At 46.8% G+C, this 57671-nt stretch carries 43 protein-coding genes and 2 tRNA genes (2 of these 45 only partly in view); 7 read left to right on the forward strand and 38 right to left on the reverse strand.

What is annotated here, in order from left to right; all coding sequences use genetic code 11:
• The 8 genes from ITJ87_RS00700 to ITJ87_RS00735 all read right to left on the reverse strand — a co-directional run.
• Positions 1-1761, reverse strand: the 5' portion of a protein-coding gene (locus ITJ87_RS00700) for a hypothetical protein (protein ID WP_117713797.1). Its footprint begins 420 nt before the window's first position; 1761 of the gene's 2181 nt are visible here — the first part of the coding sequence; its start codon is at positions 1759-1761; its stop codon lies off the left edge, out of view.
• Between the two features lie 118 nt (positions 1762-1879).
• Entirely contained in the window at positions 1880-2695 is an 816-nt protein-coding gene (locus tag ITJ87_RS00705; RefSeq protein ID WP_098032188.1) for a DUF3823 domain-containing protein, read from the reverse strand.
• A 28-nt stretch (positions 2696-2723) separates the two neighbouring features.
• Entirely contained in the window at positions 2724-4790 is a 2067-nt protein-coding gene (locus ITJ87_RS00710; RefSeq protein WP_098032189.1) for a RagB/SusD family nutrient uptake outer membrane protein, read from the reverse strand.
• 30 nt (positions 4791-4820) lie between these two features.
• On the reverse strand, positions 4821-7991 hold the full coding sequence (locus ITJ87_RS00715) for a TonB-dependent receptor (RefSeq protein ID WP_117965171.1): 3171 nt from the start codon (positions 7989-7991) through the stop codon (positions 4821-4823).
• An 18-nt stretch (positions 7992-8009) separates the two neighbouring features.
• On the reverse strand, positions 8010-9464 hold the full coding sequence (locus ITJ87_RS00720) for a glycoside hydrolase family 76 protein (RefSeq protein ID WP_117600796.1): 1455 nt from the start codon (positions 9462-9464) through the stop codon (positions 8010-8012).
• A gap of 93 nt (positions 9465-9557) precedes the next feature.
• Complete coding sequence (locus tag ITJ87_RS00725; RefSeq protein ID WP_098032192.1) at positions 9558-11399, reverse strand: collagen binding domain-containing protein; 1842 nt, start codon at positions 11397-11399, stop codon at positions 9558-9560.
• A gap of 524 nt (positions 11400-11923) precedes the next feature.
• Positions 11924-14335 (reverse strand): hypothetical protein, encoded by a 2412-nt coding sequence (locus ITJ87_RS00730; protein WP_230391784.1) that lies wholly within the window; start codon positions 14333-14335, stop codon positions 11924-11926.
• A gap of 509 nt (positions 14336-14844) precedes the next feature.
• On the reverse strand, positions 14845-17124 hold the full coding sequence (locus tag ITJ87_RS00735; protein ID WP_229135074.1) for an exo-alpha-sialidase: 2280 nt from the start codon (positions 17122-17124) through the stop codon (positions 14845-14847).
• A gap of 285 nt (positions 17125-17409) precedes the next feature.
• On the opposite strand from ITJ87_RS00735, the gene ITJ87_RS00740 reads away from it, so the two are divergent.
• A complete protein-coding gene (locus tag ITJ87_RS00740; RefSeq protein WP_117600792.1) occupies positions 17410-18465 on the forward strand; it encodes a porin in 1056 nt (351 codons plus the stop codon).
• A gap of 67 nt (positions 18466-18532) precedes the next feature.
• The gene (locus tag ITJ87_RS00745; protein WP_117600791.1) at positions 18533-19393 is read left to right on the forward strand and encodes a hypothetical protein; all 861 of its coding nucleotides are present in this window, start codon (positions 18533-18535) and stop codon (positions 19391-19393) included.
• A gap of 4 nt (positions 19394-19397) precedes the next feature.
• On the opposite strand, the gene ITJ87_RS00750 is transcribed toward ITJ87_RS00745, so the two are convergent.
• The 5 genes from ITJ87_RS00750 to ITJ87_RS00770 all read right to left on the reverse strand — a co-directional run bounded on the left by ITJ87_RS00750 (position 19398) and on the right by ITJ87_RS00770 (position 23358).
• Positions 19398-20453 (reverse strand): Gfo/Idh/MocA family oxidoreductase, encoded by a 1056-nt coding sequence (locus ITJ87_RS00750; protein WP_117600790.1) that lies wholly within the window; start codon positions 20451-20453, stop codon positions 19398-19400.
• Positions 20454-20475: 22 nt separating this feature from the next.
• Positions 20476-21492 carry a metallophosphoesterase family protein gene (locus ITJ87_RS00755; protein WP_117600789.1) on the reverse strand — a complete coding sequence of 339 codons (1017 nt, stop codon included), beginning with the start codon at positions 21490-21492 and terminating at the stop codon, positions 20476-20478.
• A 38-nt stretch (positions 21493-21530) separates the two neighbouring features.
• Positions 21531-22010 carry a 2-C-methyl-D-erythritol 2,4-cyclodiphosphate synthase gene (gene ispF / locus ITJ87_RS00760; RefSeq protein WP_117600788.1) on the reverse strand — a complete coding sequence of 160 codons (480 nt, stop codon included), beginning with the start codon at positions 22008-22010 and terminating at the stop codon, positions 21531-21533.
• A gap of 74 nt (positions 22011-22084) precedes the next feature.
• Complete coding sequence (locus tag ITJ87_RS00765) at positions 22085-22702, reverse strand: fumarylacetoacetate hydrolase family protein (protein ID WP_117600787.1); 618 nt, start codon at positions 22700-22702, stop codon at positions 22085-22087.
• Complete coding sequence (locus ITJ87_RS00770; protein WP_005829607.1) at positions 22702-23358, reverse strand: redox-sensing transcriptional repressor Rex; 657 nt, start codon at positions 23356-23358, stop codon at positions 22702-22704. The genes ITJ87_RS00765 and ITJ87_RS00770 overlap by 1 nt, the downstream gene beginning before the upstream one ends.
• 150 nt (positions 23359-23508) lie before the next feature.
• Between ITJ87_RS00770 and ITJ87_RS00775 the strand changes: the two genes are divergently transcribed.
• The gene (locus tag ITJ87_RS00775) at positions 23509-23856 is read left to right on the forward strand and encodes a translation initiation factor (protein ID WP_117713796.1); all 348 of its coding nucleotides are present in this window, start codon (positions 23509-23511) and stop codon (positions 23854-23856) included.
• 111 nt (positions 23857-23967) lie between these two features.
• Here ITJ87_RS00775 and tsf read toward each other — a convergent pair whose 3' ends face one another.
• The 12 genes from tsf to carB form a co-directional block, all read right to left on the reverse strand.
• Positions 23968-24960 (reverse strand): translation elongation factor Ts, encoded by a 993-nt coding sequence (gene tsf, locus ITJ87_RS00780; RefSeq protein WP_005829605.1) that lies wholly within the window; start codon positions 24958-24960, stop codon positions 23968-23970.
• A gap of 122 nt (positions 24961-25082) precedes the next feature.
• Positions 25083-25916 (reverse strand): 30S ribosomal protein S2, encoded by an 834-nt coding sequence (rpsB, locus tag ITJ87_RS00785; protein WP_005829604.1) that lies wholly within the window; start codon positions 25914-25916, stop codon positions 25083-25085.
• Positions 25917-26088: 172 nt separating this feature from the next.
• Positions 26089-26475 carry a 30S ribosomal protein S9 gene (gene rpsI / locus ITJ87_RS00790; protein WP_005829603.1) on the reverse strand — a complete coding sequence of 129 codons (387 nt, stop codon included), beginning with the start codon at positions 26473-26475 and terminating at the stop codon, positions 26089-26091.
• 6 nt (positions 26476-26481) lie between these two features.
• A complete protein-coding gene (rplM, locus tag ITJ87_RS00795) occupies positions 26482-26943 on the reverse strand; it encodes a 50S ribosomal protein L13 (RefSeq protein WP_117600785.1) in 462 nt (153 codons plus the stop codon).
• 335 nt (positions 26944-27278) lie between these two features.
• Positions 27279-27770 carry a DUF4488 domain-containing protein gene (locus tag ITJ87_RS00800; RefSeq protein WP_035450126.1) on the reverse strand — a complete coding sequence of 164 codons (492 nt, stop codon included), beginning with the start codon at positions 27768-27770 and terminating at the stop codon, positions 27279-27281.
• Positions 27771-27921: 151 nt separating this feature from the next.
• A complete protein-coding gene (gene asnS, locus ITJ87_RS00805; protein WP_117965166.1) occupies positions 27922-29325 on the reverse strand; it encodes an asparagine--tRNA ligase in 1404 nt (467 codons plus the stop codon).
• Positions 29326-29352: 27 nt separating this feature from the next.
• Complete coding sequence (locus ITJ87_RS00810; RefSeq protein ID WP_117965164.1) at positions 29353-30819, reverse strand: pseudouridine synthase; 1467 nt, start codon at positions 30817-30819, stop codon at positions 29353-29355.
• 137 nt (positions 30820-30956) lie between these two features.
• A complete protein-coding gene (gene purB / locus ITJ87_RS00815) occupies positions 30957-32303 on the reverse strand; it encodes an adenylosuccinate lyase (protein ID WP_009037826.1) in 1347 nt (448 codons plus the stop codon).
• A gap of 157 nt (positions 32304-32460) precedes the next feature.
• Positions 32461-32535, reverse strand: a tRNA-Val gene (locus ITJ87_RS00820).
• A 31-nt stretch (positions 32536-32566) separates the two neighbouring features.
• Positions 32567-32641: transfer RNA gene (locus ITJ87_RS00825), tRNA-Val, on the reverse strand.
• Between the two features lie 130 nt (positions 32642-32771).
• Positions 32772-33332, reverse strand: coding sequence for a sugar O-acetyltransferase (locus tag ITJ87_RS00830; protein ID WP_016274434.1), 561 nt, complete (start codon positions 33330-33332; stop codon positions 32772-32774).
• Positions 33333-33460: 128 nt separating this feature from the next.
• Positions 33461-36688, reverse strand: coding sequence for a carbamoyl-phosphate synthase (glutamine-hydrolyzing) large subunit (carB, locus tag ITJ87_RS00835; protein WP_005829587.1), 3228 nt, complete (start codon positions 36686-36688; stop codon positions 33461-33463).
• A 641-nt stretch (positions 36689-37329) separates the two neighbouring features.
• On the opposite strand from carB, the gene ITJ87_RS00840 reads away from it, so the two are divergent.
• Positions 37330-37974: an HU family DNA-binding protein gene (locus tag ITJ87_RS00840; RefSeq protein ID WP_005833449.1), complete on the forward strand. Its 645-nt coding sequence runs from the start codon at positions 37330-37332 to the stop codon at positions 37972-37974.
• A 74-nt stretch (positions 37975-38048) separates the two neighbouring features.
• Complete coding sequence (gene trpS / locus ITJ87_RS00845; RefSeq protein ID WP_005829577.1) at positions 38049-39143, forward strand: tryptophan--tRNA ligase; 1095 nt, start codon at positions 38049-38051, stop codon at positions 39141-39143.
• Positions 39144-39292: 149 nt separating this feature from the next.
• Here the strand turns inward: trpS and ITJ87_RS00850 are convergent, their stop codons facing one another.
• The 12 genes from ITJ87_RS00850 to tig all read right to left on the reverse strand — a co-directional run bounded on the left by ITJ87_RS00850 (position 39293) and on the right by tig (position 55882).
• Positions 39293-40486: an OmpA family protein gene (locus tag ITJ87_RS00850; RefSeq protein WP_009037822.1), complete on the reverse strand. Its 1194-nt coding sequence runs from the start codon at positions 40484-40486 to the stop codon at positions 39293-39295.
• Positions 40487-40615: 129 nt separating this feature from the next.
• Positions 40616-42532 (reverse strand): DNA mismatch repair endonuclease MutL, encoded by a 1917-nt coding sequence (gene mutL / locus ITJ87_RS00855; RefSeq protein ID WP_117965162.1) that lies wholly within the window; start codon positions 42530-42532, stop codon positions 40616-40618.
• Positions 42533-42571: 39 nt separating this feature from the next.
• Entirely contained in the window at positions 42572-42862 is a 291-nt protein-coding gene (locus ITJ87_RS00860; protein WP_005829571.1) for a hypothetical protein, read from the reverse strand.
• 4 nt (positions 42863-42866) lie between these two features.
• Positions 42867-44588: an OstA-like protein gene (locus ITJ87_RS00865; protein ID WP_117600776.1), complete on the reverse strand. Its 1722-nt coding sequence runs from the start codon at positions 44586-44588 to the stop codon at positions 42867-42869.
• A 25-nt stretch (positions 44589-44613) separates the two neighbouring features.
• Positions 44614-45981 carry a peptidylprolyl isomerase gene (locus tag ITJ87_RS00870; RefSeq protein ID WP_117965160.1) on the reverse strand — a complete coding sequence of 456 codons (1368 nt, stop codon included), beginning with the start codon at positions 45979-45981 and terminating at the stop codon, positions 44614-44616.
• Positions 45982-45991: 10 nt separating this feature from the next.
• Entirely contained in the window at positions 45992-46840 is an 849-nt protein-coding gene (locus ITJ87_RS00875; protein WP_117965158.1) for a peptidylprolyl isomerase, read from the reverse strand.
• A 57-nt stretch (positions 46841-46897) separates the two neighbouring features.
• Positions 46898-48460, reverse strand: a complete 1563-nt coding sequence (locus tag ITJ87_RS00880) for a peptidylprolyl isomerase (RefSeq protein ID WP_117600773.1) — start codon at positions 48458-48460, stop codon at positions 46898-46900.
• An 89-nt stretch (positions 48461-48549) separates the two neighbouring features.
• Positions 48550-50025, reverse strand: a complete 1476-nt coding sequence (gene guaB / locus ITJ87_RS00885) for an IMP dehydrogenase (RefSeq protein ID WP_117600772.1) — start codon at positions 50023-50025, stop codon at positions 48550-48552.
• A gap of 102 nt (positions 50026-50127) precedes the next feature.
• A complete protein-coding gene (gene recQ / locus ITJ87_RS00890; protein ID WP_117600771.1) occupies positions 50128-52311 on the reverse strand; it encodes a DNA helicase RecQ in 2184 nt (727 codons plus the stop codon).
• Between the two features lie 174 nt (positions 52312-52485).
• Positions 52486-53730: an ATP-dependent Clp protease ATP-binding subunit ClpX gene (clpX, locus tag ITJ87_RS00895; protein ID WP_117600770.1), complete on the reverse strand. Its 1245-nt coding sequence runs from the start codon at positions 53728-53730 to the stop codon at positions 52486-52488.
• A gap of 1 nt (position 53731) precedes the next feature.
• The gene (gene clpP, locus ITJ87_RS00900) at positions 53732-54394 is read right to left on the reverse strand and encodes an ATP-dependent Clp endopeptidase proteolytic subunit ClpP (RefSeq protein WP_117600769.1); all 663 of its coding nucleotides are present in this window, start codon (positions 54392-54394) and stop codon (positions 53732-53734) included.
• Positions 54395-54526: 132 nt separating this feature from the next.
• Positions 54527-55882, reverse strand: coding sequence for a trigger factor (gene tig, locus ITJ87_RS00905; RefSeq protein WP_117600768.1), 1356 nt, complete (start codon positions 55880-55882; stop codon positions 54527-54529).
• A 474-nt stretch (positions 55883-56356) separates the two neighbouring features.
• Between tig and ITJ87_RS00910 the strand changes: the two genes are divergently transcribed.
• Positions 56357-56605, forward strand: coding sequence for an RNA-binding protein (locus tag ITJ87_RS00910; protein WP_005829545.1), 249 nt, complete (start codon positions 56357-56359; stop codon positions 56603-56605).
• Between the two features lie 82 nt (positions 56606-56687).
• Here the strand turns inward: ITJ87_RS00910 and lptB are convergent, their stop codons facing one another.
• The gene (gene lptB, locus ITJ87_RS00915) at positions 56688-57428 is read right to left on the reverse strand and encodes an LPS export ABC transporter ATP-binding protein (protein WP_034523256.1); all 741 of its coding nucleotides are present in this window, start codon (positions 57426-57428) and stop codon (positions 56688-56690) included.
• Positions 57429-57610: 182 nt separating this feature from the next.
• On the opposite strand from lptB, the gene ITJ87_RS00920 reads away from it, so the two are divergent.
• A protein-coding gene (locus ITJ87_RS00920) for an ABC transporter permease (RefSeq protein WP_005829541.1) crosses the window boundary here: on the forward strand, positions 57611-57671 show its start. 683 nt of this gene lie beyond the right edge of the window; only the first 61 of its 744 coding nucleotides appear in the window; its start codon is at positions 57611-57613; its stop codon lies off the right edge, out of view.

Below are 57671 nucleotides of genomic sequence, written 5' to 3' on the forward strand. Positions count from 1 at the left end.
ATCTCCCCTTTGCAGATAGAAGTTGTTTTTGAACTCCAGCTTTCCCGCTTTCGCGTTCTGCTCGTACATCCGGGCCGCAAGATACAAAAAATATTTGTCACCACCCTCATGCAGGACATAATCTTTAGGATCGGTACGAATAACACATACAGTTCCCTTACCGTAACTATATTCTCCCTGATTCGGCCAGGCAGGAAGCCCCATCTGCTCAAAAAGATGTGCGGAAGGGGTAGCATAGTTATGCCCGTTGGTATTCCACCATTCCCTTACATTCTGGAAAGGGTCGTTGTCCGTTCCACTATAAATCAATACTCCCCCTTTCTTCACCCAATCGGCTATGTGGCTGTGCGCTTCAGGCTCAAGCGGTTTCATGTTCGCATAAGTCATCAACAACACTTTTGTGTCAGCCAGCGCTTCCTTATAGCCGAGGTTCTCAATGTGGACGGTCTTGACGGGTACCCCTCGTTTGAGCAAAGGCAACGCCTGACCGTAGAAATTCGCCAATTGTGGGTCTTCATATCCGTTGTGCGTAGGGAAACGCTGGAACATCAAGGAGTTTGCCATCAGTACGCTGAATCCTTTGCTTCCGGTCAGTTCTTTATCAGTCAGAGGCATACGGTTCAAGGCATTAATCATCACCTGCATCTGTGTGGAATAGAAACGGGGAATACGTTCTTTCTTGTCGCTATTGGCACTTGTCCGATATAGTCCTTCGTAGATACGTTCCGGCCAAGGCATCACTTCGTAATCGGCTATATTGGGATAGAGTAATTGTGCAGTAAAGGTAGCCTGATAGTTTTTCTTATAATCTGCCCAGTCACGCGGCCAGTCTTCGATAGGGTCGGTCAGAAAGAACATCTTGCGACCAGTAGGAGCAGTCATTGACTCCATAGAGCCATACTCCAGATAGGCAGTCTCGAACACACGCTCACGTTTGCGACCGTCAAAGAAATTCGGCTCACGCGAAGTTCCGGTCCACACCTGAGCAATGTAACCGTCCACACAAGGAAGTGAGGCAAGGCTTGCTTCTGGACTGACAATCTGCCATTGCGAATAGTTCACCAGCGAGTGGGTGGGAACGTAGCACTTCACGTCCATCCCTTTGCTTTTACCATATTCTTTGGCAAAGGTGAAAACTTCATTCAGTGCACGATAGTACAAGTAATACTTGAGTTTGCTCGACAAGTAAGTATTTTCCGGAGACTCGTGTTGCGGTCTCCACTCGAAGCCATAGTATTTTTTCCATTCCTCCTTAAAAGAATCACTGTAACCGGCTCTTGCCCAAAATTCAGGCTCTTCCATGAAGATGGCATCCACACCGGCGTCGATTACCCTCTTCACATGTCTCTCTTTCAGATAACTTAAAAAATTCTCCGACGGTACGATATAGGGCACCATGTGACCGTGCCATATCGTATCTCCAGTCTGTGTGACTTGTCCCTCATCCAAATGCCATTTCCCGTCCCATTGTCCGGTAAAATAGTCCTGATATTCACCCCAAGCAATACCGGTCATAAAGTGTATGATATATCCACGCTCTTTCCAGGACTTCACCCGTTCCTCAAAAGATAGTTTGCGTGATTTATCCGAAGGATTTCCCCCTACTCCATACACCATCACCGCATCGGCCCTATTGTCTATAGAAGGCTTCCACTCGCGTGAGGTTTGAAAAGTGGTTTTAACATTGTCCTTGGTCTGAGCATCTACAGAGATGCCTATTGCCAAGACAGCCAAACTTATCAAAAAATGTTTTTGCTTCATATTGGTTTCTTGTTTTTATGGTATTAATCATTGTCCTTACCACTATAATGGCAAAAGATTGCTCAACAGCCGAGGCTTTGGCACTATAGCAGCAAAGCCTCGGCTGTATGCCATCAAGCTACGGAATAAGTACTTCTACCGGCTCACTGTAGTTCCAACGGCGTGTGCCGCTACCTACAGGTGTGTCGTAGTTAATACGTGCGGCAGCGCGTACAAACACTTTGCGGCCCGAAGGTATACTGCCGTTAGACTGGACAATAACTTCCTTACCCAGTAAATCTTCGAAACTCTTACCTTCATAGCTGATGCTGCTCGACCAACGCTCGTCGCGTGCCCGGTAGCCTACTGTGTTTGAGTAGCTGACGAAGAACTGGATGTCAGTTACATTCAAGTATTCGTCTTTCCAATTGCCCATCGGCTGGATTTTTTCACGGAAAACTTCATCCGACACACCGCGTGTCACGCGTACTTGTGCCTTGATGACCCCATTGCTCACCTGCGGATCACCTACAAACTCAACGTTCAGAAAGGGCTGTACTTCAAATTTCACTTTCGTCGTACCACTGATTTCAGTATTGACGGAACCATCATGGAGCAAGGTACCGTCTGTATTTTCACGCACTAATGGAATGAACGGGCCGTCGATACGGACATTATACTCACCTTTGAAGAGCTTCGTGTTCTGGAATGTACCGTCCATCATACAGTAAAAATCGGGATTATGTTGCACATTGTCACCCCAACTCAATTCGGTCAGACGGACACGGATACCCTCACTGCCCTGGTCGGTCAATACACGCTTACCAGTTGCTTCATCTACCACTTCGCCCCAAATTGTTTCTGCCGGTTCCTCATAGTTGTCTATTTCGAACATGCTGCATGAGGTTAACATGAACAAGGCGCTGAATAAGCTATAAAATATTGTCTTTTTCATACGTTTTAAGTTTTTTAATTATTGAGTTTTATCGATTAGGCTGCTGGTCAATCACAGGACTCTTAGAAACCTCACCACCCGGAATCGAGAAATAATAGTCCACCGGAGTGTAACCGAAGTCCTTGTCACCGGCAGTCGTATAGTTGAAACAAACATCAAAGAACCACTTGCCGGTCGCCGTCGAATAGAACGGATAGATACCACGGAAACGATAACGAGTCGTGTTGCTGAAACGGTCCTTATTGCGTTGCTCACCCCAGAATCCATCGCGACCTTCATAGTGATTCACACGCCAGCGACGCAAGTCCCATTTGGTCTTATGTTCGAAGGCCAACTCCTTGCGACGTTCCTTGCGGACGATATCACGGCTGTCTGTTGTACCAGTCAACGAGGCAGTCAACAACCGGGCACCGGCACGCTCACGAATATCATTGATGGCTTTCGTTGCCACACTCAACATATCTGTACCATCAGGAGAAGAGACGCCCGCTAACGAAAGTTCCACAGCAGCCTCGGCTGCATTCAGCAGCACTTCGGCATAACGCATCAAAATAAAAGGTTGTGCACTATTGCCTTCCCGAGGAACAAATGCAGGATCAGGGTTCAACCATTTACGTGCCAGCAAACCGGTCATAGCACTTCCACCATCTTCATAGAAAGGACCGTTCTGGCCAGCAGCCTTCATCGTAGAGCCATCAGGCAGGGTTACAATTTCCTGCTGATCTTCAGGTTTCGGACTGAGATAAAGCGTTTTGGGCTTCTCTTTATAAGCACTCAGATGATTGTACTTGGTAGTGGCAGCACCATACGAATAGTCACTAAGAAGCGGTTTGACAGGCGCGGCCCCCGTATAAACACCGGCATAAATTTCAATTTCCTTACCCTTAAACACATCACCAGGGAAGATGACGTAAGCACGCAATCTAGGTTCAGCATTCTTGTAATAGTCCATGGGACTATCATACATAACGTAATTACCTTCGGTACAAGAATTGCCTGTCGTCACCTTCAAGGTACCGTCGGGATAACGGTCGAAACCATCAAACAACTCAACAAAGTCGGCTGTCGGGCAAACACCACAGTTCAGCGGAGCCTTAAAGGTGAGCGGTAAGTTGTAAGAATCGTAAGCATGAGTACTGGTGGGGTAAACGTACTCCTTCACATAGATGTTCTCAGGATTATTGCTAAGATCGGAGAACATATCCACCATATTTTGATATTGTGCTTCCGGATCATTAGCGGCCCATTTCTTCTTGTAAAGTGAGTATACACCGCTTTTAATCACCTCGGAAGCGGCTTTGTAGGCTTCAGTGAAATACTTCTTGGAAGCCTCTTGCCAGCGGTCCTCATCGAATCCGATCACGCGTACTCCCGTCTTGGTACCCAAACCGGTCAAACGTCCAGTTACCGTTTCATTATACTTAGCTACACTACCGGCATAGAGCATTGCTTCTGACTTGAAAGCCAATGCTACATACTTATTACTGTAACCACTCTTGGGGCTACTAGACATCATCAATTCAATGGCCTTGTCATAATCTGCCAAAACCTGGTTCCATGTTTCTTCCTCACTGGCACGGGGAACCTCCAAATTTCCGTCTCCAGGATACTGGATGACTTTTGTCACCAAAGGGATACCTCCAAAACGACGGGCCATGGCATAGAAAACTGTGGCACGCACATAATAGGCTTCGCCCAAATAGTGGTTGTAAGTAATTTCTGCATAGGAACTCTGATATTTCGGCAGGTTCTCAAGCAGGAAGTTGGCATCGCGCAACAATTCAAAAGCCTTGCCCCAGTAAGCATTGTCTTCACCGGTAAACGCACAGCAAATACCGTCCCTGTTCATGGCTTCACCAGTACCGTCAATACCCATGGCATTCAACCAACCATTAAAGTTCACCCCCCATTGTGAGAGGTATTTAAAGTCTTCCCATGGCATATTGCTATACAAACGTGCCATATAGATGTCCATACCAGACTCATTGGAAAGCAACGACTCGGAAGTCACGATATTTTTGGGAGCAATATCCATATCGACACATGAAGTGGCAAGAGTCATGCACAACATCGCGGATATCAGTTTATGTCTCATATTTATTATTTTTTAGGTTTATATCATTAATTAGAAAGAAAGGGAAACTCCCAATGTATAGGTCTTGTTCAACGGATACATGCGTCCCAAATCATCATCGGGATGCTCAGGGTCTACAAATTTCACACCCGTAAATGTCAGCAGGTTGTAAGCATTGGCATAAATACGCAGACTGGCATTGGGAATCTGTTTCAATTTCGGGAATGTATAACCCAGCTCGATACTCTTCAGACGAAGGTAAGCGGTGCTTACACGATTGAAAGCTGAATTGTTTTTCGCCCAACGACCTGTGTAGGCGTAGTGACCGGAAGTCCAGACAGTAGAAGGGTCATAGGGATCGGCCTTCGGGTCTACGGGATGCCAGCGATCAAGAAACTGTGTCAATGCACCGCCACCGTTCTTACCCCAAATTTCATGCAAAGGCTCTTTGTACTCCATAGAACCCAGCGCAGAGCCTTGCAACAGCATGTTGAAATCTAAGTTCTTCCATTGCAAGCCGGCATTTAAACTGAACTGCAACCATGGAGTCTGGTCAAAGGCAAACGGATGTTCGTCCTGACCGTTAATCTCACCGTCACCATTCCAGTCTTCATATTTGTAGTCACCCGGCAGAATGTCACGTTCCTTGTAGCCAGGATAGCTCCAAATATCATTCCAGCTGGTGTAGCGTCCGGCAGAAGTATAACCGAACTGTACTCCCTGATAACGGTTCGTCAAGTTGTCATTACGCCAACGATCGTAGGAATTGGCCCAAGGACCTTTTTCCGAAGCAGTCAGGTATTTCTGACGGGTAACGGTAGCAATACCTTTCAGATTATAGGCCACTTGTCCAATCTTGTTGCGGTGGGTCAATTCCAATTCCATACCGAATTGGCGGTCACTGTCCAAATTTTCGCGCGGAGCAGAAGCACCTACCACCGTAGGCAAATCACCGGTACGGCGAGCGAAACGGCCAGTACGCAGACGATTAAAATAGTCGAACGAAACACCCAGCAGACCGTTCCAAGCTTCAAAATCGAAACCCACGTCGAATGTCTTCGACTTGAACCAAGTGATGTTCTCATTAGGTAATGCCATCGGGCTTGCTGCACTGATGAATTTGCCACCGAAGATATAGCCCGGTGAATAACCGTTATAGTCGCCATTAGACATGTTACCGCTGGTTGCAGGATAAGTGTACCCCATAGCCCAGTCATAATTCAAGTCACCATCATCACCCAGCACACCGTAGCTGGCACGCAGCTTCAGCTGATTGACAAACTTCAAAGCATCTATGCTTTTGAAGAAAGGTTCTTCGGATACTCTCCACCCAGCCGATACTGAAGGGAAGAAACCCCATTGATGCCCCTTGGCAAACTTGCTGGAACCGTCGTAACGAAACTGTGCTTCCAGCAGGTATCGGTCGGCAAACGAATAGTTGACACGACCTATCAAAGCTTCGTTAGCTTGTTCATACAAATCATTATTACCAGTCTGCATGGCGCCGATCTGTCCTTCAGTCACACCAGCCAGCAGGTAAGGCATAGAGAATGCCAGGTCGCGGACAGCGTAGAAGTTGTCACCGTTGCGCTTCTGTACCTCCCAACCGACAACACCACCCACATGGTGGACATCGTTAAAAGTGCGGTCGTAGTTCACTGTGAATTGTCCCAACATCTGTGATTTGTCATAGAACTCGCGACGCATGTTGCTGGGCGAACTTTCGTTATAAACCTTCTGATTGTAGGTACCGGTCTGCTCGTCATAAGCATACTGGTAGTACTCTTTGCGGAAAGCCTCGTTGTTGTCAGCACGATAATCGTAACTGAACATAGCTTTGGCAGTCAATCCCTTCAATACCGGTGTGTATTCACTGAAATCTACCGTCAAAGTAGCCGAAGACTGGAAATATTTCTGCTTGTACTTCTTGTAACCGGAAATATCGGCCGTCATCATAGCCACAGTATTCTGTTCCATGTCCAAACCGTTGTAGTTCAACATCGTCCCTTCAGGATCAGCGTATGCAGGATAAAGTACACCTTGGCGCCAATAGTTACGAATGATATCCTGTGCGCTACAGTAAGGCGTATTGCGTTCGTCGGAGATGCCACTTACACCAAGTTCGAATTTTATACCTTTAGCAACTTCAGTTGAAATGTTGGAACGCAGGTTGAACTTATTATAATTCAAGTCTCCCGAACGGAAGATACCTTCCTGGTAAAAGTAGCCCATACTGATATAGAACTTCGTCTTCTCGTTGCCACCGGAAATGCTGATGTCGTGTTGTGTCTGTGGAGCCACATTAGAGATAATCAAGTCATTCCAGTCCGTCGTACGGCGCGTACCGTTACGGAATGCTTCAAAGCTCTCTTCGCTGAAGACCCATGAACCGCCATTGATGTTATTCATCGACATTTCGTTGAACAGCGTCATAGATTCATAAGGATCACACAGTTCAGGCATACGTGAAGGTTGTTGGAAAGTGTAGGAACCATTGTAAGAGAATTCCGTTTTTCCAGCTCCTCCTTTTTTGGTGGTCACCAACACTACACCATTGGCTGCACGTACACCGTAAATAGCGGCAGAAGCATCTTTCAACACAGAAATATCATCGATATCCATTGCATTCAAACGCTGGAATTCTTCCGTACTCCGAGGAATTCCATCGATGATAATCAATGGAGATCCCATACCTCGAATATCGAAACTGTTATTGAAAGTCCCGGGCTCAGAACTCTTCTGCCATACGCGCAAACCAGGAATACGTCCTGTCAGCATATTCTGCGGATTTTCGTTCTTGGTCTTTATCATATCCTGCCCTTTGACGGCAGAAACGGCACCCGTCACCGATCCGCGGCGTTGTGTTCCGTAACCTATCACCACTACTTCGTCTATCATCTTGGAGTCAGTCTGCATAATGATGTTGATAGTGGTACGTCCGTTCACTTTCTCTTCCTTGTCCTTCAATCCCACATAAGAGAAACTGAGAATACCATCTGCAGGAGTACTGATGGTGTAACGTCCGTCAATGTCGGTAATGACACCTATAGTGGTGCCCTTCACCATAACGGCAGCGCCAATGACAGGTTCATTGGTGTCATCCATAACTATTCCTGAAACGGAAATAGAGTTTTGTGCGAAAACACCTGCCGGAATCAGCATCAGAAGGAATGCCATTACCATGTAGGATAATCCTTGTCGCATCTTGCTAAAATTCTTCATAGTCCATTAATTTTAAAATTATTTCTTGCTCCATTCATAATTCGCCAACACTGCATATTCGGCGGCAAAAGCAAAAGTGAACATTCCTTCCACGTTGTTCTTGTTCTTTTCAGCTTTGTACCACCCCACCAGCAGATTGGTGGGAAGCATATGTTTGTATTGATAGTTTTCGTAGGCATAATCCAGATTATTCTGGAATGCCTCGATACAGCTTGCGGCAGCAGTGTGGGTTGAATAAGCATCCACATACCCACGCATCAGTACACCGTTGAACCAGTTGCAGAATCCGCTGACATCAAATGTATAACAGCCCGGTTTGGCAGCTTCAGGTTTGGCAAAGTAAGCAAAACTATTATCGGTCAATTCCGCCAAGTCCGTCTGATAAGTCGCATCGCTTGTAACTCTGAAAAGGTCGGCAGCACCGGAAAGCATCGTACCACTATTGTAAGTGATGGCCGGACCTACACGATCACGCAGTTTGGAACCAGTCCGGTAGCGTTCACCATCAATGGTAACATATTTTATGTCCGGTGAATCATAACCACCCATCATATCGTCGTACACCCCGTCTGGTCTCAGCAAATGTTTCTTCTGCCAATCGTAAACAGCTTTGGCAAAATTCAAGTAATAGTCAGATTTCTTCTCAGTGCGTAGCTTGCGACTGTTGTCGGCAGCCACGTAGCCATAGGTCACTTCGTCAGGTTTTCCTTTGTAAATTTCGTGCAGCCACACCAGAGGACTGACAATAGGGCCATTACTGCAAGAGTGCTTGGTGATATACCCCGGTCCCCATGTGATGCCTCCCAATGGACTACCTTGCTCATCAAGGGTGCAGTCCCAACCGTCAAGCACGTATTCTGTCAGGTATTCTGCCTTTTCCAGATAGCGCTGTTCACCAGTAATATGATAGGATTCCAACAGTTCACGCACCAGCCACATCTGGTCATCGTAAACATTGAGGGTACCTTCCACTTGTGCAGCTCCCTTGCCGTTGCCGCGGTTTACGCCGTATACCGTCCACTGTTTGGTCTGCGTATAAGAGGTCAGCGTAAAAGTACCTGCATAAAACTCCAGATTGTCATAAAGTTGAGCTAAAAGTTCCTTGTAGCGGTTAAAGTGAGAGTCATAAAGAGCCGTCTCTCCCTTTGTCTTCCCGGTCTTCATGGCTTTCATCGCAGCATTCACGGCCTCAATGGAGCTAGTGTACATCCACACACTGCCCAACTCACTGGAACGGTTTCCGGTATAAGGGTTATAATAACGTGACATAGCCATGCCCGTACCCGTAAAATAGCACTCTACAGCATTGTCAATCAGCTCTATGGCACGTGCCACATTCTGCACCGGCAGATTACCTGGAACATACGTACCTCCGTTGTCCGGCTTTTCATCAACAGCAGAGTCATTACTGCAAGCCACTAACGTCAATAAGAGCAAAGTCAATAAAGTAAATAAATTTTTCATTATATTCATACAATTAGTTTCTTCAGTCCCCGTCTCTCCCCTCACAAGATGCAAAAGGAGATAAAGAGGGAAAAACAAAAAAAATTAAATATCAGCAGTTTGTCACTCCATTGTGATGTCACGCAGCACCAGTTTGTTCTCGTCGCCGTTCTCTTCTCCCTTAAAGACACCAATAGTCAACATTACATCTTCTCCGTTGAACTGAGACAAATCATAGACAAAATCGGCATATGCCTCCGGATCCCCCTTTCCTCCGGCCTGATGGATAAATTTCCAGCAACCGTCGGCAGCAGCCTCAGCAAACTGAGCCGTATGGGATGCAGGTGCCAAGTGTACGACAGTTCCGTCCATACGGATAGCTGTCACCTTGAAGAAGGTAGCATTCGTTCCACTGAAGTTGCGAGTCTTCAATGTCATCCTATCACACCCAGACGCAATGGAGAATTTGGCATAGAAATAAGATTCGGGAACGGTGGTACTTACGTTGTTTCCACTACGTGTCTTTATCAGATAGCCTTCGGAAGGGAATACCTCAGGATCTTTACTGAGCGGCATATACGACCACTCGGCACAAATATGGTCCACCTCGCGCCATGCACGATAGGCGTCCACATAGTTATCGCGATTTCCCTCAACCGGACTCAAGCCAGTGAACTTCGACTTCATTTGCGGCATGGTAGAGCGTACCATTTCCCGGGTCATCTCCCAACCATCCAACTCTTCGACCGATGTTCCGGGCAACCAGCCCCATCCTTCAACGGCTTCTTTAGCAAAAGCGATGCGGCGCAATACCAACTGCTTCCAGTAATCACCAGTCTGGGCACGGAATGTACCGATGGCAATGATTACTTCCTTACCGATGTATTTGCTCAAGTCTACTGGAACAGAAATGTAATTTTCCGAGGCATAGGTTCTGACATCACCCACCATCTCAGCCTTCGGATCGGTAGCAGTCAGGTCTACCACCTGCACGCCATAATATACCGGAGCAGCTTCGTCGGCACTGTGCGTACGGATCTGGAGGGTCATCATGTAGTTATCTTCTGTAATCAGCTTGCTTCCGAATACAAAGGAATCGAATATCTCCAAGTCAGCAGGATTCTTGCGGTCCTCTTCATTGTTACGAATGCGGAGAGTGGTTCCTTCGTTCTGCTCTTCCCAGTCGCCACGGAAGTCCATCGTACACATGTAGTTGCAAGCCCAATCCCAGTGGGGATAGCTTTCAGCGTTTCGTCCGCCACGGTATTCGTTATAATACCATTTTTCTGCAGCTTTCAAATCATCAAGAGTTAGTCCGCGCAATATTTCTGTCCCACCCATGCGAACCTCTATAGTGGCAATGCCATCCACAAAGTCAGCTATAGCTACCTTCTTCGCAATGGAAGCATAGCCTGCTTTGGTAAAAGTAACGGTGTAGTCTGCCAATGGCAAATTACCAATTTCAAATGTACCATCGCTTCCGGTGGTGGCAGTCTGTGTGGAACTGATGCTGACCGTCACTCCTTCCAACGGAGTATTTCCCTTTCCTGCATCAACTACTTTTCCTTTGATTTTTGCGGCTGCATACTCCATTTTAGGGCTAACTTCAGCCACTTGTTCTTCATTGAATTTTCCTGCCACAACGGTAACACTTACCGTCTGGTAATCGGCTTTCGTAAATGTAATTATATGTGTACCTATTGAAATATTTTCGAGTGTATATACACCCTGCGAATTTGTCGTGGTCTGAGGACCGTCCGGTGCAGCCGTTATACCGGAACCATCGACTAAAACTGTGACCCCTTCAAGAGGGGAAGATAAATCATCCGTGACGACACCCGTCACCTTTCCATAAGATAAAGCCCTTCCGCCCGTATCATCGTCCGAACAAGAGCTCGCCATGATGACCATACTTATAAGCATGGCCATCAGTCCAAAAACTTTCAGCTTTTTCAACTGTTTCATAGCTTAAATTATTAATTAGAAGTTAATATAACAAAGGAGCCGATGCCAATCGCCCACATCAGCCTCAGGGTGTTGCAAATCGCCCCCTTATTTGCAAAATTGATTCCACATGGGTTAATTTTAGGGTTAATTTGGGTATAATGGCATAAAAAAAACATTAATCCAGATCATTTTAACCCATAAAAGAAAGTACAGACTTCGCCTAACACTTTAAGCCACAAAAGTAGTGCCGCGAATAAAACAATTATCGTATAAGTCCTACTAAATCTTTATTTTCAACAGCCCATTTGTCTTCATTTACCATATTGAATTCATCGATTTTGGGAGCCTAATTATCAGAGGAGAAATAATGGGCTATCTCAGTATACGACTGAGATAGCCTACATATGTGCCTAAACTTAAAAATATTTTATAAATACTTTTCAATTGCATATAAGAACAACAACAAGAACTTCAGGAAAGCAGACAGAAAAATAAAAGAAAAAGCAAAGACAAAAAATACCGGATGCAGCATACCGGGAAAGCTAATTCCAATAAAGGCTGAAAGGAGTAGGGTAGTCTTCCCCCGTATGTTTTTTGTATTCTGCCACAAATCTTTGATAAGTACCAATAGCAGCATTTTCATGCTTAAGCATGAAAAGTGACTTGATGCAACAAGACAAGGCTGTTTCGTTCACCGGATCAATATTGAATTCCGCTTCAGCCAAACTCACAGCTTCCGAATAATCCTGAGCCTCAAAAGCCTCTTTCATCAACTGTAAAACAAGCACTTCCAGGCGGCACTCCACATCTTGCTTAAAACCGTCGAACAACGGATCGTCCATAAAGCCGACAAACTTGCCACGCCCTACAATATGCAGGAACTCTTGCCGGCAATTCTCTACCCGGTTTTCAGCAACTATCGCCATAAAACGCAGATAATCACAATAAAAGACAGAAGACAGCGTGAAACGAAAACATCCTTTCTCATAAACCAGTTCTATGCCATCCAGTTCTTTCAGAATCTTGCGCAAATGATTGATGGCTACTCCACGCGAGTTTTTCACTTTATCTTTTGGCTTGTCGGGCCATATCAAGTCACTCAGTTGTTTGGAAGAAATTCCGTCGGCATCGCTATAACGCAAAATGAGACAGAATATTTGTTTGATACGCAAGGAAAACATATAAGAGATGTTGCGACCACTCCGGTCGAAAACGGAAAAATCACCGAATAAATACATGGAGTTGGCAGTTCCCGCATCTACTGCCTGCCTCTCCATCTTAGTGGTATCAGAAGCATCAAGAAGCTGTTCCTTGTCTTGTCTCACAGCTTTGCCGGCCTCGCCCTTACCGGAGTTTCGGCGCCACTTGTACACTATCCATACGCCTCCACCAACTACAACCGCGACCGCCAGCACTAGCCATACACGTGAAACACTTCCTCCACTGTTATTCGCAATATATTTTTCAAGAGAAACCGGTGGAAAGAGTAACGAATAAACAGAAAATTTGGAAGATACGTCATCACGTGTTTCCTGCACCGTCACAAAAAGCCTGCTTAAACGCTCGTTATAATAAAGACGAGCATTTGTCGTGATTTTATCAGAGTAAATGGGAATGGAATCACCCAATATCTGACAGCTGCCATCTTTTATAAGAAAACGGTAGAGATGCAAAAACGAGTTAGACACACTCTCGGGATAACGCAAGACATAAAAACAAGAATCATTCTGTATCAGCATATCCTGCACCGGCACCACATTGGGCTGTCCTTCCGAAATATCCCAAAGTTTCTGCACATGCATCTCTTGCAAATCCACCTTATAAAGATCGTGAAAATAACGGCGGCCTATTACCTGGTCACCCGACTCATTGCCCATACCGCCAAAAATATAGACAGAATGGTTACTGTCCAAATAACCGGCCGAAGAGAAATAACGGGGACAAAGAAAATCACCGGATAGAGAACCAAGTGTATCCCAACGCGCTTCTTCCGGATCGAATATATAGAATTTATTACTGTAATACATATTGCCGAAACCACCGAAGATGGTGTAACGCTTGCGGACTGCATCATAATAGGAACAATGATGATGCAACTGCATGCTGAGCCGACTGTAACTCTCTACTCTCCAGCCCAATGTATTCAAGTCTAGAGTTGCTATCATAGGCTCCGCATCCCCATTCTCTGTATATACCTCGTAGACATATAACCTTTCACTGGCACTGTCAAAGAAACTACCGGCAAGAAACAACTTCACAGGACACCGTTCGGTAAAAGCCTTGGCAGAAATATTTCCCGTCTCCATATTGTAGACAAACAACGAATCACGATTGAAATAATAAATCTCATTTCTACCAATATTATAACAAGAACCTGCTTCTGAAGCCGACGCAAAACCGCCCTCCCGCTTCCAGTGAAAGGCCTCATTAATCAGCCACACCGGATTTTCCACTTTACCGTAAAGAATCCCTTCCCGGTCAAAAACCGATTCTCCTTCCGCCTCATCCAAAGGAAACGTGTAAGTGTGGTCAGCGTGCACAACCAACTTATCAATAGCTATCTCTGGAACGTCAATAATGTGGTCGCTCTTACCGAACACTATTTTCGGGCTGAACTCATCGGCAAGTGCTACACCCTTGCATACTTTTTCCTGATCATGAATCTTGAGAGTAATCTCATCCTGCTTCAAGTTAAAGGCTATCTTCACCCTAAACCAATGGGATTTCATCGCTCCAGCCTTATTGACAGGCAAGGCTATCAACACACACTTCCCCTCTTGATTCAAACGGAACAAGATATCATCACCACGAAAATCAAAAAAAAGATTGAAAATCTGTCCTTCATCCTTCCCCTTAACACGCAAGATATAACCGACGCTCTCGGTAGAATACAAAGCTATATTGAACTCCAAGTCAAAATAGTCTCTGAAAGAAGGATAACTATGAGCAAACACATCATAGGATGTTCTTTGATCAATAGGACTGACCGCGCCACGAAATCTTAATCCGTATGCGGAAACCAGTTGGGTAGTGCAAAGGCCAATTATAAAAATGATATATCTATACAAGTGTACCATTAGGTTTCATTTAAGGTTATGCAATACCATCATCAAACACTAGCCAACATTTATTAACAAATGATGGGAAGATTGGAATGCAAATATATTAAAATATAAACGAACGAAAAATATTTTCTTTGAAAAAGTAATATATCATACAGTCACAAGACTTTCCAAACGGATGTTGACTAAATTTATACTAAATGAAAAGACAATATTCGTAAGAGAAGAGATTATGGAGGTAATGACTGCAAATACCGAAATGACGGCAGTAACCTACAGTACATAATGACAATATAAGAAACTAAAAGTCCGTATCATCTCAGTGCCCATAAAGGCTGCAGATGTACGGACTTGATGAAAAGTAGGCACAAAGGAGATTACATGAACTGCATGAAGAAAAGCTATGACGCGGGTACTCCCGTCACAATTCCCCGGCCATGTGTCCCTATATAAACCCGTCCATATTCCTGCATGTCACCGCAGATATGCAATACCAAGCCATATTGATGGGCATCATCGTTGATACGTACCCAAGAGTTAGCCGCATCGTCAGAACGGAAGAAACCATATTGCCCGTTGATTACGCCTATCAGATAGATGGCAGGATAATCATTACCCGGCTTTGCCTTGCCGAAGCCAAAAGCATAGATGGTACGTACCTTATCCAAAACACGGAAATCAAATTTTTCTGAAGTGACAGAGTGGTACAAACCATCATAAGCTGCAATCCACAAATCTTTTTCACGACCGGGAGTAGCATAGATACGGTCTTGCCCTCCACGCAGATCTCCTCTTCGTACAGCGGCACCGGCATTACCGCGTTGGGACCGTTTAACCGTTAAATTCAATGTGTCGGCATGAAAAGTCGCCCCACCATCCTCGCTGCTATACAATATTTCGGCCACAGCATCTACAGCATAAAAACGTTTGGGGTTCACCTTATCTGCTATGACGCGGATATTCTTAGGCAAACCACGGCAAACTTGCCAAGAAGCCCCCTTATCACGGGTCAGATAAGCCTTCGAGCGGTCGGGTATCCAAATCCAAGAAGAGCCATCTGCTGCCACGGCGATATGCCCATTACGAGACTTCTCTGTTGGAACGGTGGCACACATAGTCCAGTGCCTGCCCCCATCTTCTGAATATGAGATAGTCTTTGCATCCGGCTGATGGCCAAACAGTGTACCAACCCTGACTACCAAATCCTGCTTCAGCCAAGCGCCTGTCACTCCATTCGTATTTCCGAAATGAGGATTGGCATGGCTGCCCAACGAATCGGGTCGATTGAGGTCGAAATGCGTAAAGCCACCATAATCACCGATACCGGAAATCAGGCGCGCCCCTTTTTCGGGAGCATAAAGTTCGAGAGGCACGGTCTCTTCGATACCGGCAGACATGATACTCCATTTCACCGGTTCCTCGCGTTCCACGGCAGAGAGATTAAAAGTTTCCCAGCCACCGAAACCGGTGGTAAACATGGCATGTTCAGCGTCGGTAGGGTCTATCTCTATGTCGAACATCCAGTGTAGGGGCGCTACCTTTGTATAGGGAGCTTTGGAATAATCATACTCATATCCCGTCTTGAAAATCGGTTTCCAGCTCTTGCCACCGTCAGTCGTACGGAACATCTCATCACTTTTATAACCGTGCTTGCCCCCTAGACTGTGTGTACTGGCAATCAGATGCTTCGGATTACGAGAATCTACAGATACGGCTGCATAGCCAAATCCTGCCTTTTCGCCACCTGGCAGTCTGACGGGAGAAATGTCTGTCCATTTGCCTTTACGGATATCGTATTTCCACACACCTCCATCCCCCATCTGGCTTGGACCGGGAGTATCTCCATACGTCAGAACCAATTGCCCGTCACCGGTCAAGACCATATGCGTGGGGCGATACTGCATCGGCTGTCCCCCGACCGGCTGCCAACTTTCACCATAGTCGTGACTCACAAACAGATTTTCCCTGCCCATCAATGACACTGCCACATAAATGTCACGGGTGCCACGCTCGTCGCGAGTGCCTTGTGCATCATAGGCAACACAGACAATACCACTGCCGCGATTCTCCCATGCGGCACGGTCGACGGGATTAAGCTTCTCGGAGACATTCGGGAAAGACGCTACCCGTGCCCAGCTCCTCCCCTTATCCGTACTGCGCCATAAGCCATGCAAACGGGTTCCCATATAAATGATATTCCCATTCTGCGGGTCCACCATCATCCGTTCCCCATTACCACGCCCATTCTCGTTGCCACCCATCGTAAAAGGCACATCAACGCGAGCAAAGGTTCTGCCGCCATCATAAGAACAGAGTATGGCCCCATTGGAGCTACTGGTATACGTACCGCAGGCAATATACACGTTCTGTGGATTCTGCGGGTCAATGGCAATGCTCTCCACTCCCTGCAGATTGCTTTCATCCAGACTTATCCAGTCCAACAAGGGCGTCCACTGGCAGGAAGCAGCATCCCACCGATAGGCCCCTCCCATATCGGTGCGGCAATAACGGATACCGGGAGCTTCTGGGTGAAAAACAATACCGTCCACAAAGCCTCCTCCCACTATCGGTACGCTCTTCCATTCGTAAGAAACGGAATTCACCGGAGATATATCTTGGGCAAGCATTGACATGCCCCCCAGCATCAAACTTATTCCTGCTAAAAACAACTGTCTTTTCATAAGCATCAGAGTTCTAAAACAAACGTTCTTGATATTTTCTTCAAAGATAGGAATATTTCATTGATATTTCAGACTGAAACTTTTGCTCAGTGCACATATAATCCTAACAACCAACGTTTTAATAAAAGCAAGAAACTAAATCAAGCCATAAAAAGATTAAAACGGCACCTATCACAGTTCTTCTCTCTAACAGTTTTTGTAACAACAATGCAACATATATGACACAAAAACACAACACGTATGTCCGAACTTTGTCGCCGACAAATCATTCGACAACAACAGATTATGAAAAAAAGTGCATTGACAGTACTGATTGCCCTGCTGCCGTTGGCCGCAATTGCCCAAACGCCCTCCATCAACGAGGACGGAAAAAAGATTGAAAAGGAGAAGATGGAAACCAAAGACTACCTGCCGGAAGTCCACGGAACCATCCGCGCCAAATACGAATATCAGACCACCATGGGTGCAGGACGTTTCGAAGTACGCAATGCCCGCGTCAGCGTGACGGGTAACGTATTGCCCAGCGTAGCCTACAAAGCCGAGATAGACCTCTCCGACGAAGGTCAAATCAAGATGCTGGATGCCTACGCCCGGCTTTTCCCAACAAAAGGACTGACAGTCACCGCCGGACAAATGCGCGTCCCCTTCACCATCGACGCCCACCGCTCACCGCACCAGCAATACTTCCCCAACCGCTCGTTCATCGCCAAGCAAGTGGGCAATGTACGGGACGTGGGGTTCACAGTAGGATATACCCTGCCTACCGATGTACCTATCACTGTGGAAGGAGGACTTTTCAACGGTTCCGGACTGACTAACCAGAAAGAATGGCACAAGGAAGTGAACTACTCCGCCAAAGCCCAATTTCTCTTCACCAAAGGACTGAACCTGGCACTGAGCGTGCAGAGCATCCAGCCGGAAGAAGTACGTATGCAATCCTACGACATCGGTGCCTACTATGAAACCGGCCGTTTCCATATCGAAGGCGAATATTTGTACAAGCAATATTCCGACAACGCTTTCAAAGATGTACACGCCGTCAACACTTTCATCAACTACGACCTGCCGCTACGAAAAGTATTCAACCAAATGTCTTTCCTGCTACGCTACGACATGATGACCGACCAGAGCGACGCCAAAACCACCGATGAAGAAACCGGCAGGCTGACAGTGACCGACTACAAACGCCAACGCCTGACAGGCGGCATCACCTTCAGCCTCAGCAAAGCATTCCGCACAGACCTCCGGTTGAATTACGAGAAATACTTCTATGCCAAAAACAGCATAGCGAAGGAGTCGGAACAAGACAAAGTAGTATTGGAATTGATGGTACGCTTCTGATATTTCTTGGCTTCCCCTTGTTTCTTTCATTCCAAAAATGTATATTTGGAATAAATTATTCCGAGCTATGGCAAATCCAATCATACCCGGTATACCGCAGACTGAACAAGACTTATTGTATAGTAAACTGAATGCATACAATCAAGGGAGAGCCTCTTATAAGGAAGTAGGCGCCTATCTTATCGTACTGCCCCGGCCGGAGCATCTCCAATATACTTTGTGGATTTACTCTCCACTGCCCGGGAGACAGTCCATCTTCTACATTTGCGACCTTTCCACCGACATTCACGAAACGCTGCGGATGGCAAGCACGTTATGCTTCTACTCACCGCGCAGCCTGTTGCTTGTGGAGTACAATGCCAAAAGAATGCAGAGCAAAGGGGACGACATTATCTCCATAGGCAAATACCACGGGCATTTCCTGCACGAAATTCTCCGTATAGACCCTGCCTATCTTACGTGGATAGCCTTCAAATTCCAGCCACGCATCCCCAAGCAGGAACGTTTCGTACAGATTGCCAAGATTTACCATTCAGTCCATCTCGACATACAACGAAGAAAAACGTACCAAACCACCGGTGGACGTTTTCTGGGGAAGGAAGGGGAAAAAGTGGAGAACCTGACACTGACCGTACTCAGCGTGCGACTGGAAGACAACCCCTACAAGACGCAGCTCAAAGGAACCACTCCTTATTTCTACGTACGCCAAGTGTTGAAACTGAAAGACTCCGTCGGCAACTTCGTCAGCATCCGGATGAACGCACGCACGGCAAGCCGGAAATCATGCCAACTGCCTGCCGTGGAACATGCCTACCAAGTAGGGGAAATCATGGAAATAGCATCGGCACGCATAGCACGTACCTATATGATAGGAAGCACCAAATATACCCGGCTGACACATGTGAAGTTACACGTCCCTACCGGGTAAAGGATCAGATACGAACCACACACTGCATACGGCTGCTTTCCCAGGCTGCTTCTATCAAGCGGATGACTCCGACCACCTCCCGGGCATCGCTCTGCAAAGGTTTGCCGTGGTGGATATGCCGATAGATATTCTCATAAAAAGCTGCATAATCACCGGGAAGACTTGGATAAGGTTCATGCACGATTCTACCGTCCTTTTCCGTATAAAGCAGTCCCCAAGAGGATTTGTCCTCCTCGCCCCAGTGCGGAGTGCCGGGCAATACGCCCTCGGTCAAGGCAGCTTCCTGCGGGTCGAAACCATATTTTACGTAAGAACCTTCCCTGCCGTGGAGGACGAAACGGGGTTCGCTCGCACACATCAGATAGCTGGATTTCAGCGTTATCTTCACTTCGGGCGCCTTTGAGGGACGTAACAAATGGATGATGAAATAGTCGTCTACCTTGCTGTCCTTGCGCAACGTGGCAATATCTGCAAAGACGGCTTCGGGCATACCGAACAGCTGCACAGCCTGGTCTATGACGTGAGCACCCAGGTTATAGGTCAAGCCGCCGCCATCTTGTCCGGTTTCCTTCCAAGTATTCGGCTTGATAAAATTACGATAACGGGGAAAGGTAGATTCAAACTCCACCAGATGTCCCAGCAAGCCTTTGGATAGTATTTGCTTAACTGTCAGGAAATCGCAGTCCCACCGGCGGTTCTGGTAAACGCTCAAGGTCAGCCCCCGGCTTGCGGCAAATGCCACAAGTTCCTCAGCTTCTGCCACAGTGGTGGTGAAAGGCTTCTCCACAACCACATGCTTACCTGCTTCGAGGGCGCGGCGGGCATACTCATAATGAGTGCTGTCCGGTGTGTTGATGACAACCAAATCCAACCCTTCCACTCCGATAAGTTCCTCAAAACTCCGCACAATACAAGCGTCGGGATACTTCTCCCGGGAGAGTTCCTTACTGCGCTCCATGACGGCAGTCAATTCAAAATGAGGATTGGTGGAGATGAAGGGAGCATGAAAAACACGTCCCGACATTCCGTAAGCGGCTAATCCGGTTCTTATCTTGTCCATATCGTTCTTTTTAAGTTCACCCTTATTCCGTCACCAACGGACGCTTACGCCAATCGTCCTTCATATAGCTGTCGGGGTAGACCGTCTTATCAATAATTTCGCCACCTTTCAGACGAATCCAGGTGGTGAAAGTACGGGCACCTTCCTTCATCAAAATGACACGTGCACCGTTGGACAAATGGTTGTACTCGGTATTGCCACCGGTGAAACGGCCATAAGCCAGCAGGATACCTTTCCACATTACGGCATAATCGTTGTCATGATCGTGCCCGACAAACATCCCCATCACATCACCGGCCTCTTTCATGGCAGTGAACATGCCCGTATTCAGTTCCGGAGCACAAGCCTTTTCCATGCGGGTACCTATCAGTATGGCGTTCTCGTCGGAAGCGGCTTCGTTATATTCCGGCAGAGGAATATGGAAGAATGCCAGTGCAGGCAAAGGTTGCCCACCGTTCTTTGCCTTATAAGCGGCACTCTGCTGACGGTACCAGTTCACCTGGTCAAAAGTAAGCCAGTCATATCCCTTTACATCGGGCAGTTTGGAGTAGGAATGGGAATCCAGGCAGTAAAGCAGGGCTGCATCCTTCTTGCCGTCCGAGGATTTCAGTGTGAGGACATAGTCGGGAGATTCTACTCCACCACGGTCGGGCTGGATATTGAAAGGCATGGAACGAATAACGTCATAAAGCTCGGCACGTGTTTTTCCCTGCTCGTTGTCGTGGTTGCCAAAAGTTACAACAAAAGGAATCTTACGGTCCGTAGCATAGGAAAGCACCTTACGCATAGCCGTATCGGCAGGTGCGGCATAGACCACATCACCGGTAAAGACTACTAAATCGGGGCGCTCGGCATCGAGCACCTCGCCAATACGCTTCAAAGCAATGTCCGAAGCCGGATTACCATACTTAAAGTGGATGTCTGTAAACTGAACGATTTTAAACTCTCCGTTCTTGTTGAACTGCAAAGGCGATACTTGTGCCAGGCAGAACAAGGAGGATAAAAGTGCCAGACAAAAGGCCAAGGAGATTTTCTTCATATAAGTGGATGATTAAATTGAGTTGATATTATTTCATGTCATTCCTTCACTATCAATACAGTGGCATAGGCGGATATACCTTCCTCCCTGCCCGTAAAGCCGAGTTTCTCCGTGGTGGTGGCCTTGATGGAGATGTCATCCTCGTCTATTCCCATCACCGCGGCAAGCGTACGTTGCATTTCGGGAATATGGGTTTTCAACTTAGGCCGCTCAGCGCAGATGGTGGCATCAATGTTACCCACCGAATAGCCTTTGGCAGCTATCAGTTCTATTGTTTTCTTTAGCAGAATCTTGCTGTCTATGTTCTTGAACTCACCGGCAGTATCGGGAAAATGATAGCCGATGTCGCGCATATTCGCCGCTCCCAGCAATGCGTCACAGATAGTATGGATGAGCACGTCTGCATCCGAGTGCCCCAACAATCCCTTTTCATGTTCCAGGCGGATGCCGCCCAGCCAAAGTTCGCGCCCTGCCACCAGTTGATGGACATCAAAGCCGAAACCTACACGTATCTTCATATCGTTGCTTCTTTAAGTTGATACGAAAGTACGGAAAAAAAGCGAGGTAACAAGAAAAAACAAGACGAAGATAATCAGCGGATATTGAAGTCGAGCACTTTCTCCTCTCCAAGATAGCCCTGCAAGTGCTGTCCGATGCTGATGGGACCTACTCCCACAGGGGTACCCGTGAACAGCAAGTCACCGATTTTCAAGGTCATGAAGCGACTGACATAGGCAATGATATCATCTACCCGGAACAACATATCCGATGTATGGCCACGTTGCACCTCCTTATCATCAATCGTCAGATGGAAGTCCAGATTCTGTACATTGCCGCCCACCTGTTCCAAAGGAACAAAGGTGCCGATAGCTGCCGAATTGTCGAAACCTTTGCAAAGCTCCCACGGATTACCCGCCTCACGGAATTTACGTTGCAAGTCGCGTGCCGTGAAGTCGATGCCCACCGTCACCGCATCGTAATAGCGATGGGCAAAGCGAGGAGCAATATTCTTGCCCAAACGGCAGATGCGTACCACCACTTCTGCCTCATAATGCACTTCGTTGGAAAAGTCGGGGATAAAGAAAGGTTTGCCATCTTTCAGTATAGCTGAATCGGGCTTCAAAAAAATAACCGGTTCCTTATTCTCGTGTGTATGTCCCAGCTCTTTGTTGTGCAGAGCATAGTTCATCCCTACAGCAATAATCTTCATTACTTGATTTCGTTAAAGTTCAGTCTGTTAAACATCACGGCCAGATGGGCATAAAGGGAAGTGTTCTGCACGACAATGTTCTCGGGAACACGGATACGGAACGGGGTGAAGTTCCATACGGCCTTGATACCGCCCTCTACCATGGAATCCGTTATCTGCTGGGCTATTTCGATAGGTACCGTCAGCACGCCTATATTGACATCGTACTCCTGCATCTTCTGCTTGAACTCGTCCGAGTGATAGATGGGGATGCCGCTCAGTGTCGTACCCACCAGTTCGGGCTTCACATCGAAAGCAGCCACTATCTCCAAACCGAAATGGCTTAGGCCCGAGTCACGCAGCAAGGCACCTCCCAAGCTTCCGACACCGAACAGAAAGGCTTTGTGTATATTGGTAAATCCCAGGAAGTCCTCCAGTACAGCTATCAGCGTGTCCACCTCATAGCCCACACGCGTACGCCCCGAGATATTGACATACGAAAGGTCTTTGGCAATTTGTGAAGCATCAATATTGATTTCCTTGGAAATCTGGGTGGATGACACGAATCGTTCCCCCTTTTGTTTCAGCAACTTTACATTAGAAAGGTACCACGGAAGCCGGCGCAAGGTAGGTTCCGGCACCTTCATGGTTTCTTTTTTCTGTAACGGACTGCTCATAGTTTCTTATTTAAGTTCTCAATATTGCGATTGACAAAAGTAGTGCTTTTTTTCTAATCAGTAACACGGATGCAACAAAAGCTTAACATAATTTCTAATTGCATAATTCCACATAATATCGTACTTTTGGGAAGTTTAAAAGAAAGAAGTATGAAGAATAATGATTGGAAAGAACGGTTGAATATAGTCTATTCCACCAACCCGAACTACAACTATGAGATGAATGACGATGAGGAACAAGCTACTCTCGCCCCTGCACAACAACGCCTGCGTGTGCAGCTGGACCGCAAGAACCGGGGCGGCAAAGTCGTCACTCTTGTCACCGGTTTCGTGGGCACCGACAATGACCTGAAAGAACTGGGCAAATTGCTGAAAAGTAAATGTGGAGTGGGCGGAAGTGCCAAAGATGGAGAAATCATTGTGCAGGGCGACTTCAAACAGCGTGTCATCGACCTGCTGAAAGCTGAAGGATACACGCAAACTAAACCCGTAGGATAAATAAACCATCATCCGTCTCACTGCAACTGTAGAGGCATAAAAAAAGTGACCGTTTAGGAATTCAACTCCATATACGGCCACTTCTTTTTATAGAATCGTTTCTAAGCGGAATTATTCAGCGCGCAAAGTAAAACGCTTGAAGTCAACAACCTTCAATTCAGGATCAGCTTCTTTCAAGACTTCTCTAACTGTCTTCTTGCCATCCATGATGTCTTCCTGGTTCAGCAAGCAAACTTCTTTCAAGAACTTGCCAAGACGACCCTTAGCAATATTCTGAATCATTTGTTCAGGCAGATGTGCAGCCTTCTCAGCAGAAACAGTAGCAATGATTTCCTTTGCCTTTGCCACGTCTTCAGCAGTAATCCAGCCCTTGGCCATGTTGCTTTCCATGTGGTCTTCGCTGTCCACGTGAGCCGGGTTGATACCAGCCTTCTTCAAAGCGGCCTCAACAGCCTTCTGTACCTGTTCAGCTTTTGTCTTCTCTATAGCAACATCTATTTCCTTCTGCTTGATTTCTTCAGATACACCATCTTCGTCTACCGCAATCGGATTCATGGCAGCAATCTGCATGGCAATCTGCTTAGCCAGTCCTTCTTCAACAGCCTTGTTGAAAGCAACAATAGTGCAGAGACCGTTTCTGTTCATGTGGTTATAAACCACAGTGCTTGCGCCTTCTACAGTCATGTAACCATCCAGCTCCATCTTCTCGCCAGTGATACCGCTACGGTCTGTTACAGCATCCTGTACAGTACCGTTGCCCATCGGCAGAGCTTTTACTTCGTCCAGAGTCTTGCACTTGTTAGCTACGGCAAGGTCCAGAATGTCCTGAGTCAGTTTCACGAAATCAGCATTCTGAGCCACGAAGTCAGTTTCGCACTTCAAAGCGATGATAACGGCAAAGTCACCCGTAGTCTTAGCCAGCACACAGCCTTCAGAAGCCTCGCGATCTGAACGCTTAGCTGCAACAGCTTGTCCCTTCTTACGGATAATTTCCATTGCCTTGTCGAAATCGCCTTCAGCTTCAGTCAAAGCATTCTTGCAATCCATCATACCAGCACCGGTCATCTTGCGGAGCTTGGTTATATCAGCCATACTTACAGCCATAATATCTTTTTATTTTAATTGTTAATAATATCCTTATAAAGTAATTGAGAGTTGAGAATAGAGAATTGAGAATTGCCGTAAAGTAACTCTCAACTTTCAATTCTCAACTCTCAACAGTATGATTAAGCCTCTTCTTCCTTCATGAAAGCAGCAGCCTTAGCGGCATTGATTGCTTCCTCGTCGGACTTGTCGAGTCTTGCTTTTGTAGCTTTCTTCTTGCCTTTGTTGGCAGGAGCTTCACCGGCAGCTTCCATGTCTACCTTTTCGGCCTTACGTTCTTCCAGACCTTCCTGCATAGCAGCACAGCAGGCATCAAGAATAACTTCTACTGACTTAGTAGCGTCATCATTTGCCGGGATTACGAAATCGATGTTCGTAGGATCAGAGTTTGTATCAACGATACCGAATACTGGAATACCCAAACGGTTAGCTTCACGAACTGCGATATTTTCCTTCATTACGTCGATAACGAACAGAGCAGACGGCAGACGAGTCAGGTCAGCGATAGAGCCCAAAGTCTTGTCCAACTTTGCACGTTGACGTGAAATCTGAAGAATTTCTCTCTTGGAGAGGTTTGAATAGGTACCGTCGCTTGTCAGCTTGTCGATGGTAGCCATCTTCTTGACAGCCTTACGGATAGTCGGGAAGTTAGTCAACATACCACCCGGCCAACGCTCGATTACATAAGGCATATTTACAGATGCAGCCTTATCGGCAACCACCTGCTTAGCTTGTTTTTTAGTAGCAACAAACAGGACTTTCTTTCCTGATTTAGCGATTTGCTTCAAAGCTTCAGCAGCTTCGTCAATTTTAGCAACCGTCTTGTTGAGGTCAATGATATGAATACCATTGCGCTCCATGAAGATGTAAGGAGCCATTGCGGGGTTCCACTTTCTTTTCAAGTGACCGAAGTGGCAACCGGCTTCCAATAATGTATCAAAATTTGTTCTAGACATTTTCTTTTAAATTAATCGTTTACTTTCTTTTTTGTTTCTTCTAAACCAACCGCCGGGTAGTCTAAATCTGAAGAGTCCCGGTAGTTTAGATACTAAACGCTTTTTCAGTTGAGAGTTGAGAGGTGAAAGTCGAGAATTAAGCAACTTGTCCGCCCCAACCGTTCTCCAACTCTTAACGTTTACTGAACTGGAATCTACGACGTGCTTTCGGTTGTCCCGGTTTCTTACGTTCAACAGAACGAGGATCACGAGTCATGAAGCCTTCAGAACGGAGAGCAGCCTTGTCCTCAGCATTGATTTTCACCAGTGCGCGGGCAATTGCCAAACGCAAAGCCTGAGACTGTCCAGTGAAACCACCACCGCAGAGGTTCACTTTGATATCGTACTTTTCAGCAACACCCAGCTTGTTCAACGGCTGTTTAACTACATACTGAAGAATGCTTGATGGAAAGTACTCTGCGAGGTCTCTCTTATTAATAGTAATCTTTCCGGTACCTTCGCTTACGAAAATACGTGCAATTGCACTTTTACGTCTGCCTAATGCATTTACTACTTCCATTATCTCTTATTTAAGTATGTTAATATCAATCATTTTCGGGTTCTGAGCATCGTGTTTGTGCTCGCTACCGGCATATACATACATATTGCCCAGCAATTTTGCGCCCAACTTGTTCTTAGGCAACATACCCTTTACTACTTTTCTCAGTAACTTGTCATCACCGTTCGGTTTTGCCTGCAAACGGGCAGGAGTGATTTCTCTCTGACCGCCGGGATAACCTGTATATGACAGATATACCTTGTCATTCCACTTGTTACCGGTTAATTTTACTTTGTCGGCATTGATAATGATTACATTATCGCCACAATCTACGTGAGGGGTAAAGTTAGGTTTATACTTTCCTCTCAACAGTTTCGCAACTTTTGCGCCCAGACGGCCCAATACCTGGTCTGTAGCGTCAACAATGACCCATTCTTTAGTCACTGTAGCTTTGTTTGCAGAAATGGTCTTGTAACTTAAAGTATCCACTCTTAATTGTTTTTTAAAATGTTACTACTAAATTTTTTCTTCACCGCAAGCCAGTCATCCCGGACAATGGAAGATTAACTCGCTATGAATTAAATGCTTATCCTTTCGAGATAATAATCGGCTTGCAAAGGTACGGTTTTTCTTAGAACTGGCAAAAGTTTTCCACTTTTTTTTTAGAGAGCCACTTGGCTGATATACAACAGACAAAGTTATCCTGCGGAGAAAGGGAAGAATCTCCGCAGAACAACTCTTTATGATGCGGCCTTCATCGGTCGGTGCCGTCATAGAAGGCTTTCAAAGCTGCATGAGAAAGAAACGGGAAAGAGAAAGAAATATCAACGGACAAGGTCTTCGGGGAATTTTGCAGGCATGCCCACCCGCTTCCATGTTTCATGGAACCATGTATTCAGTTCATTACCATTCAAGTCCTTAGCTATAAAATACTTCAGGTACATTACCCCGTCGTCCCCTATTTCAAACTCCAGTATATTGTCTTTATGGTCCAACATGGGCAAATGGATGTTTTTCTCAATGCTTTCCTTATAGGAATTATCCGTCAGCTGCTGATAAGTCCCATATCCAGTGATGATGGCATCTTTACCTGGAATAATTGTAAAATTGACAATACGGCCGTCATCACTCAGCACTTTAAAGGTGTTACTCGGTTTCAATATCCCGGGAACATCCGGGATTTCAGACACATAATGACATAACTGCCAAATTCCTGCCAGTTCCGCAGGCCTAAACTCTGCGCTCTCCTGCGCATTGGCTCCCGCTACCGCAAGCAGCACCGCTGCCAGCATGGTAAAGAAATAGTTCCGTTTCATATTCGTATGATGTTGGTTAACGTTATGTCGTTCCGTTAGACACAAATATACGGATTTATTTTGAGATTATAACATTTTTAGATATAAAAAAACCGCACAAACAACAGAATGTTTGTGCGGATGATTTTATCCAGTTTGTATATTCCAAAACCTAGAACTCGGCGTTACGCGGCGTACGTGGGAACGGTATAACATCACGAATATTCGTCATGCCCGTCACGAACAGCAACAAACGCTCAAAGCCCAAACCAAATCCGGAGTGGGGACATGTACCGAACTTGCGGGTATCGAGATACCACCACATATCCTTCATCGGAATGTGAAGTTCGTCAATACGCGTCATCAGCTTGTTGTAATCCGATTCACGTTCGGAACCGCCAATGATTTCCCCAATCTTCGGGAAGAGCACATCCATGGCACGCACGGTCTTGCCGTCTTCGTTCTGCTTCATATAGAACGCTTTGATTTCCTTCGGATAGTCAGTCAGGATAACCGGACGCTTGAAGTGGTCTTCCACCAGATAGCGCTCGTGTTCGGAAGCCAAGTCAACTCCCCAGTACACCGGGAATTCAAACTTATGTCCTTTGGCAACAGCCTCTTCCAGTATCTTGATACCTTCCGTATAGGGCAGGCGCACGAAGCTTTCTTTCAAGACACCTTGCAGACGTTCAATCAAGCCCTTATCAAACATGTCATTGAGGAACTTCACATCGTCGGCACAGTTGTCCAAAGCCCACTGCACACAATACTTGATGAAGTCTTCCGCCAAGTCCATATTGTCCGTAATATCATTGAACGCCACTTCCGGCTCAATCATCCAGAACTCTGCCAAGTGGCGGGGAGTATTGGAATTCTCGGCACGGAACGTAGGACCGAATGTATAGATGGCTCCCAATGCAGTAGCGGCAAGTTCGCCTTCCAACTGTCCGGAAACTGTCAGGCTGGCCTGCTTTCCGAAGAAGTCATCATCGTAAATAATGGAACCATTCTCGTCCTTCTTCAAGTCATACAGATTCTTCGTAGTTACCTGGAACATCTGGCCTGCGCCTTCGCAGTCGGAAGCCGTGATGATCGGAGTATGAAAATAGAAGAACCCTCTGTCATGGAAGAACTTGTGAATGGCAATCGCCATATTGTGACGAATACGGAACACAGCTCCGAACGTATTGGTACGGGGACGCAGATGGGCTATCTCACGGAGGAACTCCATGGAATGTCCTTTCTTCTGCAACGGATACGTGTTATCGCAAGCTCCCAGCACTTCGATTTCGCGGGCCTGCACTTCGGCCTTCTGACCGGAACCGACAGATTCCGTCAGCACACCGTTTACACTCAAACAAGCACCGGTAGTTATCTCTTTCAGCATCTCCTCATCGAAGTTACCCAAGTCTACTACAATCTGCACATTATTTATTGTAGAACCGTCATTCAGCGCGATAAAGTTTACTTGCTTACTACCTCTGCGGGTACGAACCCAGCCCTTCACGTTGACCATAGCGCCAAAATCTTCACGCTTCAGCAGGTCAACCACCTTTGTTCTACTAATCTTTTCCATAAAACAGTTATTATACCTTATTATATATTACTCGAAAGAACCCATGCGCAGGAAGTTCACCTCTTGCTCCGTGAGGTAACGCCATTCGCCGCGGCGCAAGCCTTTCTTGGTTAAACCGGCAAAATATACACGATCCAGCTTCATCACCTTGTATCCCAGCGATTCGAAGATACGACGCACGATACGGTTCTTACCGGAGTGAATTTCAATGCCGACATCATCTTTCTTGACGTCATCCGTATAGCTGATGGCATCTGCATGGATTTCTCCGTCATCCAGTTGAATACCGGCCGCAATTTGCTCCATATCGGCTTTTGTCAGATTCTTGTCCAAATGCACATGATATATTTTCTTCTTCAGATACTTGGGATGCGTCAGCTTGGAAGCCAGGTCACCATCATTTGTCAGCAGCAACACACCTGTAGTATTACGGTCCAGACGACCTACCGGATAAATACGTTCGTTGCAAGCGCCTTTCACCAAATCCATCACCGTGCGACGTGCTTGGGGGTCATCCGAAGTAGTCACTGTATCTTTCGGCTTGTTCAGCAGGACGTAAATCTTACGTTCGATACTGACCGTCTGGTCGTGGAACTTCACTTCATCACCACGCTTAATCTTGGTTCCCAATTCCGTCACGACCTCCCCGTTTACAGAAACGACTCCGGCAGTGATGAATTCATCAGCCTCGCGACGGGAGCAAACACCGGCGTTGGCCAAGAATTTATTCAGACGGATAGGCTCGTTCGGGTCCACAAACTGCTCCTTATACTCTATCTGTTTCTTCTTGCTGTACTTAGCATTGGGGTCATAATCGGCCGAACGACGGACAGGACGGCTATAGCTATCTCTGTTACCATATCCGCCAGCTCTTCCACCACCCGAATTGAAGCGTGGACGATAAGGACGGTCACCACTCTCATTATTGTAGCGAGGACGCTGCGGACGGTCGCCATCTTCACTGTTATAGCGCGGACGATAGGGACGGTCTGTATTATAAGAACGATCACTGTTATAAGGACGTTGCGGACGGTCACCACCTTCATTACCATAACGCGGGCGCTGCGGACGGTCACTATTATAAGGGCGTTGCGGACGGTCGCCACCTTCGCTGTTGTAGCGCGGACGGTAAGGACGGTCCCCCGAATTGTTTCCATAAGGACGTTGCGGACGGTCGCCGCCTTCGCTGTTATAACGCGGACGATAAGGGCGGTCGCCATTATCATTATTGTAACGAGGACGCTGCGGACGGTCACCATTGTCCGCACCAGGATTAAAGCGTGGGCGATAAGGACGGTCACTGTTATAAAGGCGTTGCGGGCGGTCGCCGTTTTCACTGTTAAATCTGGGGCGATAAGGACGGTCGCCATTATCACGGTTGTAAGACGGACGGCTGTAGCCACCTTCCTTGTTAAATTGGTTACCATCGCGGCCGGCACCTGAGTTCTCCTCTGAGGAAGAAGCATCACGCCAAGTTTCGTTTTCTGTACTCATTGTTTTTTTATTCGAATAAAATTAAACCTTGGCCTCACGGCCATTCATTGTCTCTATTATACCTTGAATTTTATATGTTTCTATAACAATTGCCGGACCAAAAAGTTGAAATTCCTCCGGCACACTTCTGTCGTTGCTTAAATTCCCGTATAAGTATGGGGGGTAATCACCCGCAATTCCTTCTTTATCTCTTCACTCACATTCAGTCCTTCTATAAATTCCTTGATAGACGCTTCCGTAATGGCCTGATTGGTACGGGTCAACGCTTTCAACGCTTCATAAGGATGCGGATAGGCCTCGCGGCGCAGAATGGTCTGGATAGCCTCGGCCACCACGCTCCAGCAATTGTCCAGGTCACGGTAGATGGCCGGTTCGTTCAACAGCAACTTACGCAAACCCTTCAAAGAACTTTGTATGGCAATAATGATATGCCCGAACGGCATACCCACATTGCGGAGCACGGTAGAGTCCGTCAAGTCACGCTGCAAACGGGAAACCGGCAGTTTTACCGCCAAGTGCTCAAGAATAGCATTCGCCATGCCCAGGTTTCCTTCCGCATTTTCAAAGTCAATCGGGTTCACCTTGTGCGGCATCGCGCTGGAGCCCACCTCACCGGCTTTAATCTTCTGCTTGAAATATTCCATAGAGATATATTGCCAGAAGTCACGGTTCATATCAATCATCACCGTATTGATGCGCTTCATGGCATCAAAGATGGCAGACAGATTATCGTAATTGGATATCTGGGTAGTATACTCCTCGCGTTCCAAGCCAAGCTTTTCGGAAACGAACTTATTGCCGAATGCCTTCCAGTCATATTCCGGATAAGCCACATGATGGGCATTGTAATTACCCGTAGCGCCACCGAACTTTGCTGTCACCGGACAAGCCTTCAGCGTTGCCAACTGGCGTTCCAGACGGTAGACAAACACCATTACCTCCTTGCCCAAACGGGTAGGCGAAGCCGGTTGTCCGTGTGTCTTGGCAAGCATGGGGATAGCGGCCCACTCTTCCGCATAAGCACGGAGCTGCGCTATCAGTTCCTCTATTTGAGGATAGTACACCTGCTCCAACGCCTCCTTTACAGACAAAGGAACAGACGTATTGTTGATATCTTGTGAAGTCAGGCCAAAATGGATGAACTCCTTATAGTCGTCCATACCACCCAACTTGTCAAACTCTTCTTTCAAGAAATACTCCACAGCCTTCACATCATGGTTCGTCACGCTCTCAATGTCCTTAATGCGTTGCGCGTCGGCTTCGGAAAAGTTACGGTAAATGTTTCTCAAGGTTTCGAAAACACCCTTATCCACCCCTTTCAGCTGCGGCAAAGGCAGCTCACACAGCGTGATAAAGTATTCTACTTCAACTTGTACACGGTATTTAATCAGTGCAAATTCTGAAAAATAGGCAGCCAAAACATCTGTTTTGCCTCTGTATCGACCGTCAATCGGAGAGATTGCGGTAAGTAAATCAAGTTTCATACGTCGTATTTATGATGATAATTATCGGACTGCAAAATTACTGCTTTTTTCTGAGTAACAAGACATAAAGAATAAAGATTTTAAGAAAAGGAAGTTAATGGATAAAAAAATGGCCTTACAATCGCTTGCAAGACCACCTTCGAATGAAAATTTCCAGTGGGCGTTGACGGATTCGAACCGCCGACCCTCTGCTTGTAAGGCAGATGCTCTGAACCAGCTGAGCTAAACGCCCTTTTGATGAACGAAAGTGCTTGGATTTTGTGTGGGCGTTGACGGATTCGAACCGCCGACCCTCTGCTTGTAAGGCAGATGCTCTGAACCAGCTGAGCTAAACGCCCGTACACTTCCGTTTCAAAAGCGATGCAAAGGTACAGCTTATTTTGACATTACCAAAACTTTTGCATAATATTTTTCGATATTTTTTTAGTCATTTAGCGACACACTCTGTTTTTCAAGCATTTAGTACGTTCACTTTTTTGCCTCATTTTTCCGGATAACCTTTGCCGGATTGCCAACGGCTATGCTATCGGATGGAATATCTTTCGTCACCACACTACCCGCACCGATGATACAACGGTCGCCGATGGTGACGCCTGGACACAAAATGGCACCGCCGCCAATCCAGCAATCCTCTCCTATCGTCACCGGATAGGCATATTCCTTTTCCGTACGACGCTCGATATAATCCATCGGATGATGGGGAGTGTATATCTGTACGCATGGACCGACCAACGTATGGGCACCAATCGTGATATATCCCCCGTCCAGGAAAGTGCAATTGGCATTGACAAAGACATGCTCACCCAGCCGGATACCATCCCCATGGTCGCAATGGAACGGCGGACAGATGACGGACGTGGCGGGAATGCCCGGTACCAGCTCCTCCAGCAAGCTCCGGTAATCCTCATCGTAAGTACTCATCACACGCATTTTTGCCAGCAAGCGCTTGGCATGCTCGAACTTCACCTGTATCTCCGGAACGGACATATCCGCCAACTGGGAGCTACGCATTTTTTCCACTTCATTCATATTGTTTCTTCTTTTGATTCATACAGAGACTCAGCCCCGAACAAAAATACGGAAATAAACGCAGTATACCAAAAGAGCGGAAAACCTTTCGGCTTTCCGCTCCTGCAATCGTTTATAGAGCAAACAATTTATTTGTACTCCTGCCAGCTCTTAATCTGGATATCTTCCAGCTTCATTTCGCAGAATGCCTCGATAAAGGCACTTGCCAGGCGGGCATTGGTAATCAACGGAATGTTGTGGTCGATGGCACCGCGACGAATCTTGTAGCCATTGGTCAGCTCGCGTTTCGTATGGTTCTTCGGAATGTTGACAATCAGGTCGAAGGCATGGTCGGCAATCATCGTCATTACGTTGTTTTCCGCATCCGGGCGTTCATCCGGCCAGTAAACGGCTTCCGTCGTCACGCCATGGGCGTTGAGGAAAGCGGCTGTACCTGCCGTAGCATAAATCTTATAGCCTTTGGCAAAGAGCATGCGGCTGGCATCCAGCAAATCCACCTTGGACTTCATGGCTCCGGAGGAGAACATCACGCCCTTCTCGGGACGGGGGATTCTGAATCCGGTAGCAATCATGGCATTCAGCAATGCTTCGGAGAAGTCGTCGCCAATACAGCCTACCTCGCCCGTAGACGACATGTCCACACCCAATACCGGGTCTGCCTTGTGCAGACGGGAGAAGGAGAACTGGCTTGCCTTCACACCGATACGGTCGATGTCGAATGCCGACTTGTCCGGTTGTGTATAGGGAGCGTCCAGCATGATGCGGGTAGCAGTCTCGATGAAGTTACGCTTCAGCACCTTGGATACGAACGGGAAGCTGCGCGATGCACGGAGGTTACACTCGATAACCTTCACCTCGTTGTTGCGTGCCAGGAACTGAATATTGAAAGGACCGGAAATATTGAGTTCCTTCGCAATCTGGCGGCTGATTTTCTTGATGCGGCGTGCCGTTGCAAAGTAAATCTTCTGTGCCGGGAATACCAGCGTAGCGTCACCGGAGTGTACACCGGCAAACTCTACGTGCTCGGAGATGGCGTATTCCACCACTTCACCGTTTTGGGCAACAGCGTCGAACTCAATCTCCTTAGTGTTCTGCAAGAACTGGGATACCACCACCGGATATTCCTTAGATACTTCGGCAGCCATCTTCAAGAAGTTTTCCAGTTCTTCTTCATCGTAGCATACGTTCATCGCAGCACCGGAGAGCACGTAAGACGGACGCACCAGTACCGGATAGCCCACCTTCTCTACAAAGCCTTTCACATCTTCCAGGCTGGTGAGTTCCTGCCAAGCCGGTTGGTCGATGCCCAGCTGGTCGAGCATGGCAGAGAACTTGTTACGGTTTTCGGCACGGTCGATGGAGATGGGGGAAGTACCCAACACGGGAACTGACTGGCGGTGAAGCTTCATAGCCAGGTTGTTAGGAATCTGTCCACCCACGGACACGATGACACCGCGCGGCTGCTCCAGGTCGATAACGTCGAGCACACGTTCGAAGGAGAGCTCGTCGAAGTAGAGACGGTCGCACATGTCGTAGTCCGTAGAAACGGTTTCGGGGTTATAGTTAATCATGATGGACTTGTAGCCCAGCTTGCGGGCAGTCTGGATGGCATTCACCGAACACCAGTCGAACTCTACAGACGAACCGATGCGGTAAGCGCCCGAACCAAGCACAACCACTGATTTTTCATTCTTATAATAGTTCACATCATAACCCTGAACGGCATACGTCATGTAGAGGTAGTTCGTCAGTTCCGGATGTTCGGAAGCCACCGTATTGATGCGCTTCACGGCGGGCAGGATGCCCAGCTCCTTACGACGGGCGCGTACGGTAAGGTTTTCCTTCTCCATATTGCCTTGCGGATTCAGCACGAAGCGGGCAATCTGGAAGTCGGAGAAGCCAAGCACTTTGGCTTCGCGCAGCACGTCGGCGGGGATGTCTTCCACCTTATTATATTGGGAAAGTTTCTGCTTGTAGTCTACGATGTTCTTCAGCTTGCCCAAGAACCAGGGGTCAATCTTGGTCAGCTCAAAGATGCGGTCGATGGCATATCCCTTTTCCAGAGCCTCGGCAATGGCAAAGACGCGCAGGTCGGTGGGATGTGACAGTTCGTAATCCAAGTCATCGAACTCCACTCCCTCATTGCCCACGAATCCGTGCATTCCCTGACCAATCATACGCAAGCCCTTCTGGATAATTTCTTCAAAGGAACGTCCGATAGACATGATTTCGCCTACCGACTTCATGCTGGAGCCAATTTCGCGGCTGACACCTACGAACTTCGTCAAGTCCCAACGCGGAATCTTGCAAATCAGGTAATCAAGTTGCGGAGCAGCATATGCAGAATTGGGAGTTCCCATCTCGCCGATTTGGTCGAGCGTATAGCCCAACGCAATCTTGGCAGCCACGAATGCCAGCGGATAACCGGTAGCCTTGGAAGCCAATGCGGAAGAACGGGACAGACGGGCGTTCACCTCGATGACACGATAGTCGTTTGTCTCGGCGTTGAACGCATACTGGATGTTACATTCGCCCACGATGCCCAGGTGGCGGATACATTTGGTGGAGAGCTCCTGCAACATTTTCACCTGCTCGTCGGTCAATGAGCAAGTGGGAGCCACTACGATGGACTCACCCGTATGAATGCCCAGCGGGTCGAAGTTTTCCATGCTTGCCACCGTGAAGCAGTGGTCGTTGGCATCGCGGATTACCTCGAATTCAATTTCCTTCCAACCCTTCAGAGACTCTTCTACCAGAATCTGCTTGGAGAAAGTGAAAGAGCTTTCGGCCAATTTAATGAAGGCTTCCTCGTCCGGACAAATACCGCTTCCCAGTCCACCCAGAGCATAAGCCGAGCGCACCATCACGGGGTAGCCAATCTCGCGGGCTGCCTTCAGTGCGTCCTCCATGCTCTCCACAGCGTGGCTCTTCGGAGTCTTCATCGGAATCTCGTCCAGCTTCTTCACAAAGAGGTCACGGTCTTCGGTGTACATAATCGCCTCAACGGAAGTACCCAGCACGCGCACGCCATATTTCTGAAGAATTCCGTTCTGATAGAGTTCCGTACCGCAGTTCAGCGCCGTCTGTCCGCCGAATGCCAGCAAAATGCCGTCGGGACGTTCTTTCTTGATGATTTCTTCCACGAAATAAGGAGTTACCGGCAAGAAATAAACTTGATCGGCGATACCTTCCGATGTCTGGATAGTAGCAATGTTCGGGTTTACCAAAACAGAACCGATACCTTCTTCGCGCAACGCCTTCAGCGCCTGCGAACCGGAATAGTCAAACTCTCCGGCCTGACCAATCTTGAGCGCACCAGAACCCAAGACAAGCACTTTCTTTAAATTCTTTTCCATATTCTCTTGTTGTCTATTAAGTTACGAGTTACAAGCTACGAACTACGAGTTGTAGCTATTTCACAAAAAAAATGCGTCACCCAATAAAGGATTAACGCATTACCAAAGAACTAAAAATATCTTTCTCGAAAAAAGAGAAACTGACGGCTCCCGAATGAAATTCATTCGAACGGAGGTTATATTTGCTTCTCATTTCCTGCGATTGCATAGTCTCTTTAAAATTTGTGCAAAGTAACGACTTATTTACGAAAAGAGCAAATTGTGGCATATTTTTTTGCATAAAAGAAACGTCATCCTCCATAATAGAAGAGCGGCCGTCGCCCACAACCGAAATCTTTTTCCGAAAAATGCGATTCCATATAAAAAAGAAAGACTATATCTCAGTAAAGGCATTTGCGGATAAATATGAAGATTCTCCCCACCAAAACTTGCTTTTCTCGCCACGGAAACTTACCTTTGTGCCTATACAAAAATAGAACAAGGATTCTGTTTCTACAAACAAAGCCTTTATTCTTAAAAATAAAATTTCTATTCCTTGGAATAAAGGCTTTATTCTAAGATTTCTCCGCCACCAAAAGAACTTTGCTCCGCAGGGAAAAGGACTTTGCAACGAAGGAAAGAAAAGAAAGGAGAACGCAACAATGACCACACGCTACCAAATGAAAGAAATGCCCGACTTGCAAGGCACGGGCGAACCAATCACCTACCCCAAGATGGTGATGACCGGACAGACCGGCACGCGCGAACTGGCGGAATACATCGCCATGACCTCGGGATTCTCGAAAGGCGTAACCGAAGGAATTATCTGCGAGCTGGGCGAAGCCCTGGCCCACGAAATGGGAATGGGACGCTCGGTGAAGATAGAAGGATTGGGCGTATTCACCCCCGCACTGTCCATCTACCCCGACAAGGAACGCGAACAGCCCCAAGAAAGCACCACGAAGCGAAACGCGCGGAGCATCTACGTAAGTGGCGTGAACTTCCGCACAGACAAGGCCTTGATTAGAGAAACCAACCATTGGTGCGAACTGGAACGTGCCTCCTGGAAACCCGCACGCTCGTCGAAGAAATACACCCCCGAACAACGTCTGGCTCTGGCGCATCAGTATCTGGACAAGCATGCCTTCCTTACTGTCAGCATCTACCGGCAACTGACCGGACTCGTCCGCTCCACCGCCACCGTGGAACTGCGCAAATGGGCACATACTCCCGGCAGCGGAATCGATACAAGCGGCATCGGAAGCCATAAGGTATACGTGAAAAGGAAAGAAAGCGTCATCCCTTGAGGTTTCGATAATTATAGGTATCTTTGCCGGTCTTAATGGCTTTTATACAATGAAGAAACTAAAAAATACATAATATGGCAAAAGAAAAAATCATCCTTACGGGCGACCGCCCCACAGGACGCCTGCACATAGGACACTATGTAGGCTCATTGAGAAGAAGAGTGGAACTGCAAAACTCCGGCTTGTACGACAAGATTTTCATCTTCATCGCCGACGCACAAGCGCTGACGGACAATATGGAGAATCCGGAAAAGGTGCGCCAGAACGTCATCGAGGTGGCACTGGACTACCTGGCTTGCGGACTGGACCCGACGAAGAGTACCATCTTCATCCAATCCCAGATACCGGAACTCTGCGAACTGACCTTCTACTATATGGACCTGGTGACCGTGAGCCGCCTGCAACGCAACCCGACGGTAAAGACCGAAATCCAGATGCGTAATTTCGAGACAAGCATCCCCGTAGGTTTCTTCACCTACCCCATCAGCCAGGCAGCGGACATTACCGCCTTCCGCGCCACTACCGTGCCCGTGGGCGAAGACCAGGAGCCGATGATTGAACAAGCTCGTGAAATCGTACGCCGTTTCAACTATATATATGGTGAAACCCTCGTGGAACCGGAAATCCTGTTGCCCGACAATGCAGCCTGCCTGCGCCTGCCGGGAACGGACGGCAAAGCCAAGATGAGCAAGAGCCTCGGCAACTGTATCTATCTTTCGGACTCTGCCGACGAGGTGCAGAAGAAGGTGAAGAGCATGTATACCGACCCCGACCACCTGCGTGTGCAAGACCCCGGAAAATTGGAAGGCAACACCGTATTCACTTACCTGGATGCCTTTTGCCGTCCGGAACACTTCGGCCTTTATCTGCCCGAATATCCGAATCTGGACGAACTGAAAGCCCACTACCAACGTGGCGGTCTGGGCGACATGAAAGTGAAGAAGTTCCTCAACGAAATTATGCAGGAGACACTGGAGCCTATCCGCAACCGCCGCAAGGAGTTTGAAAAAGACATCCCCGCCATCTACGACATGCTGAAGAAAGGTTGCGAAACTGCCAGGGAAACCGCTGCCGCAACCTTGGACGATGTACGCAAGGCTATGAAGATAAACTACTTTGATGATGCGGAACTGATTGCAGAGCAAGTAAAGAAATTCGGCGGAGAATAAGGGATAGGAGATACGAGTTACAGAAGTTACGAGTTACAAGGAGCTACCTGTTACAAGTTACTGGTTACAAAAAATGAGGGGCATGCGTCATAATAACGCATGCCCCTTCTCATTTCTATAACTCGTAACTCCTTGTAGCTTGTAGCTTTCTAATTGGCAGATTTCACCAATACCACACGGTTCAGAATCGGCTGTCCGAACTTATCGACACCACCACCGGCATCCACCTTCAGGCGGTCAGCAGGAATTCCGTATTGTTTTACCAATACATCGACCACGGCTTGTGCACGCTTCAAACTCAACTCTTTGTTGAATGCCGGCGTACCGGTTGCAGAGTCTGCATATCCGTTTACAGTGTAAGTGGCGTTCGGGAACTGTTTCATCTGGTCTGCCAGATAAGACAAGTTCATTGCTTCACGTGGAGAGACTTCGGCAGAACCGATATTGAAGAATACGGTACGCGGTGCTATATCCGGATCGGGAACAATCACTTCGGTTTCCGTAACTTCGGCCACCGGCTGGTTCTGTGCAGCCACCAATGCATTCTGCAGCTGCTGGTTGGCAGCTCCCATCTCTGCAAGCTGTGCCTGCATGGCAGCCAGCTCTACCTGAGAAATCAACTGAGGCATCGGGCGACGGAATCCACGGGCGGGGAAACGGTATGTCAACCCTACCGTTGCACTCAGCACGCCATCATATCCATGATCGCCGCCAACTTCGCCATCGAACTTATCTTCAACGCCCATTGCGCTCAGCTCCAGGTTAATATCTATCGCATTGGAAATACGGAAGCGATTGATGATACCCGCGTTTACAGACAGAGCTTCGCGGTGAGGCTTTGTGTAGTTGTGAGTGAAGCCAGCACCTACATAAGGAATGATTTCATACACACGGTGCTGGTTGTATCCTCCAAACAGCGCATTCAGATTGAACATCACATCTCCGTGCAGATTCATATAGTCGAAACGCTGTTTGTAGTAGCCGTCATCCATCTGAGTGCCTTTCACGTAGTCAGCACCTGCATCATACGTATATCCTCTTGCCTGAAGGCCGCTATATTGCAGACGTACTCCCAGTCCCGGGGTGAACCATTTGCCGATGGCAAAATTCAGCGTCGGACTGATACGCTTGCCAAAACTTCCTGCCTTATCATTATCTCCAAAAGTTGCTTCGGCACCACCGCCTATAGAGAAAAACCAATTACTCCAGAACGGATTAGTGATTACCTGATATTTATCCTGAACCTGGATAACACCAAATTCTTCCACAACTTCAGTCTTTTGCTGCGCCATGGCAACAGAAGACACACCAGCTAAAGCCAGTAACATTAGAATCTTTTTCATATACCTTAAAATAGTTAAGTGGTTAATTAAACTCTTTATCATTCAAACTGTCTAATTAACGCCAACAGAACTAAAAGGTTCTGAATATTTGTACTTTTTTTGCCTTGATGCAAAAGAAAGTACTCTTCCTTATTTGGAGAAAAGCTTTTCTATGTCGTCTTCTTTAATGGTCGCCAGCACCGTCTTTCCGTCCGGAGTATAATTCGGGGATGGGCATGCAAACAGATTGTCCACGAGATTGGACATTTCCTCGTTGCTCAGCACTTGTCCATAGACGATGGCCGCAGCACGTGCCAAGGTCGATGCAAGAATTGTCTGCACCTCTTCCTTAACGTCATTCCCTTTTTCCATAGCAGTATGTACCATATTCCGGACCAATTCTACCGGGTTCAACCCCTCTATGCCCGAAGGTATGCCGTTGATGGCATAGCTGCCGCCACCCAGCGGGCTCAAATCGAAGCCTACTGCCGACAAATCTTCCAATATACTTTCCAATACGGCAGCTTCCGAAGCCGGCAACTGGATAATCTCCGGAAACAATACCCCCTGGGATACGCCTTGTTTCTGTCGAATCTGGCTCATATAGCGGTCGAACAATACCCGGACATGCGCCCGGTGCTGGTCTATCAGCATCAGACCCGATTTAACGGAAGTCAGAATAAAACGCCCCTTGAACTGGAAGTGTTGCGCTCCTTTCTCTACCGTTGCCTCATTGCCATAGAAAGAGGCGCTTGCCCCGGAAGGAACCGTTTCCTGGAAATAAGGAACCCTCTCCTCCTCTCTTGGAGCCGTACCGGTAACCGTATCCTCTACAAAAGGCTCTTCCTCCATCGGCTCGTTCATCCTGCTGGCTTTTTCCAAACCGGAATAAAGCCCCTCCCACTCCACTTTGGGGCGCGAATAATTGCCACCGCCTCCATAGGAAGAAGCGGAAGACGTCTTGAAGGGATTGAAATCCGTGTTATAGTGTACCTTCGGAGGCTCTATCGGACGAGCCTGCTCGAATGCAGGAATATCCGGCATGTCCTCGGTATCAAAATCGATAGTAGGTATAGCGCTAAACTTGCCTAAGGATTCCTTGACCGCAGCCGACAGAATCTGCCAGATAGCCTGCTCATTCTCGAACTTAATCTCCGTCTTCGTCGGATGGATGTTCACATCGATATTGGCAGGGTCTACCTCGAAATAAATAAAGTAGGAGATTTGCTCACCGGCAGGAATCAGCTGCTCATAAGCGTCCATCACCGCTTTGTGGAAATAGGGGTGACGCATATAACGCCCGTTCACAAAAAAGTATTGGTGCGCTCCTTTCTTGCGCGAGGTTTCCGGCTTGGCAACAAAACCGGAAATCTTTATCATCGTCGTATTAACGTCTACGGACAGCAACTGCTGATTCAGCTTCTTTCCGAAAACTGCCATGATGCGTTGCCGCAAAGGCATTACCGGAAGATTGAACAATTCCGTATCATTACTATACAGATAGAAGGCTACCTCAGGATGCACCAGCGCTATACGCTCGAATTCCGTAAGGATATTGCTCAACTCCGTAGAGTTGGCTTTCAGGAATTTACGCCGGGCAGGAATATTGAAGAATAGGTTCTTGATGGAAAAATTGCTTCCCTTAGGGCAGGAAACGGCTTCCTGGCTCTCGACTTTAGAGCCGGCAATCAACAGTCGCGTCCCCAGCTCCTCGCTGGCTGGGCGTGTTTTCAACTCCACTTCAGCTACCGCAGCAATGGAAGCCAACGCTTCTCCACGGAAGCCCATGGTGCGTAGGGCAAACAAATCGGCAGCTTCGCGTATCTTTGAAGTTGCATGGCGTTCAAAAGAAAGACGCGCATCCGTTTCGGACATCCCCTTTCCGTCATCAATCACCTGAATGCAGGTCTTGCCCGCATCGGTAATCAGCACATGTATTTCCTCTGCTTCGGCATCAATTGCATTTTCCACCAATTCCTTCACAACAGATGCCGGACGCTGAATCACCTCTCCGGCAGCAATCTGATTGGCAACCGAATCGGGCAGCAAATGAATGATATCGCTCATGATAATGTTTAATGATTAGGGATTAATGATTAATCATTATTAAATGATTCCGTTACTGATGGCATACCACAGATAAATCAGCACAGCTATGACAACAAGGATTATGCCCAAATGCATCGGCTTACGTCCGCTCTCCTTGCGCCGCTTCAAGTGAGTTGTTCCTTCTATGAATTTGCCCCGTATATCCTCGGGCGAGAATTCCTTTTCCGGCAGCATACCCAGGTCACGCTTGGCGTTTTCTTCCATCTTCGCCAACTTCTCTTTCCGCTCATCCACATAGATATAGCTATGATTGAAGCCACGAGGCTTCCGCATTGCAAACATTCCCATGACGCTACTTATTATTTCGTTTAATATGCATATTCCTTGGCGAAGTTACAGGTTTCCGGTCACTTTTCTTCAATACTTCACCTGCTTTTTTAGCCCTCCACTCGAAGATATCCTCCTTGTTGAGCGGACGGATGTAGTCGAACCAGACAAAAGAAGGCAGCTTGCTCTTATCTGGTGGAATCTGGTCCAGAGGATAGGCTGTACCGGTAGTCTTTCCAACAAAGACTCCGCGCTCCATCCTTCTCTCCTTCAAGTACATTTTCAAAAGTCCGCCTTCCGAATAGTTCATCATAATCAGCGAACTGTCCTTCTCCTCTACCGGATAATACACCACCAGTACATTGCCGTTTACCTCCACCAGACGCATGTCTCCATCTATGAAGAAAGCCTTCATCTCCTTACCGGAAACTTGGTTATAGTGAATACTGTCCTTTTTCTCTACCGTCAGGGCCTGGTTGATGATATGCGCCCAGTCGATGGTACTATCGTTCATGTAAATTTTAATTTCCTCGCCCAACAACTGCTGTTCCCCGTGCCACAAAATAGGGTCGGTATACATCGTCATGCAAGAGTCTTTGGAATTATACACCAACGAATCGCATACGGCCTGCACATCCGTGCGATAAGCACGCACCTTATGATAGGCACGCATCTCCCGGTACATGGAATCGGTATTCATATGGTAGGTAATCAGCCTCAAAGTATCACCGTGCATGAACAGACTGTCGCCCTGCGAATAGTCGATAGCTACGGCACGTTTGGTGGCAACGGCGCTTCCGGTCAGTTCGTTGTAGAAACAGTAGTCGCCAGTCAACATGTTCCGGTTGACCGTATCATTCATCTGTACATTGTCAAAAGCCTCGCCGTATCCCAAGATGCGGTCGTAGAAAAGGCTGTCACCGGTCAGTTTCTTGCCTTCGTTAGTCAGTACGGAACGGTCGAGCAGTTCTGCCTGCTCAGTAGTCGTATTGTACACGCCACGTTCGGAATAAATATGATTTTGGTCACTCACAATGTCGGAGGGTCCTAAAATTGTGGCAATCTTGGTAGCTGTACTATACTTCAAGGTATCCGAAGTCAAAACAAACTTCGGGTTGACCAGCTTCACGTCGTGGTTGAAGACAGCCAACTTAGTGGCAGGGCTATATTCTCCCCACTCGGAAGTCAGCACATTATCCTCGTCGGTCAGCGTACCGCCTTCGAAGTAATAGCCCAAATCGTACAGACGGTCATAGTTCAAACTGTCAGTTGTCAGCACCGTATTACGATTTATCATACGTACATTCTCACGCAGCATGGCCAACTGCGACATGCCGTCATAATACAGATAGTCTCCATAGATAAACAAGGTGTCGCCCTGCTCCATACGCACATTGCCGAATGCCTCCACAGAATTTATCTTTTCGAATATCAGCGCACTGTCACAGAACATGTACATACTGTCATGCTTCATCCTCACCGAGCCGATGAGTACCTGCACATCAGGACGCAACTGTTTGTCCGCCTGCGCCTCATCTGCGTACAACAAATCGACGCGCGTCTTCTTCTTTTCCGGCGTCTCCGTCTTTTTCTGTTCAATTGAGTCCACTTTCTTCTTCTCCGGTGCACCAGTACTCTTCTTCTTGTCCTGCGCACTCAGCAGACAGATGCCAAACAAGCATAGAATACCTACCAGGAGGTATCTATGCTTGTTCAGGAAATGATTTTTTGTATTCTTCTTTTGCATACAAATCTATGTAAATCCTTCCGGATTATTCTTTAATCCAGCCCGGATACTTGAACGTACAGTTATTCTTCCAATTATCCTTGATACGGACATACGTGTGCTTCTGCTTCTCACGAATCCACTTGTCCAGCACTTCGTCGCGGCGTTTTTCCAACACAATCTCTTTCAAGTTCTGATAGTCATCGGCAATGGTAGCCTTGTGTCCCATCGTACGGCTCTTCAGCTTCACAATCACGCACTCTTCCTTTCCGGTCTTTTGCGGAATCATGGTGAAGGCTTCGGAGATTTCGCCCACTTTCATCTTATCCACCACCTTGGCTATTTCAGGGGGAAGTTCCTGCATCTCAAAACGGGAAGTGTTCGTATTAGGATTCGGCAACAAACCATGATTGTTGCGCGTATCCTTATCCTGCGAAAGCACGGAGGCAGCCTCTTCAAAAGAGAATTTGTTATTGCGGATATCATCGGCAATAGAGTCCAAACGGGCACAACCGGCAGCCAGAGCTTCTTCCGGAATATGCGGTTTCAACAGAATGTGGCGTGTTTTAATACGGTCACCGCGCTTCTCTATCAACTGAATGATATGGAAACCATATTCAGACTCTACAATCTTGGAAACCTTGCTGGGGTCTTGCAAGTTGAAAGCCACATTGGCATAAGCGGGGTCCAGCATACCGCGTCCTGAGAATTCAATCTCACCGCCACGCATGGCCGAACCACGGTCCTCAGAGTACAGACGAGCCAACATGGAAAAGCTTTCACCCTTATTGACACGGTCGGTATACTCACGCAAACGTCTCTTTACATCTTCTATTTCCTCCAAAGGGACCTTAGGCTGCTGAGTGATAATCTGCACCTCCACCTGGGTAGGGATATAAGGAATGCTGTCCTGCGGCAAATCCTTGAAGTAACGGCGCACCTCGGCCGGAGTTATCTTAACCTCGCCCACCAGTTTCTGCTGCATCTTCTGAACCTTCAATCCTTCACGGGCATTCTCGCGCAGCGTTTCACGAATCTGGCTGGAAGTCTTGTTGAAGTATTCCTCCATTTTCTCACGCGAACCGATATTGGCGATATACATATTCGTCATATAGTCCACACGCTGGATAACCTCACTCTCGGATACTTCGATACTGTCGAGGGCAGCCTGGTGAAGATACAGTTTCTGCACGGCTATCTCCTCAGGTATCACGCAATAAGGGTCACGGTCAAATTTGCGTCCTTCATACAATGCACTCATGCGTGCCTCTTCCACTTCGGACTTCAGTATAGCCTCGTCACCTACTACCCACACTACCTCGTCAATCACGTTGTCTTGTCCATAAACGGTAGAACCGACTAATAGCGTCAAGGCAAATAAAATTACAAACTTAAAGTTCATACACTGTTTCATTCTTGGTGTCTTATTCTAAATAATATTTAATCTTGTCTCTTTTCACCGCCCGTTGATACAAATCATCCTTCACTTGCTTCATGAATTCCACCTGCTTCACGTTCAGCAGCATATCCTTCACTTGGCTACGGGCAAACTCATAGGGTTCCTGCTCTCCCACCGGGCGATAATCGCTCACATTCAGGAAATAATGGAAAGCCGTATCCTTCAGCTCTACATGGCGATTCTTGTCCAGATACTCGTCCACATCAGAAACCTTCAAGGGCAGCATATCCAGTACTTCCGATACCTGCACCCATTTATCATAAAAATACTCATACTTCACAGCATTCTGCAGACTGTACTTTTCCAGATGTTCCACCGCCTCACGGGTTTCCATCTTGTACCAGCGACGAACATTGCCCAGCTGTGGGGCTGTCAAAGGAACTTTGATGAACAAGCCTTTCATCAACGGACGTTCCACTTTGAAGAGCGCCTGATTCTTCTCGTAATACTCCGTCAAGTCTTGTTCTGAAATCTCCTCTGATAGTCGCTGATGTATTAAAGCCTGCTGATAGGTATGCATTATCAATGCTTTGCGATAATTCTCCACAAGTTTATCAATCTCACCGTTATTGGGAATATTGCTCTGCGCTTTATCGTACAACAAAATATCTTCCACCCAATTACGGATATAATGTTCTGCAAACAACAGACTGTCGTCTTTGGACAAACCGGTCGGAAGTACCGATTGCAAATCTTCCCGGTAAAGGAAATTGCCGTCCAACTCCACTAACGGTGTCCGCCCTTTATGGTCGTGCCGCTCGCTGCACGCCACACAGAGAAGGAAAATTAAAAGCCCAAAGCAGGTTGTTCGCATCACCAACTGATATTTACTTCGTTTTGAGGTACGAAGATAGTGTTTTAATCGGTTGCATCAGTGATTATTAACGGTTTTTAAAACCTCTTGGTCAATTTCAACCTTACCGGCAGCACGCAACTTTGCCACCCAACGCGTTTCCAAATAGTTCCGATAAGCGGTTACGAGCGGCTCTCGCACCTCTTGCCAACTGTCCGGTCCCTTCTGCTTACGACCTTGTACAGCAGTAAAGGGAAATGACAAAACCGGAGTCGCATCCTTCCTTTTAAACACCAAATCATCCACATATGCATTATCACCGGGGGCAAATAATCCTTGCTCTGCCTGCACCTTGGGAGTATCGCCGGCATTGAAAGTGAGACGGATGGCATCCATCCACTCCTCTTCCGGAATCTGTTTCAGAAATTTCCGTACTTGCTTCGCCACTCGCTTGGTAGTACAATGCAGCACAATACCCCTATAACGCGGTTCGTCCCAATGGAAGTCCGAACGGTGCGCCTCAAAATATGCTTTCAATCCCGCTTCATCCACCACACTCCTCTTTCCCACTTCACGGTCAGTGATTTCGGCAAGCAACATGCTGTCACGATGCCCCTGCACCAACGCACAAAATTCGGGATGCTTCCATTCCAGACGGGAGTTTTCATAGTCCAGAATCGTTTTTACTGTAAAAGCCTCCAACTGTCTGCGCATCCCTGCCGGATAAGCAGCGGCAAATCCGACAAATTCTTTTCCACCGTATGCCTTGCCATCCAATGTAAACAATGTACGGGAAGTGCTTCCTTTAGCCAGCAGTTCGTCGATACCGGCTTTATCCGGCATATAGTGATACTCTTTCTTCAGTTTCTCCACAAAAGCCCGCGTTCCTTTATCCATTCCATGACGACGGGTTTGACAACGGATGATTTTGTCCTTCATCCTCTCAAAAGGAAGGATTTCCTGCTGTTCGAGTACTTTCACGATATGAATGCCTTGAGGAGTGAGGAACGGACGAGAAATCTCTCCGGCATTCAACCCGAATACAATATCCTCAAACTCCGCCGGCATCTGCAGCCAACCCACCCAAAACGCTTTCTTCTCATCGGAAAATTGCTCGACGCAAGCATCGAAAGACGGCGTACTTTCCCCTTCCTTTGCAAGAGCCCTATAGATAGAATCCATCCTAAACTCCACCTCACGCAAGGTATGACCGGAAATATTCTGGGGGAGATATTTAAAAATATGCTTCACATATACCCGACCTGCACGCCGGTCGGATTTCATCTTGTCATAGTACTGCCGTGCCGCCTGCTCTGCCGTCTTCTCATCTGTCAGGTATGATTTAATCAGACAACGGCGATATTCATCCTGCTCCTTCTGGAAAACACAGGAAGTATCCAATCCCGCAACTTCGGCAGCCTCTATTTTCAGCCTGAAGTCTATAAACTTATTCACATATACATCCAATGCCTTCCGGCCTGCACCGACAGAGGTACCGTCCTTATTATAGCTACGTTCGAATTCAGAACGGAGGACCTCCTTTCCATTGATACGCATCAATACCGGATCGTCCTGAGCCGAAACAGCCAATCCGAACCCAAGGAAGACAAACACCCAAAGCAATCTAACCATAAGCACCATCCGTTCTTTTTATACGGCTGCAAATATAAACAAAATGCCCGGAAAGCGGCAATCTCTCTCCAGGCATTCACTATTATTTTGTTATTATCTTACTCAGGACGGCTATAGTTCGGTGCCTCACTGGTTATAGATACATCGTGCGGATGACTTTCGAGTACACCTGCATTAGTAATGCGGGTAAACTTGGCATCGTGCAGTTTCTCTATATTGGCTGCACCGCAATATCCCATACCGGCACGCAGACCGCCAACCAACTGATAAATCACCTCATACAAAGTGCCTTTATAAGGAACGCGGGCGGCAATGCCCTCCGGAACCAATTTCTTCACATCACTGGTACCGCTTTGGAAGTAGCGGTCCTTGGAACCATTTTCCATAGCTTCCAACGATCCCATACCTCGATAAGACTTGAACTTACGACCGTTGAAAATAATCGTATCGCCCGGAGACTCTTCCGTTCCGGCAACCAGCGAACCGATCATCACGCTGTAACCACCGGCAGCCAACGCCTTCACCACGTCGCCCGAATAACGCAAACCGCCATCAGCAATCAAAGGAATACCCGTGCCCTTCAGTGCCTTTGCCACATCATAAACGGCAGACAACTGGGGAACACCCACACCGGCAACTACACGGGTAGTACAGATGGACCCCGGACCGATGCCCACCTTTACTCCATCAGCACCAGCCTCGACCAATGCCTTTGCAGCTTCACCGGTAGCAATATTACCAACAACAATGTCAATATGAGGGAAATGTTCTTTGGCCTCTTTCAATTTTTCAATAACCCCTTTAGAATGTCCGTGAGCCGTATCAATGACAATGGCATCCGCCCCTGCATCCACCAAAGCCCGCATGCGCTCCAAAGTGTCATTCGTCACTCCCACTCCGGCAGCAACGCGCAAACGACCTTTGCTATCCTTGCACGCCATAGGTTTATCCTTTGCCTTGGTAATATCCTTATAGGTAATCAGACCTACCAATTTGTTGTCTTTATCTACTACCGGCAACTTCTCAATTCTATGTTCTTGCAGAATTTGAGAAACAGCCTCCATATCCGTCGTAGGATTGGTAGTAATGATGTTCTCCTTGGTCATCACCTCGTCGATACGCTTATTCATATCTTTCTCAAAACGAAGGTCACGATTGGTAACAATACCTACCAAATATCTTTCATCATCTACCACCGGAATACCACCAATCTTGTATTCAGCCATCAAAGCCAGCGCATCAGCCACCGTAGAACCTCTCTTGATAGTTACCGGGTCATAAATCATACCGTTTTCGGCACGCTTCACAATAGCTACCTGACGTGCCTGCTCCTCAATGGACATATTCTTATGAATAACTCCGATACCACCTTCACGGGCAATGGCAATAGCCATCTTCGCTTCGGTAACCGTATCCATGGCAGCAGTTACAAACGGGATTTTTAACTCAATGTTTCGTGAAAACTTAGTCGAGAGTTCGACAGTTTTGGGCAAGACTTCAGAATAAGCGGGGATTAACAGTACGTCGTCATAAGTTAATCCATCCATTACAATCTTATCAGCAATAAATGACATAGGGCTATGCGTTTAAAATTTATTGCGTGCAAATATACGGTTTTTATTCCATTCCGTATACTTGCACGCAACATTTTTTTCTTTTTTATCAACTAAAGCCAATCAATTTGCCATCTCTGAAATAAACTTGATGCGTACCAAACGTACCTCTTCTTCCGTAAAGTCATCACCCAATTCATCCAGAGCATCATCAATCTTATCAGTGGTAGATTCCTTGAAATAATCATAGATATCCAGCAAGTGGTCTTCATCCATAATATCCTCCAAGAAATAGTCGATATTCAATTTCGTTCCGGAGTAAACGATAGCTTCTATCTCATCCAGTAACTCTTCAAACTCAATACCCTTTGACATGGCAATGTCATCCAACGCCACCTTACGGTCAATAGCCTGAATGATGGCCACCTTCATTTTTGACTTATTAGCTACAGTACGCACACGCAAGTCCTCAGGACGTTCAATCTCATTCTCTTCACAGTGACGCTTAATGAGTTTGCAGAATTCCTCGCCGTAGCGTTTTGCCTTTCCGGCTCCTACACCCGGTATGTTCTGCAACTCGTCCAAAGTTACCGGATATATGGTCGCCATTGCTTCCAAAGACGGATCCTGGAAAATAACATAAGGAGGCACTTCCAACTTCTTGGACAACTTCTTTCGTAAGTCCTTCAACATGGAGTACAATGCCGGGTCTACCGCACACGCACCGCCTCCACGTGCAGGTGCTTCTTCTTCCACATCCTCAAAGTCATTGTCTTCCACTATCTTGAATGATTTAGGATGTTTAAGGAACTTCCTACCGTCATCCGTCACTTTCAGCAAGCCATAGTTTTCGACATCCTTACTCAGATAGCCGGCAATAAGCGCCTGACGGATCACAGCATTCCACGTTTTGTCTTCTTCGCCCATGCCAGAGCCGAATACTTCGAGATCTTCGTGCAGATGCGCCTGCACTTCTGAAGTTTCCTTACCTTGTATTATGTCTATAATATAGTCCGCTTTAAAATTTTCTTTCACCGCGAGAACAGCTTCAATCACGGTACACAATAATTCTTGAGCTTCCACTTGTTTTTTCGGATTTAAACAGTTGTCACAATTACCACAATTTTCTTCCATATATTCTTCGCCGAAGTAATGAAGCAACGCCTTTCGGCGGCATACGGAAGATTCGGCATACGCAGCAGTCTCCAGCAGAAGCTGCTTGCCAATTTCCTGCTCTGCTACAGGTTTGCCTTGCATAAACTTCTCGAGCTTCTGCAAGTCTTTATTGGTATAGAAAGTAATACACTGCCCTTCTCCTCCATCTCTTCCGGCACGTCCGGTCTCCTGATAATATCCTTCCAGACTTTTGGGTATATCATAATGGATGACATAGCGCACATCCGGTTTGTCAATCCCCATACCAAAAGCAATGGTAGCTACAATCACATCAATTTTTTCCATCAGGAAATCATCCTGGTTCTGTGTTCGTGTAGCCGAATCCATTCCAGCATGATAGGCACGGGCATTGATTCCGTTTGCCTGCAGGATTTCAGCAAGTTCCTCCACTTTCTTCCGACTCAGGCAATAGATAATGCCTGACTTTTCGGGATTGTTCTTAATGAACTTGATGATGTCCCGGTCTACATTTGCAGTCTTGGGACGTACCTCATAATAAAGATTCGGGCGGTTGAACGATGACTTGAACACCTGCGCATCCACCATACCCAGATTCTTCTGGATGTCATGTTGCACTTTCGGTGTGGCCGTCGCAGTCAACGCTATCAGAGGGGCTTTTCCTATTTCATTGATAATGGGACGGATACGGCGATACTCAGGACGGAAGTCATGGCCCCATTCAGAGATACAATGGGCTTCGTCCACGGCATAGAACGAAATCTTCACCGTTTTCAGAAACTCCACATTCTCTTCCTTCGTCAGTGATTCCGGAGCCACATACAACAGCTTTGTCTTACCACTGAGTATGTCAGACCGAACCTGGTCTATCGCACTCTTGTTTAGGGAAGAATTGATGAAGTGGGCTATCCCATCCTCTTCGCTGAAGTTACGCATCGCATCGACCTGATTCTTCATCAAGGCAATCAGAGGAGAAATCACGATACCCGTGCCCTCCATCAACAAGGACGGCAGTTGGTAGCACAAAGATTTTCCACCACCGGTAGGCATCAACACGAATGTATCATTACCCGCCAACAGATTCTCTATGATTGCTTCCTGATTTCCTTTAAATGTATCGAACCCGAAGTATTTCTTCAGCTGGTCTGTCAAATTAATCTTCTTCCCTGCCATGATTCATTAGGTTGTTGTTTATTGAGTTAACTTTTAATAGTGGTACTCCGCCATGTTTTCACAAAGCACCCTAACAAAGTTATAAACAACTTCTTAAATTTCAAGCATAATCCATCGAATATTTTTCAATAAAAAGCAAAATAGTCGGTTTTACCCCGTATTACCATCTGATTCTTAAGCACTTTGCAGTCGTGCCATATTTGCCTTTTCAAGCTGGCGCTTGGCGTAGTCCAACGTCACAACAAAATGCCCCTTCTGTTCTGACGGAATTTCGAACATGGCATCCATCATAATTGTCTCCACAATGGAACGCAAGCCGCGGGCCCCCAACTTATATTCTACTGCTTTATCCACGATATATTCAAATACAGCATCTTCAAAAGTCAGCTTCACATTGTCCATCTCAAACAGTTTGATGTATTGCTTGATGATGGAATTCTTCGGTTCCGTAAGAATGGAGCGCAATGCCGCACGATCTAACGGATTCAGATAAGTCAGCACCGGAAGGCGGCCGATAATCTCGGGAATCAGTCCGAACGACTTCAAATCCTGCGGAGCAATGTACTGCATCATGTTGCTCTTATCAATGGTTGCCGTATTGCGTACAGCACTATACCCGACAACATGTGTATTCAGCCGCTGGGCAATCTTCTTTTCAATGCCATCAAAAGCCCCACCGCAAATGAACAGAATATTCTTGGTATTGACCGGAATCATTTTCTGGTCGGGATGTTTGCGCCCACCCTGGGGAGGAACATTCACCACAGAACCTTCCAGCAATTTCAGCAATCCCTGCTGCACGCCTTCACCACTCACATCACGCGTTATGGAAGGATTATCACCCTTGCGTGCTATTTTGTCTATCTCATCAATAAACACAATGCCTTGCTCTGCCTCGGGTACGTTATAATCCGCCACCTGGAGCAGACGCGTCAAAATGCTTTCAATGTCCTCGCCTACATAACCTGCCTCTGTCAGAACTGTTGCATCTACAATAGTAAAAGGAACACGCAGCAACTTGGCGATAGTACGCGCCAATAACGTCTTTCCCGTACCAGTACTGCCTACCATGATGATGTTCGATTTTTCAATCTCCACATCATCACCGCCGTCCTTCTGGAGCAGGCGTTTGTAATGGTTATACACCGACACAGACAAGAAACGCTTGGCATCGTCCTGACCAATGACATATTGGTCGAGGAACTTCTTTATTTCTACGGGTTTAGGAAGTTCTTTCAGATTCAGCTTCGTGGCACTTGCCTTCTTGCCAGCCCCCAAAGCCTCTTGAGTAATTTCATAGGCCTGGGTGGCGCAACTGTCGCAGATATAGCCATTCATCCCCGTTATGAGAAATCCGACTTCATCTTCTGTGCGGCCGCAAAAGCTACATCTATTTTTATTTTTTCTTGAATCTGCCATATTATTTTTTAATCAAAACCTCATCTACCATACCATATTCTTTGGCTTCCTGGGCTGTCATCCAGTAGTCACGGTCAGAATCCGCCCATACCTTGTCAAAGGGAGTGTGGGAGTGGTCAGCGATAATAGTATAAAGTTCTTTCTTCAGCTTTTGGATCTCACGTGCCGTGATTTCAATATCCGAAGCCTGCCCCTGGGCACCTCCCATCGGCTGGTGTATCATCACCCGGGAGTGGGTCAATGCGGAGCGTTTGCCTTCAGCACCGGCAACCAGCAGTACGGCTGCCATACTTGCAGCCATACCTGTACAGATAGTAGCCACATCACTGCTGATGAACTGCATGGTATCATAAATACCCAGACCGGCATATACTGAACCGCCCGGCGAATTGATATAGATGGAAATATCCTTGCCCGGATCCACCGAATCCAGATAAAGCAACTGAGCCTGCAAAGTATTGGCCGTATAGTCATCAACCTGCGTACCGAGGAAGATGATGCGGTCCATCATCAGACGGGAAAACACGTCCAACTGTGTTACATTGAGCTGGCGTTCCTCGAGGATATAGGGATTTAAATAGCTGGCTTGTGATTTAATCACATCGTCCAGTACCAAACTGTTCATACCAAGATGCTTGGTAGCGTATTTTCTAAAATCATCCATTTCTTTCTATTTTTTTAATTTATAAGGATACAAAGAAACAAAAAAGAACACAGAGACACAAAAAAACACAGAGTTATAGTTTGTCAAACTCTGTGTTTCTTTATAAATTTTAGCCGTAGGCTCACATTGCTCTTACGCAAACATCTTATTGAACTCTTCAGCAGAAACATTCTTGTGCTCCAGTTCCACCTGAGACTTCAATGCTGTAGCCAATTTAGATTCAACCACACGATTAACCAAGCCTTCTACACTCTCTTTCTTCTTAAGCATTTCCTTTGAGTAATTCTCCAGGATTTCTTCAGGTACACTCATCATACCATATTGTGCAAACTGTGCGCGAGTAGCTTCCTTAGCCATGTTTGTGATATCTTCCTGCTCAACCTTGATATCATTGGCTTTCACCAGCTGTTCTTTAATCAGGTGCCAAGTCAGCTCTTCGATGCTCTTGTCATAGTTGTCCTCTACAAAGCTTTCTTCCTTGTCAGGATTGTTCAGACGCATAATGCGCTTCAGTAATGCATCCGGGAATTCCAACTTGCCTACTTTCTCAGTCAGCATCTTACGTGCGTCAATCAAGAACTTATAGTCACTGTCTGCCACGAACTGGTTGGCAATAACTTCCTTCACTTTGGCACGGAATTCCTCTTCCGTTTTCACATTGCCTTCGCCAAATACCTGATCGAAAATTTCCTGAGTCAAGTCACCCGGAACGAAGCGTGTGATTTCTTCTACCTGGAAGCTGAAATTGGATTTCACTTCGGGAGCAGCTTCCTTGTCAATCTTCAATAAAGAAGACAATTCGGCAACATTTCCGTCCCAAGCAGTATTCGGGTTGAATACAAGCACATCATTCACTTTTGCACCAGCAAAAATAGCTTTCTGTTCATCATTCTTCATGTACGAAGGCATCATTACAGCGCCTTCCACCTGAATACCACCCTCTTTGGTATTACCTTCTTCATCCAGTTCAGCAAGCAAACCTTTCAGCATGTCATTGTCCTCGTAAACGTCTACCTTGTCATACTTGCCGTTACGTTGAGTATAAGCCTTGACCTGGTTATCCACCATTTCGTCTGTAACTTCAATAGTATAGTAATCTACCTTATCTTTTGCACTGACTTCAGCTTTAAATTCCGGAGCCAAAGCAATATCAAACAAGAATTCGAACTCTTCCATAGTATCGAAATCAATTTCCTGCTGCTTGTCTTCGTTGGGCAAAGGCTCGCCCAATATATTTACCTTATTGTCCTGGATATACTTATATACTGTTTCTGAAAGCAGCTTGTTCACCTCTTCAGCCAATGCAGACTTACCATACATTTTCTTAACTAAGCTCATAGGAACCATTCCCTTACGGAAACCGGGAATCTGTGCCTTCTGACGGAAGCTCTTCAATGATTTGTCTACTTTTTCCTGATAATCTGCTTTCTCAAGCTTTACAGTAAGCAGTGCGCTTACTTTGTCAATGTTTTGTAATGAAACGTTCATTCTGACAATTATTTATTTGATTTATACTTTGTTCCATATCTCAAATGGGCGTGCAAAATTAGCGTTATTCTTTCAATTATCAAAAGAACATTGCCGATTTATTTCAGTTTAATTCTTGGATAGAGCGGTAGAAGAGCCCAACCATCGGACTGACAACGGAGGACGTTTATGGGAAAGATACTCAGGGAAAAGACGATGATAAACCGAACCGTCCAGTTTCTATGAAGAGAAATGGGAGTTGCCCGAAGGCACGACAATCTACAAAAATAATTAAGGAAAAACATTGTTTATCCGAATTTTATGCGTTTCTTTGTCGCGGAATGATGGCGCATTAGTTTTTCGATTTCCATTACATGGTTTTTACTTCCGTTTTCAAGAACGCTTTTGTAAACTCTCTGTCGTTGTAATCCATTTATTATTCAGCCTTCCTTCCAAGAGAGTTTTATTCATTATATTTATTTTATCAATTTCATTATGAACATTTATGTTGGAAACCTTAACTACCGCGTTAAGGAGAGTGACCTGCAGAAGGCAATGGAAGATTACGGCACAGTATCTTCTGTAAAATTTATCAATGACCGCACCACCGGACGTTTCAGAGGCATCGCTTTTGTAGAAATGGAAGATGACGCTGCTGCAGCTAAAGCTATTGCCGAACTAGACGGTGCTGAATTCTTCGGCCGCCAAATGGTAGTGAAAGAAGCAAGACCTCCAAAATATTAATCATAGAGATTTAAGGAGAAATAAAAAAAGGCCACTGAATGAGTGGTCTTTTTTTATTTCTATCAATCGACAGTATCCGGGATTACTTCATAAAATCCTTGCGACGAAGTACGAAGCTATTACTCAGATACTTTTCACGTACAATCTTATTCTCGGCCAACTCTTCCGGCGTACCCTGGAACAAAATTTTTCCTTCAAATAGCAGATAAGCACGATCGGTAATGCTCAGCGTCTCCTGCACATTGTGGTCAGTAATCAAAATGCCGATATTCCTATCTTTCAACTTCCACACAATCTGCTGAATATCCTCCACTGCAATCGGGTCTACACCGGCAAAAGGCTCGTCCAACATAATAAATTTGGGGTCAATGGCCAGACAACGGGCAATTTCTGTACGGCGCCGCTCGCCACCTGACAACTGGTTACCCTTGTTCTTCCTTACCTTCTGCAAGCGGAACTCTGCAATCAGGCTCTCCAGCTTGTCTTTCTGATACTCCAAAGGCTTGTCGGTCATTTCCAGTACAGATGCAATATTGTCTTCCACACTCATTTGACGGAACACGGAAGCCTCCTGCGCCAAATAACCGATACCCGTCTGCGCACGCTTGTATACCGGATATTTCGTTATATCCAAATCATTCAAGAAGATACGTCCCTCATTGGGAGTAATCAGCCCTACGGTCATATAAAACGAAGTTGTCTTACCGGCGCCATTCGGCCCCAGCAAACCGACAATCTCCCCTTGCTTCACATCAATGGACACATGGCTCACTACCGTACGCTTTCCGTACTTTTTCACCAAATCCTCCGTACGCAGCACCATGCTACCTTCCTCCCGTGGCTCTGCCCCGGCAGTCAAGCTTGGTCCGGCCTGCAGATTTTCCTTAACTTCCTCTACATTGTTCTTTATGCCTTTTTCTTCTTCCATACTCTAAAGGTTTTCGCCGCAAATGTAGCAAAAATAAGCCGAAATAGTGTACATTTGCATTCAAATACTTATATGTTATGTTTAAAGCACTTAAGACAGTGGGACGATATATCATACTGATGGGACGCGTATTTGCCC

It is taken from the genome of Bacteroides sp. HF-162 (genome assembly GCF_015679285.1).
Lineage (GTDB): Bacteria > Bacteroidota > Bacteroidia > Bacteroidales > Bacteroidaceae > Bacteroides > Bacteroides uniformis.

Excerpts from the sequence above, each read along its gene's own strand:
- ITJ87_RS00720 (WP_117600796.1), bottom strand. The coding sequence starts at position 9,464 with ATGAATATAATGAAAAATTTATTTACTTTATTGACTTTGCTCTTATTG.
- clpX (WP_117600770.1), bottom strand. The coding sequence starts at position 53,730 with ATGGCAGATTCAAGAAAAAATAAAAATAGATGTAGCTTTTGCGGCCGC.
- guaB (WP_117600772.1), bottom strand. The coding sequence starts at position 50,025 with ATGTCATTTATTGCTGATAAGATTGTAATGGATGGATTAACTTATGAC.
- rpsB (WP_005829604.1), bottom strand. The coding sequence starts at position 25,916 with ATGTCTAGAACAAATTTTGATACATTATTGGAAGCCGGTTGCCACTTC.
- ITJ87_RS00850 (WP_009037822.1), bottom strand. The coding sequence starts at position 40,486 with ATGAAAAAGATTCTAATGTTACTGGCTTTAGCTGGTGTGTCTTCTGTT.
- carB (WP_005829587.1), bottom strand. The coding sequence starts at position 36,688 with ATGGAAAAGAATTTAAAGAAAGTGCTTGTCTTGGGTTCTGGTGCGCTC.
- trpS (WP_005829577.1), top strand. The coding sequence starts at position 38,049 with ATGGCAAAAGAAAAAATCATCCTTACGGGCGACCGCCCCACAGGACGC.
- lptB (WP_034523256.1), bottom strand. The coding sequence starts at position 57,428 with ATGGTGCTGCGTACGGAGGATTTGGTGAAAAAGTACGGAAAGCGTACG.
- ITJ87_RS00715 (WP_117965171.1), bottom strand. The coding sequence starts at position 7,991 with ATGAAGAATTTTAGCAAGATGCGACAAGGATTATCCTACATGGTAATG.
- ITJ87_RS00735 (WP_229135074.1), bottom strand. The coding sequence starts at position 17,124 with ATGAAAAGACAGTTGTTTTTAGCAGGAATAAGTTTGATGCTGGGGGGC.
- ITJ87_RS00745 (WP_117600791.1), top strand. The coding sequence starts at position 18,533 with ATGGCAAATCCAATCATACCCGGTATACCGCAGACTGAACAAGACTTA.
- ITJ87_RS00860 (WP_005829571.1), bottom strand. The coding sequence starts at position 42,862 with ATGGGAATGTTTGCAATGCGGAAGCCTCGTGGCTTCAATCATAGCTAT.
- ITJ87_RS00830 (WP_016274434.1), bottom strand. The coding sequence starts at position 33,332 with ATGAATGAAGTGGAAAAAATGCGTAGCTCCCAGTTGGCGGATATGTCC.
- ITJ87_RS00800 (WP_035450126.1), bottom strand. The coding sequence starts at position 27,770 with ATGAAACGGAACTATTTCTTTACCATGCTGGCAGCGGTGCTGCTTGCG.
- ispF (WP_117600788.1), bottom strand. The coding sequence starts at position 22,010 with ATGAAGATACGTGTAGGTTTCGGCTTTGATGTCCATCAACTGGTGGCA.
- mutL (WP_117965162.1), bottom strand. The coding sequence starts at position 42,532 with ATGAGCGATATCATTCATTTGCTGCCCGATTCGGTTGCCAATCAGATT.
- recQ (WP_117600771.1), bottom strand. The coding sequence starts at position 52,311 with ATGGCAGGGAAGAAGATTAATTTGACAGACCAGCTGAAGAAATACTTC.
- tig (WP_117600768.1), bottom strand. The coding sequence starts at position 55,882 with ATGAACGTTTCATTACAAAACATTGACAAAGTAAGCGCACTGCTTACT.
- ITJ87_RS00755 (WP_117600789.1), bottom strand. The coding sequence starts at position 21,492 with ATGAAGAAAATCTCCTTGGCCTTTTGTCTGGCACTTTTATCCTCCTTG.
- tsf (WP_005829605.1), bottom strand. The coding sequence starts at position 24,960 with ATGGCTGTAAGTATGGCTGATATAACCAAGCTCCGCAAGATGACCGGT.
- ITJ87_RS00765 (WP_117600787.1), bottom strand. The coding sequence starts at position 22,702 with ATGAAGATTATTGCTGTAGGGATGAACTATGCTCTGCACAACAAAGAG.
- ITJ87_RS00810 (WP_117965164.1), bottom strand. The coding sequence starts at position 30,819 with ATGAGTACAGAAAACGAAACTTGGCGTGATGCTTCTTCCTCAGAGGAG.
- clpP (WP_117600769.1), bottom strand. The coding sequence starts at position 54,394 with ATGGATGATTTTAGAAAATACGCTACCAAGCATCTTGGTATGAACAGT.
- asnS (WP_117965166.1), bottom strand. The coding sequence starts at position 29,325 with ATGGAAAAGATTAGTAGAACAAAGGTGGTTGACCTGCTGAAGCGTGAA.
- ITJ87_RS00910 (WP_005829545.1), top strand. The coding sequence starts at position 56,357 with ATGAACATTTATGTTGGAAACCTTAACTACCGCGTTAAGGAGAGTGAC.
- ITJ87_RS00865 (WP_117600776.1), bottom strand. The coding sequence starts at position 44,588 with ATGCAAAAGAAGAATACAAAAAATCATTTCCTGAACAAGCATAGATAC.
- ITJ87_RS00740 (WP_117600792.1), top strand. The coding sequence starts at position 17,410 with ATGAAAAAAAGTGCATTGACAGTACTGATTGCCCTGCTGCCGTTGGCC.
- ITJ87_RS00725 (WP_098032192.1), bottom strand. The coding sequence starts at position 11,399 with ATGAAACAGTTGAAAAAGCTGAAAGTTTTTGGACTGATGGCCATGCTT.
- ITJ87_RS00710 (WP_098032189.1), bottom strand. The coding sequence starts at position 4,790 with ATGAGACATAAACTGATATCCGCGATGTTGTGCATGACTCTTGCCACT.
- ITJ87_RS00705 (WP_098032188.1), bottom strand. The coding sequence starts at position 2,695 with ATGAAAAAGACAATATTTTATAGCTTATTCAGCGCCTTGTTCATGTTA.
- rpsI (WP_005829603.1), bottom strand. The coding sequence starts at position 26,475 with ATGGAAGTAGTAAATGCATTAGGCAGACGTAAAAGTGCAATTGCACGT.
- ITJ87_RS00875 (WP_117965158.1), bottom strand. The coding sequence starts at position 46,840 with ATGCGAACAACCTGCTTTGGGCTTTTAATTTTCCTTCTCTGTGTGGCG.
- ITJ87_RS00770 (WP_005829607.1), bottom strand. The coding sequence starts at position 23,358 with ATGAGCAGTCCGTTACAGAAAAAAGAAACCATGAAGGTGCCGGAACCT.
- ITJ87_RS00750 (WP_117600790.1), bottom strand. The coding sequence starts at position 20,453 with ATGGACAAGATAAGAACCGGATTAGCCGCTTACGGAATGTCGGGACGT.
- ITJ87_RS00840 (WP_005833449.1), top strand. The coding sequence starts at position 37,330 with ATGACCACACGCTACCAAATGAAAGAAATGCCCGACTTGCAAGGCACG.
- ITJ87_RS00870 (WP_117965160.1), bottom strand. The coding sequence starts at position 45,981 with ATGAAACAGTGTATGAACTTTAAGTTTGTAATTTTATTTGCCTTGACG.
- ITJ87_RS00775 (WP_117713796.1), top strand. The coding sequence starts at position 23,509 with ATGAAGAATAATGATTGGAAAGAACGGTTGAATATAGTCTATTCCACC.
- purB (WP_009037826.1), bottom strand. The coding sequence starts at position 32,303 with ATGAAACTTGATTTACTTACCGCAATCTCTCCGATTGACGGTCGATAC.
- ITJ87_RS00880 (WP_117600773.1), bottom strand. The coding sequence starts at position 48,460 with ATGGTGCTTATGGTTAGATTGCTTTGGGTGTTTGTCTTCCTTGGGTTC.